The sequence below is a fragment of the Streptomyces sp. NPDC001970 genome, assembly GCF_053594115.1.
In genome coordinates, this window is record NZ_JBSFDW010000016.1 from 104,084 (window position 1) to 161,754 (window position 57,671).

The 57,671-nt window shown below is 70.7% G+C and carries 46 protein-coding genes and 5 pseudogenes (1 of these 51 cut by a window edge); 25 read left to right on the top strand and 26 right to left on the bottom strand.

The window, feature by feature from the left end:
- Nucleotides 1-90: 90 nt before the first annotated feature.
- The 3 genes and pseudogenes from ACWCP0_RS20615 to ACWCP0_RS20625 form a co-directional block, all read right to left on the bottom strand.
- Nucleotides 91-330: pseudogene (locus tag ACWCP0_RS20615) on the bottom strand (anhydro-N-acetylmuramic acid kinase); the annotation flags it as partial.
- A gap of 203 nt (nucleotides 331-533) precedes the next feature.
- Nucleotides 534-884 carry a tetratricopeptide repeat protein gene (locus ACWCP0_RS20620; RefSeq protein WP_451080243.1) on the bottom strand — a complete coding sequence of 117 codons (351 nt, stop codon included), beginning with the start codon at nucleotides 882-884 and terminating at the stop codon, nucleotides 534-536.
- A gap of 252 nt (nucleotides 885-1,136) precedes the next feature.
- Nucleotides 1,137-2,006, bottom strand: a complete 870-nt coding sequence (locus ACWCP0_RS20625) for a hypothetical protein (protein ID WP_451080244.1) — start codon at nucleotides 2,004-2,006, stop codon at nucleotides 1,137-1,139.
- Nucleotides 2,007-2,191: 185 nt separating this feature from the next.
- On the opposite strand from ACWCP0_RS20625, the gene ACWCP0_RS20630 reads away from it, so the two are divergent.
- The 4 genes from ACWCP0_RS20630 (at nucleotide 2,192) to ACWCP0_RS20645 (ending at nucleotide 5,839) form a co-directional block, all read left to right on the top strand.
- The gene (locus ACWCP0_RS20630) at nucleotides 2,192-3,157 is read left to right on the top strand and encodes a pirin family protein (protein ID WP_451080245.1); all 966 of its coding nucleotides are present in this window, start codon (nucleotides 2,192-2,194) and stop codon (nucleotides 3,155-3,157) included.
- Between the two features lie 717 nt (nucleotides 3,158-3,874).
- Nucleotides 3,875-4,255 carry a hypothetical protein gene (locus tag ACWCP0_RS20635; protein WP_451080246.1) on the top strand — a complete coding sequence of 127 codons (381 nt, stop codon included), beginning with the start codon at nucleotides 3,875-3,877 and terminating at the stop codon, nucleotides 4,253-4,255.
- Nucleotides 4,256-4,262: 7 nt separating this feature from the next.
- A complete protein-coding gene (locus tag ACWCP0_RS20640; RefSeq protein WP_451080247.1) occupies nucleotides 4,263-5,300 on the top strand; it encodes a M28 family peptidase in 1,038 nt (345 codons plus the stop codon).
- A gap of 350 nt (nucleotides 5,301-5,650) precedes the next feature.
- Nucleotides 5,651-5,839: a hypothetical protein gene (locus ACWCP0_RS20645; RefSeq protein ID WP_451080248.1), complete on the top strand. Its 189-nt coding sequence runs from the start codon at nucleotides 5,651-5,653 to the stop codon at nucleotides 5,837-5,839.
- A 216-nt stretch (nucleotides 5,840-6,055) separates the two neighbouring features.
- On the opposite strand, the gene ACWCP0_RS20650 is transcribed toward ACWCP0_RS20645, so the two are convergent.
- Both ACWCP0_RS20650 and ACWCP0_RS20655 read right to left on the bottom strand, forming a co-directional pair.
- On the bottom strand, nucleotides 6,056-7,336 hold the full coding sequence (locus ACWCP0_RS20650) for a cytochrome P450 (protein ID WP_451080249.1): 1,281 nt from the start codon (nucleotides 7,334-7,336) through the stop codon (nucleotides 6,056-6,058).
- Between the two features lie 55 nt (nucleotides 7,337-7,391).
- Complete coding sequence (locus ACWCP0_RS20655; RefSeq protein WP_451080250.1) at nucleotides 7,392-9,005, bottom strand: FAD-dependent oxidoreductase; 1,614 nt, start codon at nucleotides 9,003-9,005, stop codon at nucleotides 7,392-7,394.
- Nucleotides 9,006-9,552: 547 nt separating this feature from the next.
- On the opposite strand from ACWCP0_RS20655, the gene ACWCP0_RS20660 reads away from it, so the two are divergent.
- Together ACWCP0_RS20660 and ACWCP0_RS20665 are read left to right on the top strand one after the other, a co-directional pair.
- A complete protein-coding gene (locus ACWCP0_RS20660) occupies nucleotides 9,553-10,608 on the top strand; it encodes an aldo/keto reductase (RefSeq protein ID WP_451080251.1) in 1,056 nt (351 codons plus the stop codon).
- A 143-nt stretch (nucleotides 10,609-10,751) separates the two neighbouring features.
- Nucleotides 10,752-11,052: pseudogene (locus ACWCP0_RS20665) on the top strand (epoxide hydrolase N-terminal domain-containing protein); the annotation flags it as partial.
- A 203-nt stretch (nucleotides 11,053-11,255) separates the two neighbouring features.
- Here ACWCP0_RS20665 and ACWCP0_RS20670 read toward each other — a convergent pair.
- The 6 genes from ACWCP0_RS20670 to ACWCP0_RS20695 all read right to left on the bottom strand — a co-directional run bounded on the left by ACWCP0_RS20670 (nucleotide 11,256) and on the right by ACWCP0_RS20695 (nucleotide 20,612).
- Nucleotides 11,256-13,484: a xanthine dehydrogenase family protein molybdopterin-binding subunit gene (locus ACWCP0_RS20670; RefSeq protein WP_451080252.1), complete on the bottom strand. Its 2,229-nt coding sequence runs from the start codon at nucleotides 13,482-13,484 to the stop codon at nucleotides 11,256-11,258.
- 9 nt (nucleotides 13,485-13,493) lie between these two features.
- Nucleotides 13,494-14,477: an FAD binding domain-containing protein gene (locus ACWCP0_RS20675; protein WP_451080253.1), complete on the bottom strand. Its 984-nt coding sequence runs from the start codon at nucleotides 14,475-14,477 to the stop codon at nucleotides 13,494-13,496.
- Nucleotides 14,474-15,043, bottom strand: coding sequence for a 2Fe-2S iron-sulfur cluster-binding protein (locus tag ACWCP0_RS20680; RefSeq protein ID WP_451080302.1), 570 nt, complete (start codon nucleotides 15,041-15,043; stop codon nucleotides 14,474-14,476). Before ACWCP0_RS20680 ends, ACWCP0_RS20675 begins: the two co-directional genes overlap by 4 nt.
- Nucleotides 15,044-15,345: 302 nt before the next feature.
- The gene (locus ACWCP0_RS20685) at nucleotides 15,346-18,453 is read right to left on the bottom strand and encodes an alpha-mannosidase (RefSeq protein ID WP_451080254.1); all 3,108 of its coding nucleotides are present in this window, start codon (nucleotides 18,451-18,453) and stop codon (nucleotides 15,346-15,348) included.
- Between the two features lie 66 nt (nucleotides 18,454-18,519).
- Nucleotides 18,520-19,866, bottom strand: a complete 1,347-nt coding sequence (locus ACWCP0_RS20690) for a 6-phospho-beta-glucosidase (protein WP_451080255.1) — start codon at nucleotides 19,864-19,866, stop codon at nucleotides 18,520-18,522.
- A complete protein-coding gene (locus tag ACWCP0_RS20695; protein ID WP_451080256.1) occupies nucleotides 19,863-20,612 on the bottom strand; it encodes a DeoR/GlpR family DNA-binding transcription regulator in 750 nt (249 codons plus the stop codon). Before ACWCP0_RS20695 ends, ACWCP0_RS20690 begins: the two co-directional genes overlap by 4 nt.
- 125 nt (nucleotides 20,613-20,737) lie before the next feature.
- Between ACWCP0_RS20695 and ACWCP0_RS20700 the strand changes: the two genes are divergently transcribed.
- From ACWCP0_RS20700 to ACWCP0_RS20735, 8 genes and pseudogenes are all read left to right on the top strand, one after another.
- Nucleotides 20,738-21,823, top strand: a complete 1,086-nt coding sequence (locus ACWCP0_RS20700; RefSeq protein WP_451080257.1) for a carbohydrate kinase family protein — start codon at nucleotides 20,738-20,740, stop codon at nucleotides 21,821-21,823.
- 92 nt (nucleotides 21,824-21,915) lie between these two features.
- Nucleotides 21,916-23,196: an ABC transporter substrate-binding protein gene (locus ACWCP0_RS20705; protein ID WP_451080303.1), complete on the top strand. Its 1,281-nt coding sequence runs from the start codon at nucleotides 21,916-21,918 to the stop codon at nucleotides 23,194-23,196.
- A gap of 3 nt (nucleotides 23,197-23,199) precedes the next feature.
- Nucleotides 23,200-24,171 (top strand): carbohydrate ABC transporter permease, encoded by a 972-nt coding sequence (locus ACWCP0_RS20710; protein ID WP_451080258.1) that lies wholly within the window; start codon nucleotides 23,200-23,202, stop codon nucleotides 24,169-24,171.
- 9 nt (nucleotides 24,172-24,180) lie between these two features.
- Entirely contained in the window at nucleotides 24,181-25,032 is an 852-nt protein-coding gene (locus tag ACWCP0_RS20715; protein ID WP_451080259.1) for a carbohydrate ABC transporter permease, read from the top strand.
- On the top strand, nucleotides 25,032-28,028 hold the full coding sequence (locus ACWCP0_RS20720; protein WP_451080260.1) for a glycoside hydrolase family 2 TIM barrel-domain containing protein: 2,997 nt from the start codon (nucleotides 25,032-25,034) through the stop codon (nucleotides 28,026-28,028). The genes ACWCP0_RS20715 and ACWCP0_RS20720 overlap by 1 nt, the downstream gene beginning before the upstream one ends.
- An 18-nt stretch (nucleotides 28,029-28,046) precedes the next feature.
- Complete coding sequence (locus ACWCP0_RS20725; RefSeq protein ID WP_451080261.1) at nucleotides 28,047-29,315, top strand: alpha-L-fucosidase; 1,269 nt, start codon at nucleotides 28,047-28,049, stop codon at nucleotides 29,313-29,315.
- Between the two features lie 385 nt (nucleotides 29,316-29,700).
- A pseudogene (locus tag ACWCP0_RS20730) lies at nucleotides 29,701-30,351 on the top strand (ISL3 family transposase); the annotation flags it as partial.
- Between the two features lie 93 nt (nucleotides 30,352-30,444).
- Complete coding sequence (locus ACWCP0_RS20735) at nucleotides 30,445-31,236, top strand: class I SAM-dependent methyltransferase (RefSeq protein ID WP_383862662.1); 792 nt, start codon at nucleotides 30,445-30,447, stop codon at nucleotides 31,234-31,236.
- 190 nt (nucleotides 31,237-31,426) lie between these two features.
- Here ACWCP0_RS20735 and ACWCP0_RS20740 read toward each other — a convergent pair whose 3' ends face one another.
- From ACWCP0_RS20740 to iolC, 8 genes and pseudogenes are all read right to left on the bottom strand, one after another.
- Nucleotides 31,427-31,915 carry a hypothetical protein gene (locus ACWCP0_RS20740; RefSeq protein ID WP_451080262.1) on the bottom strand — a complete coding sequence of 163 codons (489 nt, stop codon included), beginning with the start codon at nucleotides 31,913-31,915 and terminating at the stop codon, nucleotides 31,427-31,429.
- Nucleotides 31,916-32,195: 280 nt separating this feature from the next.
- Nucleotides 32,196-32,351, bottom strand: a pseudogene (locus ACWCP0_RS20745) (chitinase); the annotation flags it as partial.
- 185 nt (nucleotides 32,352-32,536) lie between these two features.
- Nucleotides 32,537-33,544: a Gfo/Idh/MocA family oxidoreductase gene (locus ACWCP0_RS20750; RefSeq protein ID WP_451080263.1), complete on the bottom strand. Its 1,008-nt coding sequence runs from the start codon at nucleotides 33,542-33,544 to the stop codon at nucleotides 32,537-32,539.
- 37 nt (nucleotides 33,545-33,581) lie between these two features.
- Complete coding sequence (locus ACWCP0_RS20755; protein WP_451080264.1) at nucleotides 33,582-34,523, bottom strand: TIM barrel protein; 942 nt, start codon at nucleotides 34,521-34,523, stop codon at nucleotides 33,582-33,584.
- 61 nt (nucleotides 34,524-34,584) lie between these two features.
- A complete protein-coding gene (gene iolD, locus ACWCP0_RS20760) occupies nucleotides 34,585-36,438 on the bottom strand; it encodes a 3D-(3,5/4)-trihydroxycyclohexane-1,2-dione acylhydrolase (decyclizing) (protein ID WP_451080265.1) in 1,854 nt (617 codons plus the stop codon).
- A gap of 16 nt (nucleotides 36,439-36,454) precedes the next feature.
- Nucleotides 36,455-37,312, bottom strand: coding sequence for a 5-deoxy-glucuronate isomerase (gene iolB, locus ACWCP0_RS20765; protein ID WP_451080266.1), 858 nt, complete (start codon nucleotides 37,310-37,312; stop codon nucleotides 36,455-36,457).
- The gene (locus ACWCP0_RS20770) at nucleotides 37,309-38,190 is read right to left on the bottom strand and encodes a Cgl0159 family (beta/alpha)8-fold protein (RefSeq protein WP_451080267.1); all 882 of its coding nucleotides are present in this window, start codon (nucleotides 38,188-38,190) and stop codon (nucleotides 37,309-37,311) included. The genes iolB and ACWCP0_RS20770 overlap by 4 nt, the downstream gene beginning before the upstream one ends.
- A complete protein-coding gene (gene iolC, locus ACWCP0_RS20775) occupies nucleotides 38,184-39,128 on the bottom strand; it encodes a 5-dehydro-2-deoxygluconokinase (RefSeq protein WP_451080268.1) in 945 nt (314 codons plus the stop codon). Before iolC ends, ACWCP0_RS20770 begins: the two co-directional genes overlap by 7 nt.
- Nucleotides 39,129-39,348: 220 nt before the next feature.
- Here iolC and ACWCP0_RS20780 point away from each other — a divergent pair, with 220 nt between their 5' ends.
- A complete protein-coding gene (locus ACWCP0_RS20780) occupies nucleotides 39,349-40,335 on the top strand; it encodes a LacI family DNA-binding transcriptional regulator (protein ID WP_451080304.1) in 987 nt (328 codons plus the stop codon).
- A 651-nt stretch (nucleotides 40,336-40,986) separates the two neighbouring features.
- Here ACWCP0_RS20780 and ACWCP0_RS20785 read toward each other — a convergent pair.
- Nucleotides 40,987-41,400, bottom strand: coding sequence for an arsenate reductase ArsC (locus ACWCP0_RS20785; RefSeq protein WP_451080269.1), 414 nt, complete (start codon nucleotides 41,398-41,400; stop codon nucleotides 40,987-40,989).
- Nucleotides 41,401-41,507: 107 nt separating this feature from the next.
- Between ACWCP0_RS20785 and ACWCP0_RS20790 the strand changes: the two genes are divergently transcribed.
- Nucleotides 41,508-41,822, top strand: a complete 315-nt coding sequence (locus ACWCP0_RS20790) for an ArsR/SmtB family transcription factor (protein WP_451080270.1) — start codon at nucleotides 41,508-41,510, stop codon at nucleotides 41,820-41,822.
- Nucleotides 41,823-41,880: 58 nt separating this feature from the next.
- Entirely contained in the window at nucleotides 41,881-42,681 is an 801-nt protein-coding gene (locus tag ACWCP0_RS20795; RefSeq protein WP_451080271.1) for an aquaporin, read from the top strand.
- Nucleotides 42,682-42,858: 177 nt separating this feature from the next.
- Here ACWCP0_RS20795 and pstS read toward each other — a convergent pair whose 3' ends face one another.
- Complete coding sequence (pstS, locus tag ACWCP0_RS20800) at nucleotides 42,859-43,953, bottom strand: phosphate ABC transporter substrate-binding protein PstS (protein WP_451080272.1); 1,095 nt, start codon at nucleotides 43,951-43,953, stop codon at nucleotides 42,859-42,861.
- A gap of 412 nt (nucleotides 43,954-44,365) precedes the next feature.
- The gene (locus tag ACWCP0_RS20805) at nucleotides 44,366-44,746 is read right to left on the bottom strand and encodes an ArsR/SmtB family transcription factor (protein ID WP_451080273.1); all 381 of its coding nucleotides are present in this window, start codon (nucleotides 44,744-44,746) and stop codon (nucleotides 44,366-44,368) included.
- Between the two features lie 148 nt (nucleotides 44,747-44,894).
- Here ACWCP0_RS20805 and ACWCP0_RS20810 point away from each other — a divergent pair, with 148 nt between their 5' ends.
- Nucleotides 44,895-46,259 (top strand): NAD(P)-binding domain-containing protein, encoded by a 1,365-nt coding sequence (locus tag ACWCP0_RS20810; protein ID WP_451080274.1) that lies wholly within the window; start codon nucleotides 44,895-44,897, stop codon nucleotides 46,257-46,259.
- Between the two features lie 352 nt (nucleotides 46,260-46,611).
- Here ACWCP0_RS20810 and ACWCP0_RS20815 read toward each other — a convergent pair whose 3' ends face one another.
- Both ACWCP0_RS20815 and ACWCP0_RS20820 read right to left on the bottom strand, forming a co-directional pair.
- A complete protein-coding gene (locus ACWCP0_RS20815) occupies nucleotides 46,612-48,561 on the bottom strand; it encodes a serine/threonine-protein kinase (protein WP_451080275.1) in 1,950 nt (649 codons plus the stop codon).
- Nucleotides 48,562-49,161: 600 nt separating this feature from the next.
- Entirely contained in the window at nucleotides 49,162-50,097 is a 936-nt protein-coding gene (locus tag ACWCP0_RS20820; RefSeq protein ID WP_451080276.1) for a class I SAM-dependent methyltransferase, read from the bottom strand.
- A gap of 340 nt (nucleotides 50,098-50,437) precedes the next feature.
- Here ACWCP0_RS20820 and ACWCP0_RS20825 point away from each other — a divergent pair, with 340 nt between their 5' ends.
- From ACWCP0_RS20825 to ACWCP0_RS20835, 3 genes are all read left to right on the top strand, one after another.
- Entirely contained in the window at nucleotides 50,438-50,605 is a 168-nt protein-coding gene (locus ACWCP0_RS20825; RefSeq protein ID WP_451080277.1) for a toxin-antitoxin system YwqK family antitoxin, read from the top strand.
- Nucleotides 50,606-51,216: 611 nt separating this feature from the next.
- Complete coding sequence (locus ACWCP0_RS20830; RefSeq protein ID WP_451080278.1) at nucleotides 51,217-52,110, top strand: S1 family peptidase; 894 nt, start codon at nucleotides 51,217-51,219, stop codon at nucleotides 52,108-52,110.
- 469 nt (nucleotides 52,111-52,579) lie between these two features.
- Complete coding sequence (locus ACWCP0_RS20835; RefSeq protein ID WP_451080279.1) at nucleotides 52,580-54,457, top strand: LamG-like jellyroll fold domain-containing protein; 1,878 nt, start codon at nucleotides 52,580-52,582, stop codon at nucleotides 54,455-54,457.
- Between the two features lie 217 nt (nucleotides 54,458-54,674).
- On the opposite strand, the gene ACWCP0_RS20840 is transcribed toward ACWCP0_RS20835, so the two are convergent.
- Nucleotides 54,675-55,064: a hypothetical protein gene (locus ACWCP0_RS20840; protein ID WP_451080280.1), complete on the bottom strand. Its 390-nt coding sequence runs from the start codon at nucleotides 55,062-55,064 to the stop codon at nucleotides 54,675-54,677.
- 96 nt (nucleotides 55,065-55,160) lie between these two features.
- Nucleotides 55,161-55,589, bottom strand: a complete 429-nt coding sequence (locus tag ACWCP0_RS20845; RefSeq protein WP_451080281.1) for a TIGR03668 family PPOX class F420-dependent oxidoreductase — start codon at nucleotides 55,587-55,589, stop codon at nucleotides 55,161-55,163.
- Between the two features lie 206 nt (nucleotides 55,590-55,795).
- Between ACWCP0_RS20845 and ACWCP0_RS20850 the strand changes: the two genes are divergently transcribed.
- From ACWCP0_RS20850 to ACWCP0_RS20865, 4 genes and pseudogenes are all read left to right on the top strand, one after another.
- The gene (locus tag ACWCP0_RS20850) at nucleotides 55,796-56,122 is read left to right on the top strand and encodes a hypothetical protein (protein ID WP_451080282.1); all 327 of its coding nucleotides are present in this window, start codon (nucleotides 55,796-55,798) and stop codon (nucleotides 56,120-56,122) included.
- 323 nt (nucleotides 56,123-56,445) lie between these two features.
- The gene (locus ACWCP0_RS20855) at nucleotides 56,446-56,964 is read left to right on the top strand and encodes a hypothetical protein (protein WP_451080283.1); all 519 of its coding nucleotides are present in this window, start codon (nucleotides 56,446-56,448) and stop codon (nucleotides 56,962-56,964) included.
- Nucleotides 56,965-57,197: 233 nt separating this feature from the next.
- A pseudogene (locus ACWCP0_RS20860) lies at nucleotides 57,198-57,308 on the top strand (cupin domain-containing protein); the annotation flags it as partial.
- 83 nt (nucleotides 57,309-57,391) lie between these two features.
- Nucleotides 57,392-57,671 carry the 5' portion of a helix-turn-helix transcriptional regulator gene (locus ACWCP0_RS20865; protein WP_451080284.1) on the top strand. It continues 35 nt past the right edge of the window, so the window shows 280 of its 315 coding nt (coding positions 1-280); it begins with the start codon at nucleotides 57,392-57,394; its stop codon lies off the right edge, out of view.

Genomic DNA, 57,671 nt, shown 5'->3' on the forward strand with positions numbered 1-57,671 from the left:
GCAGCCCGCGACGGCCCGGCGCATGCGGGTGCCCCGGACACGCATGTTCCGGGCGTGGACAGGTCGGAACCTCCGGGACCGGGCCCGGCATCACATCGGTCGTCCGCCGGGTGGCAACCGCAGCCGTACCGACGTGATCGAACCCAGGATGCCGGCGTGGCGCGCACCGGTGCACGACGGCACGGTTCCTGCGAGTCCGTGGGCGGTGAGAAAGCCGAGGATCGCGAAGGCGTACGCCTCCTTGGCCGCCGAGGGCAGTCCCAGGCTGTCGGAGGTGCGCAGCGGGACGCCGCGAAGGGCCTCGCTGAGGCTGGCCATCAGCGTCGGATTGAGTTGGCGGCGATGACGGTGGCGAAGTAGCCGTAGACGCCGGTCTCGTACCACTCGATGAAGTTGCCCACGGATCCCGCGATCAGCGCTCTGCGCGATCGCGGGATCCGGCGGCAGCCTCGGCCGGGCCGTGCACGGAGGTGGTCATGCGTGTTGGTTACACGATCGCCTCCGTGCGCTGTCAACGGTCCGTGCGGCCGGTTTCACGCGGTGTCGGGCGACTCCCCGGACATCGCCGCCGCCATCCGCAGGTGCGGCGCGGCTTCGTCGGCCCTGCCCTGCCGCTCCAGCGTGCGGCCCAGCATCAGCCGGGCGTAGTGCTCCACCGGGTCGTGCTCCAGGATCGCGCGCAGCTCGGTCTCGGCCTTCCGCAGCTGCGCGGAGTGGTAGTACGCCCGCGCAAGCAGCAGCCGCGGCGCGACCTGCTCCGGGACCTCGGCCACCAGCCCGCCGAGGATCCGCGCCGCCGTCACGTACTCCTTGGCGTCGAAGAACATCCGGGCCCGGTCCCAGCGGTCCGCTGCCGTTCCGAACTCGTAGTACGTGTTGCTCACTTGGGCTCCTTCCCGGCGGGCCCGCTCCTGGGCCCTGCGCCTTGTCAACCGACCGAAGTGGTTGAACATTCCACAATAGCGCGTGGTGCCCGACGCTGATCGCTGCCACCGCGCCGACCTGGGAAAACGTCCCGAAGGGCGTTTCCTTCGACGCCGTGCCCTTCATGGCCACCGAGCGGCGTGGTCCGACCGGCCGGGCGCAGCGGACCGCCCCTGCCGAAGAGGCCGGCGACCGATCGCATCGGCCCGCCGTCAGGTGCGCGTACGGAGGGCGATGGTCCAGGTGTGGACGGTGTGCCGGGACGGGTGGCCCGGGTGGGGCTCGGCGATGACCGCGGTGATGCGGTCGCCGTCGCGGTGCAGCGCTCCTACGCAGCCGGAGACCTGTTCGAGGGTGACGGGCAGCAGTTGCGCGAGGACGGTGCCGTCGAGCCGGCGGCCGACGGCGCGCAGCACCCCGGCGTCGAGGACCAGGATGGTGCCGTCCTCCAGGACGAGCGGCCGCGGGACCGACGGGTCGGTGAGCTGCTGACCGCGTTCGATGACGCCGCCGGGCAGCAGCCGGACCACACGGCTGCGGGTCGGGTGGTTGCGGTCGGTCTCGACGACGCGGATGCCGGTGCCGACGACGTAGTGACCGTAGCTGCGCCAGGAGTCGACGACGGCGCCGTCGCCGTCGTACTCCCAGGTGTCGAAGAAGTCGTAGCCCTCCAGGCCGAGCACGAAGCGGCCGCCGCGGAGGGCCGCTCCGCGCGCTCCGCGCAGTTCGGCGATCCGTGTGCCGTCCGCCAGGTCGAGCAGCAGGGCCGGGCCGAGGTGGCCCCAGGGTGTGTAGTCGAGGGAGTCCGTGGTGACCAGGACCCGGCCGCCGGAGACATGGGCGGCGTTCGGACTGCCGGCGCAGCCGTGGGTCCAGCGGGTGCGGCCCGAGTCGTCGACACAGCTGATCTCCCCGACCCTGCCGTGGATGCGCAGGTTGTCCCGCGAGGCGAGCAGATGCCCGTCGGGTCGGGGCTGCTCGTACGGCGGGCGGCCGACCGTGCGTCGGTGGTTCACCACAGTGACGCGCCAGGGGGCGGAAGTTGCCCCTTCGGCGCGGCTGCTCTCCTCGGGCCTCGGCATGGCCGCGATGCTAACTGCTGCGCACGGGGAGCCTTTTGTGGGCCTCAGCCGTTCAGCCATCTCGGCAGTGTCCGTGACATGGTCCGTGACCTGCTCGAACAGACCCCTGTCAGTCACATCCGGGTACGCAATGAGCGAGTTGGGGGGCTTTGTGGCCCGCCCCGCACAGGTCTAGGTTGGGCTCTATGAGCAATCTTGATCGTCAGGCCGCGCTGTCGGTCTGCGGCGGCCGCGGCTTCGTCGTCGCCGAGCCGGTACGTGAGCTCCTCGCCCCCCGCCATGTCCAGGTCGGCGAATCCACCCAGGTGCGCCGGCTGCTCCCGAACCTCGGCCGCCGCATGGTCGGCGCATGGTGCTTCGTCGACCACTACGGTCCCGACGACATCGCCGACGAGCCCGGCATGCAGGTCCCGCCCCACCCGCACATGGGTCTGCAGACGGTCAGCTGGCTGCACGAGGGCGAGGTCCTGCACCGCGACAGCGTCGGCAGTCTCCAGACGATCCGCCCGCGCGAGCTCGGGCTCATGACCTCGGGGCGGGCGATCAGCCATTCCGAGGAGAGCCCCAGGCCCCACGCCCGCCTCCTCCACGGCGCCCAGCTGTGGGTCGCACTGCCCGAGGCCCACCGCCATGGGGAACCGCACTTCCAGCACCACTCCGGACTGCCCCGCGTCACCGCCCCCGGCCTCACGGCCACGGTCGTCCTGGGGGAACTCGACGGCGCCTCCTCACCCGGCACGACGTACACGCCCCTCGTCGGCGCGGACCTGGCACTCACCCGCGGGGCCGAGACCAGCGTGCCGCTGGAACCCGACTTCGAGTACGCCGTTCTGTCCATGTCGGGCGAGGCCCATGTCGACGGCGTGCCGGTACTCCCCGGATCGATGCTCTACCTGGGCTGCGGGCGCACCGAGCTGCCGCTGCGCGCGGAGTCGGACGCGGGGCTGATGCTGCTCGGGGGCGAGCCGTTCGGGGAGGAGATCGTCATGTGGTGGAACTTCATCGGACGGTCGCACGAGGAGATCGAGCAGGCTCGCAGGGACTGGACGGAGGGCGGCCGCTTCGGGGACGTGCACGGGTACGACGGTGACCGGCTGTCGGCTCCCGAACTGCCGCCGGTGGCGCTGAAACCGCGAGGTCGGGTGCGCTGACCTGCGGTGATGTGCTCGCTGTGGGTCGCCGTCGAGTGCCCGTTCCGTCCCCATCGGCGGGATCGGGAGAGGGGCGGCTGTGCTTGGTGTACTGCCGGCCAGGTCCAGGTCGTTGATGTTGGCGTCCAGGATTCGATCGGACCGCCTGGCGGCCTCGCACCCGTCCCGGCGGTCCGTATCACGTACCGCTCAGCCGGTTGGGGCCGTCGCGGTGAACTCCCCACCTCCGTGCGGCGCGGTGGACTGATGCGACCACGGAGTCACAAGGCCCGGCTGCCCGGGCCGCACTCCCCGTGTCCTGCCGGGCGTCACCCCCGCCCACCTGGCTGCCGCCGAACGACGGGATACGAGGCCCCGACCGTCGACGCACAAGGGGACCTCGGCTTGATGGCCGCAGCGGTCCTCGCAGGAGCGTGGATCCCGTGCCCCGCGGCCCCGCCCGGCGGCCTGCCGCCGAGAGGGAACGGCCGGACAACGGCCTCCCGGGCCCCCGTCGCGGCGTTGAGCGGCGAGCCAACGGCCAAGGCCCACGTGACCTTGCGGGCCCTCGAGGAGTTCGAGGTGGTCTACGTTTCCGTGGTCATGCCCTCTCGACGAGCTGCTCGCTCCGCCCGTAGGACATCGACCCCGTCAGATGGCGGCCGCTGCTGCACAAGCAGCGGTACGTGCCTGGTGGGAGGCTTGACAGGGGGAGGACGGCTGGAGAGGAGTCGGCCAATGAGCGAAGCCACCGCAGCCGCACGGCTGAACGGGACGGCCCACCAGGAGCTGGAGCGTTCCTTCTCCGGCAGGCCGGTCCGGCCTGACGACCCCGCCTACGACGAGGCCCGGCAGATCCGCAACGGCTCGATCAACACGGCGAGCGAGACGCGCGCACCCGAACTGCCGGGACGGCGGACGCGCGTCTTTGCGGACTGCTCGCTCAAGGCGAAGGGCATGGATGCCGACTGGGACCGCTCCGTAAGTGCTCGCCCGCACAGCGCGTCGGCGCCCTGGGGAGATGTCGGCCACTGGCTCTTCCAGGAGCGGCCGGCCGAGGTCAACTCGCTGGATCCCGACCGTGTCGTGGCCGTCCCGGCCCCGGCCGCCCAGGGCTGAACCCGTCATGGGCCTCGGCCACGACGTGCCCGCGCTCGTACGCGAACTGACCCGGCGGGCCGACCCGCAGCGCCTGCGACATGACGTCGGATTCCTGGCCGACCGCCCGCGCAGCCGGATCCGTGCCCCCGAGGCCATGCTGCGCGCCGAGGCCCATGTGACGAGTGAACTGGCCGCCGCGGGCTGGCGGACGGAGCGGCAGCCGTTCGAGGTACGGTGGCGCCTGGGCGGCACCGACCGCCAGACCGGTCGGGCGCTCGCGTTCCAACTCCGCCTGCACCGGCGGCTGACCGGCACGAACCTCCTGGCCGGGCTGCCGGGAAGAGCCGACCGCGCCACCGTGGTCGTCGGAGCGCACCTCGACACCGTCGCCGACAGCCCCGGCGCCGACGACAACGCCTCCGGAGTCGCCGCTCTGCTGGAGATCGCACGGCTCCTCGGCGAGCTGCCACGACCGCCCGCCGTCACCCTCCTGTTCTTCGACATGGAGGAGCTGGGGATGATCGGCTCACGGGTCGCGGCCCGGCGGCTCCGCCGCTCCGGGCGGGTCACGGGCATGATCTGCCTGGAGTCGGTCGGCTTCTTCGCGAACGAGCCCGGGACCCAGCTGATGCCCGCCGGCTTCGGCGCGGCCTTCCCCCGGGCGGCCGCAGCGGTGCGCGCGGCCGGGTGGCGAGGCGACTTCACCCTCGTGGCCCACCGGCGTTCGTCGGAGGCGGCGGCCGCCCTGTGGCGCCGGGCAGCAGGGGCCGCAGAGCCCCCGCTGCCCGCCGTCACACTGCGCGACCCGCGTCCGGACGGCCTGCTGGGCGCACTCGTCGGCCTCGGGGTGCCACCATTGATCCACCTCGACCGCAGCGACCACGCGTCCTTCTGGAACGTAGGGATTCCCGCCCTGATGCTGACCAGTACGGCGAACTTCCGGAACCCCCACTACCACCGGCCGACCGACACCCCGGACACCATCGACTACCGGCGTCTGGCGGCGGTCGCCGTCGCGACTGCCGCGACCGCCGTGTCCTGGTCTGTCGGCGGAGCCGGTTGATCGCGGCCTCCGCATGGTGAAGGAGTTCGACTTACGGCTCCGTGCCGTTCGGCGCGCCAACGCGCGGTGACCGGCTGAGTGGATCTCATCGCTCGCGTATGGGGAAGCCGTGCTCCACAGCGCGGCAACGGGACCCTGTACGGCCATGCCTCCCGACTGCGAGGAACACTGGCCCACCCCGACGACGTCCGGATCGCCCGGTCGACCCGCGGCTATGCGCCCTGATCGCGTACGGCCGGGCCCGAGCGGGCTTCCTGATCGGGCACCGCGAGATCGCCCGCGCTGCCCTGGACGGCAGCCAGCCCGTACCGGTCGGACCGGAGACGGCTCTCTCCCGGATGCACATCCGTATGCTGCCGGGACAGACCGACCTCGGCGCTGCTGACCTCGACGTCCTGGCCGTCCAGCTCACCGCCGCCCTGGACGGCCCCCTGCTGCTCCACCTGTCGGCGTCCGACCTCACCGAAGCCGCCCGCCGGACCGAGGAGCGGGTCGCACAGGGATGGCAGGACCTCGTCCAGCGCGTCTGCCGACCCTGATCGGAAATCCGACCCGCCTCTGGCCTCCGCGTTCCGTTCGGGTCGGCTGAATCGCGGTGATCTTCGCGAGGGTGCTGTCTGCTGCGTTCGGCCGGATGGGCATGACGAGGTCCCGGCGCGCGGCTCGGCGCTCCTGAGGGTTCCTTGGTGGCCGACCACGACGTCGACGGCCTCCGACTGCGAGAACTCGCGCGCATGCGGTGGTCCGGCGCATGGTCATGGTGGGCGGTGTTGTCCGGGGTTGACGCCGTCGATCTCGATGAGGAGGTGACGGGGGCCGCGCAGGGACGGACTCGCGCGGTAGGGAGGTGGGTCGGCGACGAGTCGGGGGTTCTTCAGCCGGTGTGCCAGCTCGGTGAGGGCGATCTGCGTCTCGGGACGGGCCAACGGGGCACCGAAGCAGTAGTGGATGCCGCCGCCGAAGCCGAGGTGCTCGTTGTGCTCGCGGTCGGGGTCGAAGCGGTCGGGGTCCGGGACGAAGTCCGGGTCGCGGCTGCCGGAGGCCAGCACGAGGGCGACCGGTGAGCCCTTGGGGATGGTGGTGCCGCCGACCTCGATGTCGTCGAGGGTGTTCCGGCTGTTGGCCAGAAACTGCACCGGTGGTTCGTAGCGCAGGAGTTCCTCGACCACCCGGGCGGCCAGATCGGGTTCGTCGCCGCGGCGTAGCCGGTCGAGTACCTCGGGGTGGCGCAGGAGGGTGAGCATGCCGTTGGTGACGAGGTTGACGGTCGTCTCGTGGCCGGCGACGAGCAGCAGGGCCGCGTTGCTCAGTATCTCTTCGGGTGACATCGGCGCCTCGTCGCCGTCGCCGCTGAGGAGTCCGGAGAGCAGGTCGTCGCCCAGTTGGCCGTGGCGGGCGTCGAGGAGCTGGGCGAAGTACTGGCCGAGGTCTGCGATGGTCTTCGCGCGTCGGCGCTGCCGCTCCGCGATCCCTCCGGTGGTCGGGTCGGCGGCCTTGACAACCGCGTCGGACAGTGCCTGGAATCGCGGTTCGTCCTCGCGGGGTACTCCCAGCAGCTCGCAGATCACCGTGACCGGGAAGGGATAGGCGAAGTCGTCGACGATGTCGACCCGGACCGTGCCGGACCCGTCCTTGCCTGTGAAGTCGTCGATCAGGCTCGTCACGATCCCGAGCAGGTCGGGCATCATGCTGTCGATACGTCCCGGGCGGTGGGGTGGGCCGAAGTTCCGCGTCATCAGGCGCCGGAGCCGGTCGTGGTCGGGAGGGTCGGTCTGGATGAAGGTGGGCGGGAGTGTGGGAGTGCCCTCCTCGGCCGCTTGGGCGGGTGCCTCGGCGCCGATCTCGGGGAGGTTGCGCATATCCGAGCTGAGCCGTGGGTCGTGGAGCAGGGCGACGATCTCCCGGTAGGTGCTCACGACGTAGGTCCCGTCCTCCACCCGTACCACGGGTGTCTTGCGCAACTCGGTGTAGAGCGGGTACGGGTCGGCGCGGTGGGAGGGATCGAGGATCTGCTGCCAGATGCTGGTCTGAGCCATGGTGGGCGTCTCCCGCAACTCGGGGATCAAGGACGTGCGGTCGCCTGGGCAGGGGTCACAGGTACGTTCTGCGGACCAACGTGGCCCGCCGTTCGCTGGGTCCGTGACCGGTCACCACGACCGTGGCCTGAGGGGTGGGCCGTTCCGGGACCTCGGCCGCGACCGGGCGCCCGTCGGTGGCCTGGTCGACGGTGCGGAAGGACGGCGGGAACGGCGCCGCCCGGTCGATCAATCCTGCGTAGAACTCCAGCCACTTGGCCTGGTTGAAGGCGACCGCCGCGGTGATCCGCCCGCGGTAGCCGTAGACGGCGACGAAGCGGCGCTCGGCCACCGATCCCTGGGCGATGACGACCTGGTCGGCATGGGTCGGGACGCCGACGGACTTGATCTCGGTGCCGAACTGGGTCGACCAGAACTCCGGCAGCGCCAGGTGCGGCCAGCGCTCACTCTGGGCGCTGATCATGTTGTGCGCGGCGATCCCCGCCTGGGCGACCGCGTTGCCCCAGTGCTCCAGGGCGAGGTATTGGTAGTCGTAGACGGGATGTGGGCAGCGGGCCACGTCGCCTGCGACGAACACATCGTCGGTCACGACGCCGTTGACGTCGACAGCGCGGCACCCCGCATCGCACGCCACCCCCCAGACCCCGGCCGCCAGCCCCGAGCCTTCCAGCCATTCGACGTTGCGGATGCTGCCGAGCGCGGCCACCGCCACATCGATGTCCAGGACGCTGCCGTCGGACAGCCGGGCCTGCCGCAATCGCCCGCTGTCGTCGCCTTCCAGCGCTTCGACCCGAACGCCGCACCGCAGGTCGACCCCGTGGTCGCGCTGGATCTGCGCCGCGATGCCCCCGATCACCGCGCCCAGCGCCCCGGACAAAGGGGCCTTGCCCCGCTCGACGACGGTCACCGGCACATCCAGCTCGCGACAGGCGGAGGCGACCTCACAGCCGGTGAACCCAGCACCGATGACCAGCACCCGGCCGGGTCCGGCCACCAGCCGTTGCCGCAACCCTTCCGCGTCTTCCGGCGTGTGCAGCGCGAACAGCCCGTCGAGCGCGGCCTCCGACTCGTTCGGCCACGGGCGCGCCCGAACCCCCGTGGCGATGAGCAACCGGTCGAATCCCACCTTCGCGCCATCGGCCAGCAGCACCTGCTTGCCGCTCACGTCCAGCCCCGTGGCCGCGACTCCCAACCGCCAGTGCGCGTCGAGCTCTTCGCGGCGGGGCAGTCCGGTCCGCCGCGCCGGAACCTGGCCCATGAGGACCTGCTTCGACAACGGAGGCCGGTCATAGGGTGCGTGAGGCTCGTCCCCGATCACGGTCAGCGAGCCGGTGAAGCCCTCTCGGCGCAGCATCCGACCAGCCCGCAGGCCGGCCAGGGACGCCCCGACGATGACGATGCGCCCCGTACGCTTGAACGCTTCCCCAGGGCCGGGGGCGGCCACCTGCGCCCCGGGCGCGGGCTGCCGGTGCCGGGCGTTCTCACGGTCGAGGAAGATGGCCTGGACCGGGCAGGCCGCCGCGGCCCGCACGACCTTCTCCCGCTGTGCGTCGTCCGGATCGGGGTCGTACAGCAGAGCCTCGTCCCCGTGTATGGCAAACACATCCGGCGCGGCAAAAGCACACTGGGCGTACCCCTGGCACCGCGTGAGATCGACGACGATCTTCATGTGGACGCCCCTTCCGAACCCTTCGGATCGGCCGTTTCGCCCCACCACCACGCGCGCGCACGCCATCACACCTGCCCTATCAGTGGAGCACGGCACGCCGGGGACCGCATTTCGCCGCGGGCCGCCGGCCACGTTCCGGAATCGTTGTGCACCGGATCCCGGATCTGCGTATCCAGTGCGCATCGAGCGCCGACATTGCGCCGCATCAGCTCGCGGACCCCACAAACGCCAACACAGTGCACCGGATGCGCCATGACCCTCGGCGTGAGCCACTTCCCCGGCCGGCGCATCACCATGCAGGACGGCCGCGAGTGGTCCAACGCCCAGGTGTATTGATCTGGAGCAAGGTGGGAAGTCCTCACCGCTGCGCCCGGCTCTCGCCGATCGGGCGGGCACCCCCACCACCCCACGCCGGCCACCGGCACAGCCCGCCATCATCCGAGCGAAAGATAAGGTAATAGGTGGAATGTGCATGTGGATCCCTCAACGGATTGCGTCGCAGGGATGGACCGAGGAACAGATCCCAGCTCCACACCAGGGAGAATCCATGCGCTACACAACCTTCGGGCACCGCACCGGACTGCGAGTCTCGGAGTACGCGCTCGGCACCGCGTACTTCGGCACCGGCTGGGGCGCCGGAGCCGAGCCCGACGAGGCACGCAAGATGTTCGACAGGTTCGCCGAAGCCGGCGGCACCTTCATCGACACCGCGGACAGCTACCAGTTCGGCGAGGCGGAGGCAATGCTGAGCCAGTTCCTCGCCGCCGACCGCGACCACTTCGTCCTGGCGACGAAGTTCAGCAACGGGGCCACGCCGCAGCCCGACATCTCCAAGACCGGCAACAGCCGCAAGAACATGATCCACTCGCTGGAGGCGAGCCTGAAGCGTCTCGGCACCGACTACATCGACCTGTACTGGGTTCACTTCCCCGACGACCTGACACCGATGGACGAGATCCTGCGCGGCCTCGACGATCTAGTGAGCTCGGGCAAGATTCTGCACGCCGCACTGTCCAACTTCCCCGCATGGCGGGTCTCCCGGGCCGCCACCCTGGCGGACCTGAAGAACTGGGCGCCGGTCGCCGGCATCCAGGTCGAGTACAGCCTCGTCGAGAGGACCGCCGAGCGCGAGCTGCTGCCGATGGCCGCGAGCCTCGGACTCGGCGCCGCGCTGTGGTCCCCCCTCGGTGGCGGACTGCTCACCGGAAAGTACCGGGGCGGCACCAAGGGCCGGCTCAGCGATCTGAAGAGGCTTGTGCACACCGAGTCCACGGACCAGAAGACCGCGGTCGTCGACACCGTCCTGGCGATCGCCGAGGAGACCGGCGCGACGCCGGCACAGGTCTCGATGGCCTGGTTGCGCCAGCGGGCGGCGCGTGCCACGACCTCACTCATCCCCGTCATCGGGCCGCGGAACCTCGGCCAGCTCGAGAGCTACCTTGGCGCGCTCGGCGTCGAGCTCACCCCCGAGCAGTTCACGCGTCTCGACGAGGTCAGCGCGGTACCGCTCGGAGTGCCCCACGAACTGGTCGCCGAACGGCGCGACACGGCACGGGGAGGAGACGCCGGCCGTGTGACCGCGCCCGCCGCGCCGGTGGCCTGATCTCGCGAGTGAGTCGACCCCCGCCCTCGGGCTTCCTGGGAGCTGAGATCTCTTGATGGCGAAGGCCGGTCGGCCGGGACCCCTGGTGTGTCCAGGTGATCAATATCGTTCGCCTGGCGCGGACGGCCCTGTCGTCCGTGGCTGTGACGAGTCTCGCCGAGGATCTGCGTCCGTTCCGCGTCGACTCTCCCCAAGCGGACCTGGACGATCTGCACGAGCGTCTGGACCGCACTCGGTGGCCGGACGAACTGCCCCGGGTGGGCTGGGCGTATGGCGTTCCTTCCCCGTGGGTACTCGCAGGAGCCGGCGCGGTACTGGCGGTACGAGTACGACTGGCGCGCCGCGGAAGCCGGACTGAACGAGTGGCCGCAGTTCACCACCACGAGCGACGGGACGCGCGTGCACTTCGCCCCCATTCGGTCTCCGGAACCGGACTCGATGCCCCGCGCGCCGACCGGTCGAGCGGCACGGACCAGCCCGCAGCGCCGGCGCCGGGCGCTGGGGGTTTCAGCAGGTTCTCCGTCTGCTGGTGGTACACGCCTCACATTCGATCTGACCTGCTGAAATGACGGCCACCGACGACGATGGGCCCGGACACCGCCGACTCACGCCCACAGGCCGGCGCACCGGCACCGGACGTTCTCGATTCAGTTGGCCATCGGTGGTAGACCGGGCAGCAATTTCTCGATGGTGACGGGGAAGTCGCGCACGCGCACGCCGGTGGCGTTGAACACCGCGTTCACGACCGCCGCACCGGCCCCGCAGATGCCCACCTCACCGACGCCCTTCGCGCCGAGGACGTTGGCCTTGTCGTCGTAGCCGTCGAGGACGACGGCGTCGACGTCGGGGATGTCGGCGTGGACCGGCACCAGGTATCCCGCGAGATCCCGGTTGACGAAGGCCCCGGATCGCGGGTCGACGACGGACTCTTCCTCGAGGGCCGCGCCGACTCCCCAGATCATGCCGCCGATCAGCTGCGAGCGGGTCGTCTTCGGGTTGAACACGCGGCCCACCGAGAACACGCCGAGCATCCGCCGCAGACGGATCTCGGCGGTGTCCGCGTCGACCGCCACTTCGGCGAAATGGGCCCCGTAGGTGTTGATCGAGTAGTCCGTGTAGTTCGGATCGTCGCCCATGAAGCGTGTCTCGCCCTCCGCCTCCACACCGTCGGGATGGTCGCGTGCGACGAGCTCGCCCAGGGCCTCGGTCGCGCCACCGATGCCCACGTTGCCATGGGAGAACACGGCGTCTGCCGGGTCCAGGCCGTGCAGTGGAGAGCGCGCGTCGCCGCAGGCCGCATCCAGCAGCTTCGCACGCAGGGCCGCGCACGCCCGATGCACCGCGGTGCACGAATTGGTGGCGCCCCACGAGCCACCGGACCCCCAGCTGGTGGGAAGCTCGGAACGCCCGAGCTCGATCCGCACCCGATCCGGCGGCAGTCCGAGCCCGTCGGCCGCGACCTGGGTCAGGATGGTGTAGGTGCCCGTACCGATGTCGGTCATGTCCGTCTGGACGACGGCGGTGCCGTCCGCATCCAACCGCACCCGCGCCGATGTCGGCGCTTGGAAATGCCCGCGGATGGCGGCCGACATGCCGTAGCCGACCAACCACGGCCCGTCGCGCACACTCGCCGGGGTGGCGGGGCGGTGCTCCCAGCCGAACCGGCGCGCGCCCTCGCGCAGGCACTCGACCAGGTGTCGGTCGCTGAACGGCACATCTCGCTCGGGATCGACGGTGGGCTCGTTGCGGATCCGCAGCTCGACCGGGTCCATCCCGAGTGCATGGGCCAGCTCGTCCATCGCCGACTCGACCGCCAGCATGCCCGGCGCCTCGCCCGGCGCGCGGACGTCCGTCCCGCGCGGCAGATCGAGCGCCGTCAGCCGGTGGCTGGTCAACCGGTGGGGCGCGGCGTAAAGGCTGCGGGTCGTGGCGGCGGTCTGCTCGGCGTACTCCACGTCGGGGTTGGTGTGCATCGTGACGTCATGGGCGATCGCCGTCAGCTGTCCGTCGCGCCCCGCGCCCAGCCGAACCCGCTGGCTGGATATGGGGCGCATGCCGACGAGCTGGAAGATCTGCTGGCGGGTCAGCGCGACCTTGACCGGTTGGTGCAACGTGCGAGCGGCGAGCGCTGCCAGGATCGTCTCGGAATGGATGCCCAGCTTGGAACCGAATCCCCCGCCGACGAAGGGGGCGACGATGTGAACCCGCTCCGGGTCCATGCGAAGCGTGCTGGCGACCGAGGCCTGCGCCGCATCGACGATCTGGCAGCTGACGTAGACGACCAGGTCCTCGTCACGCGGTTCCACCAGACACGCGTTCGGTTCCATCGGCATCGAGAACTCGTACGGCGTCGTGTAGTGCTGGTCGACCGTGACCTCCGCGCTGTTGAACCCGGCATCGAAGTCGCCCACCGCAGTGTCGGTGGGGAGGCCGGCATTGACCACCTTCGGGATGTACGTGTCATCTTCGTACTCGCCGAAGTCGAAACGTCCCCGCCCGGCGCTGTATTCGACGTCGACGAGATCGGCCGCAGCTCGGGCCTGCTCGAAGGTCGCCGCGACGACGAGTGCCACCGGCTCGCCGTAATAGTGAATGTCGGCGCTGGTCAGAACCGGCTGGGCGCGCCAGTACTCGAAGGGAAGGGACTCATCGCGGGAGCCTTGCGCCGGGGCATTGAGATGGGTCATCACCATGTGCACACCGGGTGCGCGTTCGGCGTTCTCGGTGTCGATCCGGGTGATGCGGCCTTTGCCGATCGTCGCGCCGACGATGAAGCCGTAGAGCGGTTGGCCGGCCTCCCAGTGCTCGTAGGCGTAGGTGGCCCGGCCGGTGGCCTTCAACGGGCCGTCGACGCGGTTCACAGCTTGCCCGATCATGCCGCCTCCTCAGCTCGCCCGGGCCACTTGCGCCAGCGTGCGGCACAGCGTGCGTTTGGCCAGCTCGATCTTGAAGTCGTTGTGCCCCTGCCCCACGGCGTCGCGCATCGCTGCCTCGGCCGCGGCGCGATAGGTCGCCATCGTGGCCGGACCGCCGGTCAACGCGGCCTCCGCCTCGGCGGACCGCCACGGCTTGTGGGCCACACCGCCGAACGCCACCCGCGCCTCACCGATCGTTCCCTGATCGGTCGAGACGACAGCCGCCACGGAGACCAGCGCGAACTCGTACGACGCCCGGTCGCGCACCTTGCGGTACTTCTGCCGGCCCGGCGGGGGCGGGGGCAGGACGACGCTCGTGATCATCTCGCCGGGCCGCAGCACGGTCTCGATGTGCGGCGTATCGCCCGGCAGCCGGTAGAAGTCCGTGATGGCGACGCGGCGTACCGCCTGATCGGCGTCGAGCAGCTCGATCTCCGCCTCCAGCGCGGTCATCGCGACGGCCATGTCCGAGGGGTGGGTGGCGATGCAGGAGTCGCTGGCGCCGAGGATCGCGTGTATCCGGTTGAACCCGCCGATCGCCGAACAGCCGGATCCGGGATCCCGCTTGTTGCAGCCCGCGGCAGTGTCGTAGAAGTAGGGGCAGCGAGTGCGCTGCAACAGGTTTCCACCGGTGGACGCCTTGTTGCGCAACTGGCCCGAGGCGCCCGCCACCAGCGCCTCCGACAGCACCGGATAGCGGCTGCGCACTCGGGCATCGGCGGCCACGTCGGAGTTCGCCGCCTGCGCGCCGATGCGCAGTCCGCCGTCCGGGAGCTCCTCGATGTCCCGCAAGGGAAGCCGGCTGATGTCGACCAGATGGCTGGGTTTCTCGATGTCGAGCTTCATCAGGTCGAGCAGATTGGTGCCGCCGCTGATGAACTTCGCGCCGGTTCGGGACACCGCGGCGACGGCGGCCTGTACGTCCGTCGCTCGCTCGTAGGTGAAGGACCTCATTCCGGGCCTCCCTCCACGACGCTACGGATGGCCGCGACGATGTTCGGATAGGCGGCGCACCGACAGATGTTGCCGCTCATCCGCTCGCGGATCTCCTCATCGGTCAACGCGATTCGCGGCGAGGCCACGTCAGCGGTGGCGTGGCTGGGCCAACCCGCCTCCGCCTCGGCGAGCATGCCGACAGCCGAACAGATCTGACCGGGAGTGCAGTAGCCACATTGGAAGCCGTCACTCTCGATGAAGGCGCGTTGCATGGGGTGCAGGCCGTCGGGATCGCCCAGGCCTTCGATCGTCACGATCTCGTCGGCCTCGTGCATGACGGCGAGCGTCAAACAGGAGTTGACGCGCCGGCCGTTGATCAGCACGGTGCAGGCGCCGCACTGCCCGTGGTCGCACCCCTTCTTGGTTCCGCTCAGCCGCAGATGTTCGCGCAGCGCGTCGAGCAGCGAGGTCCGTGGATCCACCGCGAGCTGCCGCACCTGATCGTTGACGCTCAACTTGATCGCCGAGAGTTGGGCCGTCTCGCCCTGGCTGCGCCCCGCGGCGCCCGCATCTGAATCGCTCATCACAGCCCGCCTTCCTCGCCAGGCGCGGGTGTCACGCTGGATAGGCGTCGCCACTGCCGGGCGCGCTCGCCCACCCCAGGGTCTCGCAGAAACATGACCGTCGCATCGCGAGGGTTCCTTCGGTGCCCGTCCTACCGCGCGGGAACCGGCCTGCGGGGCCTCTTGCTCCGATCCCGTTCCAGCCGCCGCCCCCCGACAGGCGGAACCGCTGAGGACACACGGCCGACGCCGGCGCCGCCGGAAACAACCGTCATGAGGGCCCCGCCCGGCCCACAGGGGGGACCGGGCAGGGCCTCGCACCATCAGCCCGCGGGTGTCAGCCGCACGGTGAGGATCTGGAACGGCCGCAGCGACACGGTCACCTCCCCCTCACCGGCCGCTGATACCTCCGCGGGCCGTCCCGCGAGCGGGCGCTCGAGCAGGTCCGTGACCTGCACTCCGCCCAGCGGGAAGCCCGGGCGCAGGACCGCCTGCGCCCGGCCGCCCAGCGACTCGTAGAGCCGCACCACCACATCGCCCGAGCCGTCGTCGGCCAGCTTGACCGCCTCGACGGTGACGGCCGGGTTGTCACTGGTGACCACCGGGGTGGCCGAGGCAGCGGCGCCGACCCGCAGCGGCAGGTTCAGCGCGTACCCCTCGGCGACGGCGTCCTCCACCGTCGCGCCCGGCAGCAGCGCGTAGGTGAAGCGGTGCTTGCCCTGGTCCGCCTCCGGGTCCGGGACGCGGGGGGCTCGCACCAGACTGAGGCGGACCGTCGTCGTCGTACCGCCGTCCGTCTCCCGCGTGGTGCGGGAGACATCGTGGCCGTACGTCGAGTCGTTGATGACCGCGACGCCGTACCCCGGCTCCCCGATGTGCACCCAGCGGTGGCCGTAGACCTCGAACCGGGCCGCCTCCCAGCTGGTGTTGGTGTGCGTGGGGCGCTGCACATGGCCGAACTGGATCTCGGCGCGGGAGTGGTCGGCCCGGACGTCGACCGGGAAGGCGGCCTTGAGTATCTTCTCCGCCTCGTGCCAGTCGATCTCCGTCTCGATGTCGATCCGGCGGCTGCCCGCCCGTACGACGATCGTCTGGACGATCCGCGAGCCCTTGCCGAAGGAGCGCTCCACCCGCAGGGCGCCGAGCAGCGGACCCTGTTCGGACACGGTGACCGACTCGGCCTCGGTGAGGTCCGTGTAGCGGTTCCTGTAGTGCTTGTCGATGTCCCAGGCGTCCCAGTAGTTGGGCAGGTCGCTGTGCAGGCGCAGCAGGTTGCCGGCGGCGTCCGGTGCCAGCACCTCGCGGCCGGCCACCAGGTCGCGGACGGAGGCCATGGTGCCGTCCGCGGCGAGCTCCACCCGCACCAGCCCGTTGTCCAGCACACGGCCCTCGACGGTCACCGGCTGCGGGGCGGCCCCGGACGAGCCGAGCGGCGCGATGCCGCTCGCCGGGACCTCGGTGTACACGGCCACCGAGCCGTCGGCGAGCTGCTGGCCGTCGGCCGCTGTGCCCGCAGGTACCGTGACGACCTCGGCGCGGTCGCGCGGGCTGGTGTTGAACACCGAAAGGCCTTCACCATCGGAAAGCGCCGCCAGCGCCTCGGCCGTCAGCTCCCGCACCTCGGCCGCGACCCGCGCGTACTCCGCCTCCGCCTCCCGGTGCACCCAGGCGATCGAGGAGCCCGGCAGGATGTCGTGGAACTGGTGCAGCAGCACCGTCTTCCACAGCCGGTCCAGCTTCTCGTGCGGATAGCGATAGCCCGGCGCGTGCAGCGCCGCGGTGGTCGCCCACAGCTCCGCCTCGCGCATCAGGTGCTCGCTGCGCCGGTTGCCCTGCTTGGTGCGGGCCTGCGAGGTGTACGTGGCACGGTGCAGCTCCAGATAGAGCTCACCCGACCACACCTGGTCCTTCGGGACCTCCTTGCTCGCCTCGGCGAAGAAGGCGTCCGGGTGCTCCACCTTGACCTTTGCCGAGCCCTCCAGATCGGCGAGCCGGCGGGCGCGCTCCATCATCTCCCGGGTGGGGCCGCCACCGCCGTCGCCGTGGCCGAAGGGGGCCAGCGAGCGGGTGCCGACGCCCTTGTCCTGGTAGTTGCGCACCGCGTGCGCCATCTCCTTGCCGGAGAACTCGGCGTTGTAGGTGTCGACCGGCGGGAAGTGCGTGAAGATCCGGGTGCCGTCGATGCCCTCCCACCACATCGAGTGGTGGGGCAGCTTGTTGGTCTGGTTCCACGACAGCTTCTGGGTGAGGAACCACTCGTTCCCGGCCAGCTTCGCCAGCTGCGGATAGGCCGCGTTGTAGCCGAAGGAGTCCGGCAGCCACACGCCCTTGGTCTCGATGCCGAAGTGCTCGATGAAGAAGCGCTTGCCGTGGATCAGCTGGCGGGCGATGGCCTCGCCGCCCGGCAGATTGCCGTCCGACTCCACCCACATTCCGCCGACCGGTGCCCACTGCCCGTTCTTCACGGCCTGCTGGATCCGGGCCCACACATGGGGGTAGTTGTCGCGCACCCACTCGTACTGCTGGGCCTGCGAGCAGGCGAAGACGAATTCGTCGTACTCCTCGGCCAGCGCGGTGACATTGGAGAAGGTACGGGAGGTCTTGCGCTTGGTCTCGCGGATCGGCCACAGCCACGCGGAGTCGATGTGCGCGTGCCCGACGGCCGACATCCGGTGCGCGCTGGCGTGCGCGGGCCTGTCCAGCGCGGTCTTGAGCACCGCGCGGGCGTCGGCGGCGGTGCCGGAGATGTCGTCCAGGTCCAGCGCGTCCAGGGCGCGGTCCAGGCAGTGCATGATCTCGTGCCGGCGCGGGTCGTGCGCGTCCAGCTCCAGCATCAGTTCGCGCAGCACCTGCAGGTCCAGCGACAGGTGCCAGACGTTCTCGTCGAGCACGGCGAGGTCGGCGCGCTTGAAGGTGTACAGCGGCTTGTCGCCGGCGGTGAGCCGGTCGCCGAGCGGGGTGGGGCCGATGAAGTCGTCGGCGAGGATGTCCGGGTTGGAGGCGGCCTCCACCAGGTAGTGGATCTCCTCGCCGCCGACGGCCGGGTTGGCGACCGGGACGTACTGGTTCTGCGGGTTGACGGCCTTCAGCGGGCGGCCGTCCGGCACGTGCACCAGTGCCTCGGCCTGGTTGCCCGGCCAGTCGCCGACGAAGCCCAGGTCCATCACGGTCTCGACACGCTTGCCGGCCCACTCGGCCGGCACCCGGCCGCGCATCCGGAACCAGGTGGTGCCCCACGGCGGACCCCACGGCGTACCCATCGCGAAGGGCTCGTACGCGGCACCCGCGGCCTCGGCGAAGGGCACCGGCTCGCCGGGCGCCTGCCATGCCTCGACCGTCAGGGGGACGCAGGCGGAGTAGACGGCCGGCTTGATGCGCTGGTCGTGGACGCGCTCGACGCGCTCCTCGATCCGGCGGCGTTCGTCGTGCATGGGGTCTCTTTTCGGAAGCTCTTGGGAAGCTCTTCGGGAGCTGGTCGGCAGGGGAGAGGTGCGGCGCTAATTCAGGTACCCGAGGCCCGGATGCACTCCGCGGTACTCGTCGACCAGCCGCCGCGCCACCTCCACGGAGTCGATGAGCGGATGCAGCGCGAAGGCCTTCACGGCGACGGCCCGGGAGCCGGTGGCCGCCGCGGTCAGTACCTCGCGCTCCACGGCCTTGACCGCGCAGACCAGCCCGGTGGCATGCCCCGGCAGCGGGGAGACGGCCACCGGGTGGGCGCCGTTGCCGTCGACCAGGCAGGGGACCTCGATGACGGCCTCCTCGTCGAGGACGGGAAGGGTCGTCCGGTTGCGCACGTTGAGGATCAGCGTGGTGCGCTCGTCGCGGGCGATGGCCCGCATCAGGGCGAGGGCGACCTTCTCGTAGCCGCCGGACTCGGTGAGCGACGCCTCGTCCCGCTCGCCGGCGCCGGCCGCCTCGCGGTTCTCCGACATGTAGGTCGCCTCGCGCTCGGCCCGGGTGGCGTCCCAGGTGCGCAGCGCGGACGCGGCCGGGTCGCGCATGCAGTCGTAGAAGCGGGCCTGCTGGTCGCGGAGGAAGGCGCCGCGGGTCTGCCGCGCCTCCCGGTACGCCTTCACCGCTTCCCGGTTGAAGTAGTAGTAGTGCAGGTACTCGTTCGGTACGGCGCCCAGCGACTGGATCCATTCCGGGCCGAAGAGCTTGCCCTCCTCGAAGCTGCCCAGCAGCTCACGGTCGGCGAGCAGCCGCGGCAGCTGGTCGCGGCCGTCGATGTGCAGGCCGCGCAGCCACCCCAGATGGTTCAGCCCGACGTAGTCGATCCAGGCGTCCTGGGGGCGTGCGGCGCCCAGCGCACGGGCCACCCGGCGGCCCAGGCCCACCGGGGAGTCGCAGATGCCGATCACCCGGTCGCCCAGATGCCGGGCCATGGCCTCGGTGACCAGGCCCGCCGGGTTGGTGAAGTTGATGAACCAGGCGTCCGGGGCCAGCGCGGCCACCCTCCGGGCGACGTGGTCCACGACCGGCAGCGTGCGCAGTCCGTACGCGATGCCGCCGGCGCCGACCGTCTCCTGGCCCAGCACGCCCTCGGCGAGCGCGACCCGCTCGTCCGCCGCCCGGCCCTCCAGGCCGCCGACGCGGATCGCGGAGAAGATGAAGTCGGCGCCCTTCAGCGCCTCGTCCAGATCCGTGGTGACGGTCACCGCCGGGGCGTCCGGGTGCCCGGCGGCCTGCTCGGCCAGCACCCGGGCGATCGCGGACAGCCGGCCGGCGTCGAGGTCGTGCAGGGTCACGCTGGTGACCCGGCCCTCCGCGTGGTCGCCGAGCAGCGCCCCGTACACCAGCGGCACCCGGAATCCCCCGCCGCCCAGAATGGTCAGTTTCATGCTTTGATCACCTCTACGCCGGCCTCCGCGAGCGCGGCGAGGGTCGCCGGGTCCGCGGACGCGTTGGTCACTACTACGTCGAGGTCCGTGGGACCGCACACCTTGGCCATCCCCTGGCCGGGGAACTTCCCGGCGTCGGCCAGCAGCACCACCTTGTCGGCGGCGGCCATCATGGCCCGCTTCACCGGCACTTCGACCACGGTGGTGTCCATCACCTGGCCGCCGGGCCGGACGCCGCTCGTGCCCAGGAACAGCCAGTCGGCGTGCAGCTGGCGCAGGCTGTCCTCGGTGAGGAAGCCCACCAGCGAGCGGTACTCGCGGCGCACCACACCTCCGGGGAGCACCAGCTCGATGCCGGTGTCCTCGGCCAGCTCCTCGTACACCACCAGATTGCTGGTGATCACGGTGAGCCGGCGACCGTGCAGGTGCCGGGCCAGGCGGTAGGCGGTGGTGCCGATGTCCAGCAGCACCGTCTGGCCGTCCTTGATCATCGCTGCGGCGCGCTCCGCCAGGACGTCCTTGTCGGAGACCCGGACCTCGGCGACCTCCGCGAAGGGCTGATCGCCCTCCTCCACCACCGCGCCCCCGTGGACGCGGGTGAGCAGGCCGTCCTCCTCGAGTCTGATCAGGTCGCGGCGGACCGTTGCGGCGCTCACGCCCAGCTCGGAGGAGAGATCGGCCACAGACGCGGGACCCCCGGAGCGTAGCGCCCGCAAGATGAGTTGATGTCGTCGCTCTGCCAGCATGCGATGCACACTACTTCAATTTCAATCAAATCACTGCTTGGTATTGAAGAAGTCTTGAAAAGTTTGCGCACTTGTCTCACGATCAGCGGGTCGAACTTGCACGCTCTTGACGAGAGGACGCGCTCGTGAGCGAGCCGCTCCCCACCCCGGACGGGACGCCGGACGATGATGCGCCGGACCTCCTGCTCACCGGTCTGCTCTTCTACGACCTGGTCTTCACCGGCCTCGGGCAGCCGCCCGTGCCGGGTGAGGAGATCTGGACCCAGGGGATGGGCAGCGGTCCCGGCGGCATCGCGAACCTCGCGGTCGCCGCCGCCCGCTTCGGCCTGCGCACGTCGCTGGCCACCGTGTTCGGTGACGACTTCTACGGCCGCTACTGCCGAGAGGTGCTTGCCGGGCAGGAGGGTATCGATCTCTCCCTGTCCCGTACGGCGCCTGCCGGCTGGCACACGCCCGTCACCGTCTCCCTCGCGCTGGGGGAGGACCGGGCGCTGGTCACCAACGGCCACGAGCCGCCGTACGGCCAGGACGAGCTCATCCTTGACCCTCCCCCGAGCTCTTCGAGCAGGGGGTACCCCCTGGCCGCCCGCTCCGCTCTGGTGCACATCGGCTCCGAGCGGCAGCAGTGGCTCGCCAAGGCCGCCGCTTCGGGCACCAAGATCTTTGCCGACGTCGGCTGGGACCCCTCCCGGCAGTGGTCGTCCGACGTGCTCGACCAGCTCTCCCTGTGCCACGCCTTCCTCCCCAACGAGGGCGAGGCCATGGCGTACACCCGAACCGACACGCCGACGGCGGCGCTGCACGCGCTGTCCGACCTGGTGCCGGTCGCGGTGGTAACGCGGGGGCGGGACGGGGCGATCGCCGTGGACCAGAGCACGGGCGAGTTCGCCGAGGCCCGCGCGCTCGACATCGATGTCCTGGATGCGACCGGCGCCGGGGATGTCTTCGGGGCGAGTTTTGTCGCCGCGTCCCTGGCCGGCTGGCCGCTGGCCGAACGGCTGCGCTTCGCGGCGCTCGCGGCCGGGCTGTCCGTGCGCCGGCACGGCGGGGCGCTGGCGGCGCCCGGCTGGGGCGGCGTCGCGGAGTGGTGGCGCGGTGTCACCGCCGATCCCGGCGCCGACGCGCTGCGCCGCGAGTTCGGCTTCCTCGCCGACCGGATCCCGACCGACCCCGGTCCGCCCCCACCGGGGGCGCCGGTCACACCTCTGTAGGACCTCTCATCCGTAAGACCTCTCATCCGTAGGACCTCTCCGTAACACCCCCTGATTCCTCAACGACGAGAAACCGAAAGGCGGTGGGAGCAGTGCATCTCTCGCGCAGAGGACTGCTTCGCGCGGGCCTGGCAACCACCTCGGCCGCTCTGCTGGGCGGCACGGCCGCCGGCTGCTCGGTCCCGGCCGGATCCACCGGGCGCGACATGACGCTCTGGTACTGGGGCGGCGGACTGAGCGACAAGCTGGTGGAGGACGCCGTCAAGCGCTTCACCCAGGTCGACCTGAAGGCCACTCAGATCGGCGGCTACTTCCGCTCGAAGCTGCTGACGACCCTGACCGCCCGCGCCCATGCGCCCGACATCACCGGCCTGAAGGGCGAGGACATAGCCTCCCTGCTGCCCAACGCCGACCAGTTCATCGACCTCAACACCCTCGGCGCGGACAAGCTGAGGAGCCGGTACCTGGACTGGAAGTGGAGCCAGGGCTCGGCCGACGACGGCCGCCAGATCGGCTTCCCGATCGACACCGGCCCCTGCGTCCACTACTACCGCCCCGACATCTTCGACAAGGCGGGCCTGCCCACCGAGCCCGAGGACGTGGCCGCACAGATGGGCACCTGGGACGACTACTTCGCCGCCGGTGAGCAGCTGGTGAAGAAGGCCAAGGGCTCCTACATGGTGAGTGACCCGCTGGCGGTCTTCGGCATGGCCGTGGGCCAGTCGACGAAACGCTACGTCGACAAGGACGGGCACTTCATCGGCGACCAGGAACACATCGTCCGCGCCTGGAACCTCGCGCTGGAATGCATGGACCGGGGCATCGACTCCCCCTTCAAGTCCGGCACCGTGGACATCAACGCGGCGCTGGAGGACGGCAAACTGCCGAGCCAGATCGGCGCCTCCTGGGTGGCCGGCGACTTCAAGTCGCAGCTGACGAAGTCCAAGGGCAAGTGGCGGGTCGCCGCGATGCCGGAGCGTCCGGCCAACGACGGCGGCTCCTTCCTCGGCATCACCAGGTACTGCCGTGAGCCCGAGCTCGCCTTCGAGATCATCACCTGGCTGCTCGGCCCGGAGAACCAGTCCCGCGGCTTCCTGGAGGCCTCCCTCTTCCCCTCCACCCCGGCCTCCTTCGCGTCGCCGGACCTTCGCACGCCGGACGAGTTCTTCGGCGGTCAGATCACCATGGACGTCTTCGGTCCGGCCGCCCAGCAGATCCCGGTCGCCTACAACAGCCCGTACGACGTGGCCCTCGTCCAGCCCATCAGGGACGAGCTGACCTCCGTCTACATCTCCGGCAAGAACCGCAAGCGGGCCTGGCGCGACGCCATGGCCCAGTGCCGACGTATCGCAGACCACCTGGGGGTGAGCTGAGCCATGGCCGATCTGAAGACCGCACCAGCCGCAGCGGCCGTGGACGCGCCCCGGCCGGCCGCCGCCGAGCCCCGGCCCAAGGGCGGCATCCGGCGCCACTGGCGCCTGTACGCCGCGATCTCGCCGTTCTATCTCCTCTTCCTCTGCTTCGGACTGATCCCGGTCGGCTTCTCGCTCTTCCTGGCCTTCCAGCGCTGGGACGGCCTGGGCGAGATGGAGTACGCGGGACTGTCGCAGTTCCGCTATCTGCTCACCGACACCCTGTTCTGGGACGCGGTGGGCAACACCCTGGTGATCTGGGCCATGGGCACCTTCCCGATGCTCTTCATCGCCCTGATCAGTGCCGTGATGCTGAACTCGGCGGTGCGGCTGAAGGGCGTCTACCGGTTCGCCTACTTCGTGCCGTCGGTCACCTCGGTGGTCGCCGTCGCGATCATCTTCGGCTCCATCTTCTCCACGAGCTTCGGCCTGATGAACGCCGCGCTCAGGGTCATCGGGGTCGGCGAGGTCGCCTGGCTGAACGAGCCGTGGGGCATCAAGGTCGCCGTCGCCGCGCTGATGACCTGGCAGTGGACCGGCTACAACGCGATCATCTATCTCGCCGGCCTGCAGACCATCCCCAGCGAGCTCTACGAGGCCGCGCGGGTCGACGGAGCCGGTCCGGTCAAGACCTTCTTCAAGATCACCGTTCCGATGATGCGCCCGGTCATCCTGTTCACCGTGGTGGTGTCCACGATCACCGGTCTGCAGTCCTTCTCCGAGTCCCAGGTGCTGCTCGGCGCCAACAACGGCGGCTCGACATTCTCAGGCGGTCCCGAGCACGCCGGCCAGACGGTGGTCCTCTACTTCTTCCAGCAGACCTTCGACAACAACGACTTCGGCTACGGAGCGGCCATCGCCTGGGCGATCTTCCTGATCGTGGCCGTCTTCTCCATCATCAACTGGCGCCTGGTCCAGCGCCGGGAAAGGGACTAGGTGGCCGCCGTGCCCAAGACCTTCATACCCAAGACCAAGGGTGCCCTGGCCCGCGGCGTCTCCCTGCACGCCGCGCTCATCGCGGGCGTGGTGCTGTCGGTCTTCCCGTTCTATCTGGCCGTCGTCATGGCCACCCGGACGACCAGCGAGATCTTCTCGTACCCCCCGAAGCTGCTGCCCGGCTCGCACTTCGGCGAGAACGTCAGGAACCTCCTCGACAACGTCGACTTCTTCGGGTCGATGCTGAACTCGCTGATCGTCGCGGTCAGCGTCACGGTGCTGGTGCTGTTCTTCGACTCGCTCGCGGCGTTCGTCTTCGCCAAGTTCGAGTTCCCGGGGCGCAAGGTGCTGTTCGGGCTGATGATGGCCATCTTCATGCTGCCCGCCCAGCTTGCCGCCATCCCGCAGTTCGTGATCATGTCGAAGCTGGGCTGGATCGGCTCGCTCACGGCGCTGATCGTCCCTGCGGCGGCCAACGCGTTCGGCATCTTCTGGATGCGCCAGTACATGAAGGGTGCCATCCACGACGAGCTGATGGACGCCTCCCGCCTCGACGGCTGCAGCTTCCTCCGCCAGTACTGGCATGTGGCGCTGCCCGTGGTCCGCCCGGGCCTGGCGTTCCTCGGCATCTTCACCTTCATGGGTCAGTGGAACGACTACGCCTGGCCCCTGATCGCCCTCACCGACCCGGACAACGTCACCCTCCAGGTGGCGCTGTCCCAGCTCAACGGCGTGCACAGCATGACGGACTACGGCATGGTCATGGCCGGCGCCCTCCTGGCCCTGATCCCGCTGCTCATCGTGTTCGTCTTCGGGGCCCGCCACTTCATCGCCGACCTGGCCAAGGGAGCCGTCCGCTGATGCACCGCCCGCCCCTGCCCGCCCGCCCCTGGGAGTCGCCGGAGCTCACCTCCTGGCGCCGGCTGCCGCTGCACGCGGTGGTCCGTACCGCCGCCGGCACCGGCAGGCTCCCGCTCGACGGCGACTGGCGCTTCCAGCTCCTGACGGCACCGGACGAGCCGCTCGCCGACCAGTGGGGGACCGCCCGGGTGCCCGGCTGCTGGACCATGCAGGGCACCGGCGACCTGCCGCACTACACCAATGCCACGATGCCGTGGCCGCACTTCCCCCCGGCATCACCGGCGGACAACCCGACCGGGGTGTACGAGCGGGAGGCCGAGATCCCCGCGGAGTGGGCGGGCAAGCGCATCGTGCTGCACGTCGGGGCCTTCGAGAGCGTGCTGCTCGCGGAGGCCGGCGGCCGGGCGGTGGGCATGGGCAAGGACTCGCATCTGGCGAGCGAGTTCGACATCACCGACGCCGTACGGCCGGGAGAGCGGACGACCGTACGGCTGACGGTGGTCAAGTGGTCCGACGCCTCGCACATCGAGGACCAGGACCAGTGGTGGCACGGGGGGATCACACGATCCGTGTACCTCTGTGCCACTGACCCGCTGTATCTGGCGGACGTGAGGATCACCGCGCCGGCGGACGGGCGGCTGCTCGCCGAGGTGCAGGTGCGGTCGGCGCCCGGCGCGCTGCCCGAGGGGTGGTACGTCACCGGGTTGCTGGAGGGCGTCGGTGAGCTGCGGCAGGACGAGGAGTACGCCGCCTGGTGCGCGGCCGAGCACCGTGTCTCCGACTTTCTCGGCGAGGCCCGGCTGCATGCGGTCGTGCCGGACGTACGGCAGTGGTCCGCGGAGACCCCGCAGCTGTACGGCTTCACGGTCCGGCTGCACCGCGCGGACGGCTCGGTGGCGGACACCTCCCACCACCGCGTGGGCTTCCGCGATGTGGCGATCCGCGGCCGGGACCTGCTGGTCAACGGCGAGCGGGTGTACATCCGCGGCGTCAACCGGCACGACTTCCACCCCCTGACCGGCCGCGTGGTGACGTACGACGACATGCGCGCCGATCTGGTGACCATGAAGCGCTTCGGCTTCAACGCGGTGCGCACCTCGCACTACCCCAACGACCCCGCCTTCCTCGACCTCTGCGACGAGCTCGGCCTGTACGTCGTCGACGAGGCCGACATCGAGAGCCACGACCACGCCCACGAGATCGCCGACGACCCGCGCTATCTGCCCGCGTTCACCGACCGCGTCTCGCGGATGGTGCTGCGCGACAAGAACCACCCGTCCGTCATCGTCTGGTCGCTCGGCAACGAGAGCGACTACGGAGCCAACCACGACGCCGCGGCCGGCTGGGTGCGCCGCCACGACCCGACGCGGCCCGTTCAGTACGAGGGCGCGCTGCACCGCGGCTGGACCCGGCAGGGGATCGTCACGGACATCGTCTGCCCGATGTACGCCTCCATCGACGAGATCACCGCGCACGCGAACTCCGGCGAGCAGACCAAGCCGCTCATCCTGTGCGAGTACTCGCACGCCATGGGCAACAGCAATGGCAGCCTCGCCGACTACTGGGCGGCGATCGAGTCCACTCCGGGCCTGCAGGGCGGTTTCATCTGGGAGTTCTGGGACCACGGCATCCTGCAGCGCCTGGCCGACGGCGGCCCGGCCGGGACGGCGGGCGCCGGGATGTACGGTGGCGGGATCGCCGGGCCCGGCCACCGTTGGGCGTACGGCGGCGACTTCGGCGACCAGCCGAACGACGGCGCCTTCATCGCCGACGGAGTCGTCTTCCCGGACCGCACACCGAAGCCCGTCATGTACGAGCACCGGGAGCTCGCCGCCCCCGTGCGGCTGACGTACGACGAGCAGGGGCTGCGGATCCACAACCGCCAGCACTTCCGCGACCTTTCGTGGCTGGCGGGGGAGTGGGTGCTGTCCGTCGACGGCGCCGACGAGGACTTCGCGCCGGTGCCGGTGCGGCTGCCGGAGCTTGCACCGGGTGCGAGTGCGCCCCTACAGCTGCCGCCGGAGGTGGTCGCCGGGCTGGAGCACGGGTCCCTGTCCGGCTCCGAGGAGGCGTGGCTGACGCTGCGGGTCACCACGGCGGGTCAGGAGGCGTGGGCCCCGGCCGGCTTCGAGGTCTGCACCCCGGGGGTCCGACTGCGCGAGACCGGTGGGGCGACCCCGATCGCCGGGGCCGCTCGGGGCAAGGGGCCGCTGGAGGTCGACGACGGCGGGCCGCAGGCCCACGCCGTCGAGGTCGACGACAGCGGGCTGCTCATCCACCCGGCGCTGTCCGCGCCGCCGGTGCTCTCCCTGTGGCGGGCGCCGACCGACAACGACGAGCTGGGCGGCCTCGGCGAACGGTGGCGGGCGTGGGGGCTCGACGCGCTGGTGCGCAGGCCGGTGTCGGTGGAACGGGACGGCGCCGGCCGGGTGACCGTACGGGCGGAGTACGACACGCCCGTGGGGCCGGTACGGCATCTGCAGGTGCTGCGTCCGCTGCCGGACGGCATCCTCGTCGAGGAGACCGCCGAGCTGCCGGCAGGGCTGGCCGATGTGCCGCGCGTCGGCACGGTCTTCGAGACGGCGGCCCGCCATGACCGGCTCGACTGGTACGGGCAGGGGCCCTGGGAGACCTATCCCGACCGGTGCGCGGGCGGGCAGGTGGGGCACCACCGGGCGGCCGTCGACGAGCTGTTCACCCCGTATCTGCGCCCGCAGGAGAGCGGCGGACGGCACGGGGTGCGCCGCTTCGGCCTCGACGGCAGGCTGCGTTTCACCCTCGACACCCCGCGCCAGGTCTCCGTCACCCGGTACCGCTCCGCGGATCTGGCCGCCGCCGCGCACCACGACGAGCTGGTCCCGCGCGACACCTGCGTGGTGCACATCGACGCCGTGCACCGCGGCGTCGGCACGGCCTCGTGCGGGCCCGACACCCTGCCGCGGTACCGCGTCGGCCCGGGCACGTACCGATGGTCCTGGACGCTTTCCGCCCACTAGACAAGGGAGCACCACGCGATGACCATGCAGCCCTGGTTCCCCGACGCCAAGTTCGGCATCTTCATCCACTGGGGCATCTACGCCGTCGACGGCGTCCAGGAGTCCTGGTCGTTCTTCGAGGGCGACGTGCCCCACGAGCAGTACATGGCACAGCTCGGCGGCTTCACCGCGAAGCACTACGACCCGCGGGCGTGGGCGGACCTCTTCGCCCGGGCCGGCGCCCGCTACGCGGTGCTGACCTCGCGCCACCACGACGGCGTCTCCCTCTGGGACACCGCCGAGGGCGACCTGAACGTCGTCCGGCACACCCCGGCCGGCCGCGACCTGATCGGCCCGTACGCGGACGCGATCCGGGAGAGGGGGCTGAAGGTCGGCCTCTACTACGCGCACAACGACTGGAACCATCCCGACTACGCCTCCACCCGCTACGAGGGCCGGCCGCCCGAGCAGGAGAACAACCCCTACGCCGAGGTGCCGAAGGAAGAGGAGGACCTGGCGGCCTGGGCACGCTATCTCGCCTACCGCGACGGGCAGGTGCGCGAGCTCGTCACCCGCTTCCGGCCCGACCTGCTGTGGTTCGACGGCGAATGGGAGCGCACCGAGGAGCAGTGGCGGATCCGCGAGCTGGCCGAGCTGATCCGGTCCGAGGTCCCGCGGTGCGTACTCAACGCGCGGATGCTGAGCGAGGGCGACTACGCCACCCCCGAGCAGGGGGTGCCGATCGAGCCGCCGGCCGGGCCGTGGGAGCTGTGCCTGACCTTCAACGACTCGTGGGGCTACCGGCACCACGACCACCACTACAAGTCGACGGCCCAGTTGATCCGGTACTTCGCGGAGACCATCGGCGGTGGCGGGAACCTCCTGTTGTCCGTGGGGCCGAAGGAGGACGGCACCATCCCGGCGGAACAGGTCGAGCGGCTGGAGGGCATGGGCGCCTGGATCTCCCGGCACGCCGATGCCGTCCACGGCACCTCCCGGGGCCTGCCCGCGGGCCACCACTACGGTCCCAGCACCCTGTCCGCCGACCGCCGCACCCTCTATCTGACGGTGTTCGACATCCCCCGCGGCCCCATCGGCGTACGGGGTCTGCGCACTCCGGTCCGCCGGGTCAGGGTGCTCGGCACCGGCACCGAACTCGGCCACCAGGTCATCGGCGGTCTCCACGAGGTCCCCGGCGTGCTGTGGATCGACGCTCCTGCGGCCGCGGATCTCGATGAGCACGCGACCGTGCTCGCCGTCGAACTGGACGGGGAGCTGGACCTGTACCGGGGCGCCGGACGCTTCTGACGGTCCCGCCACGCCGCACGCCGCCTCCTCACCACTTCACCTGACGGAGGGCGCGGGACCGTCCATGCGACGTGCACCTCCCTGACGATCCCGGAGCCATGACCCTGTGCACCTCGGCCGTGCGACGGCGACCCGTGGATCGACATCCGGTTCCCCACCGACCCGGTGTTCATGGACGTGACGGCCCGGCTCGAAACGCCGTGACATCCGCAGCCCGAAGTGCCCGAGGAGGACCGTCCCTTGAAGGCACTGGTCTGGATCCGCTGCCGCCGTCCCTGCGCGCGGTGTTCGGGCAGGGGCCTGCCCTGTCCGGCCGAGCGGGACCTGCTTGCCGTGGACGGGGCGGGCGAGGTCCGCGTAGGCGGCTTCCCGCGACCACGCCTGGCGCGACGCGGTCCAGTACGTCGCGATCGACATGTGCACGATCTTCAAGTCGGCGATCCGCCGGGTCCTGCCGCAGGCCACCCTGGTCGTGGACCACTTCCACCTGGTGCAGCTGGCGAACCAGACCCTCACCGAGGTCCGCCGCCGGGTCACCGTGACCCACCGCGGCCGGCGCGGCCGCAAGGGCAACCGCGAGTGGGAACTGCGTAACCGGCTCACCCGCTCCGCCGCCCGGATGCGCGGCGAGCACGTCGACGCTCTCCTCGACGAGCTGTCCAACCTGCCCAGGGTGATCGGCGCGCCGATCACCGTCGCGTCGAACGCCAAGGAAGACCTCCTGGACCTGCTTGCCACCGCCCGGACCCGCCCCGACCGGGAACAGGTCCGCGATCTGCTGTACCGGTTCTACCGCCGATGCGCCGACGCCGACCTTCCCGAACTGCAGCGCCTAGCCACAACCGTCGAGACATGGTGGCCAGAGATCCTTGCGTTCCTGCACACCGGGATCACCAACGCCGGCTCCGAAGGCACCAACCGGGTCATCAAGACAATCGCCCGCGACGCCTACGGCTTCCGCAACCCCGGCAACCAGCGCTTACGCACCCGCTGCGCGACCGCCCGTCGAGCCCGTGGACACCTCGATGCCCGCTAATTTCGTTGAGCCCGCACCCTGCAATCGTGTTGGCTAGCGGCACCGAACTGTCAGTACCGCAGGTGTCCGCTTGGCTGTAGCAGGGAGTTAAACGTGCAGGACATTGTTGTCGACCCCGTTGCCCACAATCGGGCAGCCTGGGACAAGTATGTCCAAGAGGGCAACGAGTGGTCGAGGCCGGTGAGTGCTGAGGATGTCGAGCGCGCCCGCATGGGCGACTGGTCGATTGTTCTCATCGGGCGTGAGCCAGTCGACCGCTCCTGGCTGCCGACGGACCTGACCGGCAAGGACGTGTTGTGCCTGGCCTCCGGCGGTGGCCAGCAGGGTCCGATCCTCGCCGCCGCAGGGGCGCGGGTCACCGTATTCGACAACTCACCCCGCCAGCTCGGCCAGGACCAGATGGTGGCGGCGCGCGACGGACTCGAGCTGCGCACCGTCCTAGGCGACATGCGCGACCTCAGCGCCTTCGGCGACGCAACATTCGACGTCGTATTCCATCCGGTCTCTAACCTATTCGTACCAGACTTGGCACCGGTGTGGCGTGAGTGCTTCCGCATCCTGCGACCGGGCGGAACTCTACTCGTGGGCTTCCTCAACCCTGATGTGTACTTGTTCGACCACGAGGCGCTCGACGAGCGCGGCGAGCTGATCGTCGTGCACAAACTGCCCTACAGCGATGTCACGCAGTACTCCGCCGAGGAACGCGCCACGAAGTTCGGCGCGGATGCCCCTCTTGAATACAGCCACACCCTCACCGACCAGATCGGCGGGCAACTCGCCGCGGGGTTCGTCCTCACCGGCTTCGCGGAAGCGCCGCACCAATCCAACGCATCCGCTCAATACATGTCGAACTATTTTGCGACGCTGGCGGTCAAGCCGGGCTGACCCAGCCGTGGGGCCGGCCGAGACGGCCGTGTCTCCGAATGGCCAAGTGGAGCGCTGTGCCAGCCCGACCCCCCTCATGGGGCGGCATCACGACCGTACGGAGGGGGCGCAGTCTCCGTCCATGCGGTCACGCAAATGTTCGCGTTGTCGCATAAAGAGGGCCGCCTCCGGAGGTCCGAACCAACAGCGATCAGAAAGCGAACGGCAACGCGAACAGCACAACCCGATCGCTCTCGACCTCGAATCCAAGTACGGGATGGCTGCCGTCGCCACCCTCGGCATCCATCAGCACCTGCTTCGCCAACCGCCGTCCGATCGCGGTGAGGAACCCGCAGAACAAGTCGAGGCGCTCCTGCCCCTGGAGTTCCCGCAGGTCGACATCAAAGTCGATCTCGTCCGCCGAGTAGAAGCGGAAGATCGCCAGCGCATCCTCAGCGAGCCAGACCCGCAGCTGCGGGCAATCAGCTTCAGCCGGGCGTGACAGCACTGTCTCCGCTCGAGGCACCGGGAGCACCGATTCCCCCTCGGAGTACTGGTGCTTCCATCCGCGCTCATCAATAAGGTCGAGGACAGCCTGCCAGTCCTCGACCGAGGCCCCAGGAACGAGCACGTCCGGCAGCGCGCCCATCAGATCGGGGTCGAAGAACCCTCTGACTTCATCCCACAGCAGGTCAGCCACTCCCCCATCCTGCACGGCGGCCCTTCCACACGGGTACCGGGTTTCCTATGCCCGGCTCCAGGTACACCCCTCGTTCCGTCCGGCCTCTCACAGCACCCCGGAAACCCCAGCTCAGAGGACGTACAGACCCACCCAGCAAGTCAGCACCAAGTCAGCACAGGGGCAGGAAGGAGGCTGATTCAGCCGGAGAAGACAGAAAGGGGCCAGACTCGAAGATCTGGCCCCTGACCTGGGGTTTCTCGCCCTGACCAGCCGCTTCAGGCGATCAAGGAATCAGGCACTACACGTTGAAGCGGAACGTCCAGTTCTTCGACCCGTCCCAGTTGACTGACCAGGTCATCAGGCCCTTCAGGGCACCGTTGCGGTGCCGCCAGGCCTGGGCCACCAGGGCAGGCGACCTATGGCCGCCGGCCGGCAGCTGGGCGGTCAGGGCCGGCGCCAGGGCGGCGCCGAACAGGCGCACCGTACGGCGGATCGCAGAGTTCATGGCACGCTCACCTTCGGGGCTGTGGGGGAGTGCCTGAAGGTTGGTGACGCGCGCCCATCACCGTAGAATGGTCCAGACCTATGGGTCAATAGGTCTGGACCATAACGGTGTTCAGAGGCGCACCCGCACTCCCCTCACGCGTAGAACGACGGCTTCTCCACCATCTCCACCTGCACGACCGCCCCCGTGCGCTGTGCCCGGACCGTCGCCGACGCCACCGCCGTGGCCGCGTAGCCGTCCCAGGCGGAGGGGCCGGTGGCCGTTCCGGCGGTGACGGAGTCCACCCAGGCCTGGATCTCCGTGTCGAACGCGGCCGAGAAGCGGTCGTCCCACTCCTGGTCGATCGCCGTGCCGATACGGGCGCTGCCGCGCAGTTGGACACGTGCCGGGTCGGGAAGGCGGATCAGGCCCGCCTCACCCACCGTCTCGCACTGGATGTCGTAGCCGTACTGGCAGTTGACGAACACCTCCAGGTCGATCCGCACCCCGCCGGCCGTCTCGAAGAGGAAGAACTGCGGGTCCTTCAGGTGCGGATGGCGCCTGCTGGTGGAGCGGGGCAGCACCACCTGTGTGGAGACGATCTCGTCGGACAGCAGCCAGCGAGCGGCGTCGATCTCGTGCACACCGGAGTCCAGGACGGCCATGTCCGTGGTGTAGGCCTCCGGGACCGCCCGGTTGCGGTGGGCGCAGTGCATCATCAGCGGGTGGCCGATGCCGCCGTCGTCGATGATGCGCTTCAGCTCCCGGTAACCCGCGTCGTAGCGGCGCATGAAGCCGACCTGCACCAGCCGCCGGCCGTGGGCCTGTTCGGCGGCCATGATGCGCAGGCAGTCCTCCGTGGTGGTGGCCAGCGGCTTCTCGCAGAACACCGGCTTGCCGGCGGCGATGGCGCCCAGCACGTGCTCCGCGTGGGTCGGGCCCCAGGAGGTGACCATGACGGCATCCACGTCATCGGCGCCGGTCAGCTCGGCGCCGTCGGCGGCGATACGCGCGCCGCCGGCCTCCGAGGCGGACTTCTCCGCGAGGGCGGTGTCGATATCGGTGACGACGCCGATCTCTGCGCCGCTGATGGTCCGGGTGATGCGTTCGATGTGCTCCCGGCCGATGGCGCCGGTGCCGATGACTCCGATACGTATCGTCATGCGGGGCGTGTCCTCCTTGTCCGGCTGATGGTCGAGGTCAGTGCACGGGGCGGCGAATGCCGCTCAGACCCACGCCGTTGAGGTACTCGCGAGTCCGCACCGCGATGGGCAGCGGCACCTCGGGCGCACAGGGGTAGAGGTCCTGCTCCACGATCACGAACAGCTCGGCCTCCAGCCCGGAGAGCGCCTCCACGATGTCCGCGGGGTTCGGCACACCCGCCGGCGGCTCGACGCAGACACCGCGCTTGACCGCCTCGCCGAAGGACAGGTCCTCAGCCGCGACCTGGGCCAGAATCGCCGGGTCCATCTGCTTGATGTGGACGTAGCCGATGCGCTCGCCGAAGCGGCGGATCAGGTCCACGTTGTCGCCGCCGCCGTAGGCGACATGGCCGGTGTCGAGGCACAGGTTGGCGTAGCGGGAGTCGGTGGCGTTCAGGAAGCGCTCGATCTCCGGCTGGGTCTGGACGTGGCTGTCCGCGTGCGGGTGGACGACCAGGCGCACGTCGTACTCGTCGAGCAGGATCCGGCCGAGACGGTTCGCGGCCTGCCCCACCGCGGCCCACTGCGCGGCGTCCAGCTCCGGCGGCTCGGTGAAGGCACCGGTCTTCTCGTCCCGGTACAGCGGCGGGATGAACACCAGGTGGTGCGCCCCGGCGGCGGCGGTCAGCGCGGCCACGCGTCGGGTGTGGGCGAGCATGTCGTCCCACTGCTCGGGCCGGTGCAGGGCGCCGAAGACGGTGCCGCCGGAGACCTTCAGACCGCGCGCGGTGAGCTCGTCGGCCAGGCGCTCCGGCTCGACCGGCAGATAGCCGTACGGGCCGAGCTCCAGCCAGCGGTAGCCGGCCTCGGCCAGCTCGTCGAGGAAGTGGGTGTACGGCACCTGCCGGTCGTCCTCGGCGAACCACACTCCCCAGGAGTCGGGCGCGGAGCCGAGGCAGAGGTTGCCGGCGGTCAGACGGGCGGCGGGGGTGGTCGTCATGGTGTGCGGCCTCTCGGGCTCAGGGGGTTGTCACGGCTCTCGGTGCGGTCGGTGCGGTGGTTCACAGATACGGCCGCTGGGCCCGCTTGGCGGTCTCGTACGACGCGTGCGCCTGCCGGGTGGAGTCGAGCTCCGCGACCTCGGCCACGGGCACGTCCCACCAGGCGGAGCTCGGCGGGCCGGGGCTGAGGTGGTCGGTGGTGACGTGCACGACGGTCGTCCGGTCGGCCTTCGCCTCCGCGAGGGCGCTGCGGAACTCCTCCACCGTGGCGGCTCGAAGCACCCGCGCGCCCAGGCTCGCCGCGTTGGCCGCCAGATCCACCGGCAGCGTTCCGCCGTCCAGGAGCCCGGACTTCTCGTCGCGGTAGCGGTAGCGGGTGCCGAAGCGCTGTGAGCCGAGGGAATCCGACAGCGCCCCGATCGAGGCGAAGCCGCCGTTGTCGACCAGCACCACCGTCAGCTTCAGTCCCTCGGAGACGGCGGTGACCAGCTCCTGGCACATCATCAGATACGAGCCGTCGCCGACCAGGACCACCACCTCGCGGTCGGGCGCGGCCAGCTTCGCCCCGACCCCGGCGGCGATCTCGTAACCCATGCAGGAGTAGGCGTACTCGACGTGGTATGCCTTCGGATCGCGGGCCCGCCACAGCGCCTGCAGATCGCCGGGCATCGAGCCGGCCGCGTTGATCACCACGTCCCGGTCGTCGAGCAGTTCGTTCAACGCGCCCAGCACCTCGGTCTGGGCGGGTAGCGGGCCGTGGTTCAGCCGGTAGGCGCGGTCGGTGGCCTGCCGCCAGTCCGCGGCCAGTTCCCGTACACGCGCCTGGTACGCCTCGCCGGTCCGCCACTGCGACAGCTCGCGGGTCAGGGCCTCCAACCCCGCCCGGGCGTCGGCGACCAGGGGCTCGGCGGAGTGCTTCACGGCGTCCAGCCGCGCCACGTTGAGGTTGATGAACCGCACCTGCGGATCGGCGAAGACCGTCCGGCTCGCGGTGGTGAAGTCGCTGTAGCGGGTGCCGATGCCGAGCACCACATCCGCCTCGGCAGCGAGGGCGTTGGCGGCGCTGGAGCCGGTGGCGCCGAGCCCGCCCACCGCGCATTCATGGTCCCAGGGGATCGCGCCCTTCCCGGCGTGCGTGTCGGCCACCGCAATGCCCGTCGCCGATGCGAACTCCCGCAGCTGCGGCCATGCCTCGGCGTACACCGCACCACCGCCGGCGACGATCAGCGGCCGTCGCGCCTGGCGGAGCAGCACCACCGCGCGCTCCAGCGCGTCGGGCTCGGGCAGCGGCCGGCCGACGTGCCAGACCCGGCGGCGGAAGAACTCCTCCGGCCAGTCGAATGCCTCCGCCTGCACGTCCTGCGGCAGGCACAACGTCACCGCCCCCGTCTCCACCGGGTCGGTGAGCACCCGCATCGCCGCGAGGGCAGCGGGGATCAGCTGCTCGGGGCGCTCGATCCGGTCGAAGTACTTGGACACGGCCCGCAGTGCGTCGTTCACCGATACGTCGCCCTGCCGGGGATCCTCCAGCTGCTGCAGCACCGGGTCGGCGACGCGGGTGGCGAAGGTGTCGCCGGGCAGCAGCAGGACGGGGAGCCGATTGGTGGTGGCCAGGGCGGCGCCGGTGACCATGTTGGTGGCGCCGGGGCCCACGGAGGAAGTGCAGGCGTAGGTCGCCAGGCGGTTGTTCATCTTGGCGTAGGCGGCGGCCGTGTGCACCATGGCCTGCTCGTTGCGGGCCAGGAAGTACGGCAGCTCGTCGGGGTACTGCAGGAGCGCCTGCCCGATACCGGCCACGTTGCCGTGGCCGAAGATCCCCCAGACGCCGTCGATCAGCCGCCGCTCGTGGCCGTCGCGCTCGCTGTACTGGTTCGCCAGGAAACGCACCAGCGCCTGGCCGGTGGTCAGTCTCATCGCGGCCCTCCAAAGGTCATCGCGCCCCTCCGAAGGGCAGCCGGGGATCGGTGGGCTGGTCGTCCCAGGTGGTGCGGATCCAGCCGTGCGCCGGGTCGTCGCAGATCAGCCAGGCGCGTTCGGGGCCAGGCCCCGCCATCACGTTGAGGTAGTACAGGTCGTAGCCGGGCACGGCCATGGACGGCCCGTGCCAGCCGTGCGGAATCAGCACCGAGTCGCCGCTGCGGACCTCCTCCAGGACGTCGATGGGGCGCTCGGGGGTGCCGTACACCCGTTGATAGGCCATGCCCCCGTCCGCCACCTCGAAGTAGTAGATCTCCTCGAGCTCGCTCTCCTCGCCCGGCCGCGCCTCGTCGTGCTTGTGCGGTGGATACGACGACCAGTTGCCTCCCGGCGTCAGCACCTCGCACACCAGCAGCCGGTCGGCGTCGAAGGTCTGCGGCAGGCAGTAGTTGTGCACCTGCCTGCTGCAGCTGCCTGCCCCGCGCAGCTCCACGGGCACCTCCTCCGCGGGTCCGTAACGCACCGGGAGGCGCCGCTCGCAGCGGGCGGACGGGAGTGCGAAACGGCCGCCGCTGCGGCTGGTCACGCGGGCCTCGCAGTCGCGGGGCAGGTAGAGGAAGTCGGTGGGTGCGCCGAACACGCCGTCGCGGCCCTTCAGTTCGTACGACGTGCCGTCGACGGTCACGGTGCAGCCGCCTGACAGGGGCAGCACCAGATGCTCCGCGTCGCCGGTGCCGAGGACGTGCTCCTGGCCCGGGGCCAGTTCAAGGATCCGCAGGCCCGAGTGGCCCCAGCCCGCCGACTCCGGTGTGATCACCGTCCGGTACGGCCCGGAGGCCGCCGTATCCGCTCGCAGATGTCTCTTGGTCACAGCAGTCCCACCGCCCTGTCCACCGCCCCCGCCACATCGCCGTCCGCCGGATACAGCAGCGAACGGCCCACGACCAGCCCCTGCACCCCGGGCAGCCGCAGCGCCCGCCGCCACTTGGTGAGCGCCTCCCGCTCCGCGGCCGCGTCGCCCGGATCGCCGCCGAGCAGCAGCACCGGCAGCGTGGTCGCTGCCAGGACCCGCTCCATGTCGTCGACCACCGGCAGCTTCAGCCACGTGTAGGCGCTGCGCCGGCCGAGTCCGGAGGCGACGGCCACCGAGCGGACGACCGCGTCGGGCGACAGGTCGTTGCGCACCCTGCCGTCCTCCCAGCGGGACAGGAACGGCTCCACCATGGCCAGCAGCCGCCGCTCGGCCAGCTCGTCGACCGCCCGGGCCGAATTCTGCAGGACGCCGGCGGTGGCCGGATCGTCGAGGGCGATGCGGGTGAGCATCTTGCCGCCGTCGAAGCGGAGCTCGGCGATGGTGTGCGCGTCGTAGCCGGTGAACCGGTCGTCGATCTCGAACACCGAACCGGCCAGCCCGCCCCGGTTCATCGACCCGACCACGCACTTGCCGTCCAGCACGCCGAGCAGCAGCAGGTCCTCCAGGATGTCGGCGGTGCCCAGCACCCCCGTCACCCCGGGCCGCTCCAGCGCGATGCACAGCCGCCGCAGCAGCTCGGCGCGGTCCGCCATCGCCAGCTTGTCGCCGCCCACCGCCGTCGCCCCGCGGGCCGGATGGTCGGCGGCGATGATCATCGCCCGTCCGGTGTCGCCCAGCGGCGACTTGGCACGTGTCCGGGCCGCGGCCGCAGCGGCCACCGCCTCCGGATCGCGCACCCGCAGCGAGGTCAGCTCCTGGATCCGCTCCGTCACCATGTGCCGGCCGCCTTCAGCCGCTCGGCCACCTCGGCCTCGGTGGGCATGGCGTCCGAGCAGGCCAGCTGTCCGGCCACATGGGCGCCGGCCGCATTGGCGAACGCGATGATACGGTCCAGTTCCCAGCCCGCCAGCAGGCCGTGCACCAGCGCGCCGCCGAACGCGTCGCCCGCGCCGAGGCCGTTGACCACCTCCACCGGCACCGGCGGCCGCTCCACCGCGGTGCCGTCCTGGTGCACGGCCAGCACACCGCGCGGGCCCTGCTTGACGACGGCCAGCTCCACGCCCGCGGCCAGCAGCGCTTGGGCCGCGGCATGCGGGTCGCGCTCGCCGGTGGCGACCTCGCATTCGTCGATGTTGCCGACGGCGACGGTCGCGTGCGCCAGGGCCTCCTCGTACCAGGTCCGGGCCGGAGTGCTCCAGAACATCGGGCGCCAGTCCAGGTCGAAGACCGTGTGCGCCTTCCGCCCGCGCGCCCGCAGGGCCGCCAGCGTGGCGGCTCGGCTCGGCTCCTCGCACAGCCCGGTGCCGGTCATCCAGAACACCGTTGCCGAGCGGACCGCGTCCAGGTCCAGCTCCTCGGGCGTGATGTCCAGATCCGGCGCCTTGGGGAAGCGGTAGAAGTACAACGGGAAGTGGTCCGGAGGGAAGATCTCGCAGAACGTCACCGGCGTCGGCAGCCCCGGGGAGACGCCCACATGGGCGGTGTCCACGCCGTAGCCCGTCAGCGCCGTGCGGATGAACGTGCCGAAGGGGTCGGCCCCCGTCTTCGTGACGACAGCGGCGGTGCGCCCGTAGCGGGCCGCCGCCACCGCGACGTTCGTCGGGCTGCCGCCGAGGTATTTGGCGAACGAGGTGACCTCCGCCAGACCCACACCGCTCTGCAGCGGGTAGATGTCCACGCCGCCCCGCCCCATCGTCAGCACATCCAGTGCCATGAATCCCTCCTGTCGCGCTCTACTAGAGCGCGCTAGATGCGAGTACGATGATCCCGTCGCGCCGGGATGTCAAGAGCGCGGGCGGCGGCCGGACGGGGGAGCACGCTTCCGCGCGGCCCCGCGGGTGAGCAGCCGCGAAGGAGCGCGTCGGCAGGACGGCGGGAGAGCGCGACAGGACAGGAGCGGAGCGTTGGCAGGAACCGACCAGAAGCGACCCACCATGGCGGACGTGGCCGCCCGGGCGGGCGTGTCGCGCGCCCTGGTCTCCCTGGTCTTCCGCAACCAGCCGGGCGCCAGCGAGCAGACCCGGCAGCGCGTCCTGAGGGCGGCCGACGAGCTGGGCTACCAGCCGGACAGCGCCGCCAGGCTGCTGGCCCGCGGCCGCAGCCGCACCATCGGCGTACTGCTGACCCTGCACCACCCCTTCCACGCCGACCTGGTCGAGGCGATCTATCCGGAGGCGGAGCGACTGGAGTACGACGTGCTGCTGTCGGCCCGCGCCCCCGGGCGCGACGAGCGCAGGGCGGCCGAGGCGCTGCTCAGCCACCGCTGCGAGGCGCTGATCCTGCTCGGGCCCGAATCGGACGCCGCCTACCTCGGCGAACTGGCGCGGCGCAGCTCCTCCCTGGTCGTGGTGGGCGCCGATGCGCCGGGCGGCGGCGCGGACAGCGTCCGTACGGCGGAGGGCAAGGGCGTACGCCAGGTCATCGACCACTTCGTCACCCTCGGCCACCGCCGTATCGCCCACATCGACGGCGGCCGGGGCGCCGGTTCCGCGGAGCGCCGCCGCGCCTACCGCGCCGCGATGCGCCGGCACGGCCTGGCGGACGAGATCCGGGTCATCCCCGGCGCGCACACCGAGGAAGCGGGCATCGCAGCCGGGCGGCTGCTGGCCAAGGAGGACGCCCGCCCCACCGCGGTCCTCGCGGCCAACGACCGCTGCGCCGTCGGCCTGCTGCACAGCCTTGCCGGGGCGGGGCTGGAGGTGCCGGGGGACATCTCGGTCGCGGGCTTCGACGACAGCCACCTCTCCCATCTGTCGCACATCGACCTGACCACGGTCCGCCAGGACGCCGCGGCCCAGGCCGCGCACGCGGTGCGCTTCGCGGTGGAGCGGCTGGAGGACGCGGAGCATGACGCGCGCGAACTGGTGCTGGAACCACGGCTGGTGGTGCGCGGGACGACGGGACCGCCGCCGGGGGCGTGAGGGACATCCTCCCGTCGGACGGCCAGGCCCGCGCCGGCCCACGGAGGCGGCCGGCCGGCGCGGGCGAAGCGGAATGCCTGCCGGTGGACCGGTGGATCGGGCCGGCAGGCGTCGCCGGTGCCCAGGCGCCGATGTACGCATGCGGCCCATGCATGCCGGACGCTCGACCAGCGGTTTCGGTATTCCCTCCCCCTCAACGGCGAACCGGCCCGCACAGCCGGCCGATTGAGGGAGGACCGTGCCTTGCACGTCGGACGGGGTCCAACCGTGTCCCGCTCGCCGGCGTGGCTGAGTGGACGGGGCACAAGTCCATCTACGTCACGTTCAGGACCCGACGTACCGGCACCTGGTGCCCGGCGCGATTCGGCAGGCCGTCAGGCTTCTGGACGCAGGCCCGGCGGGACTGGATGAACAGGCCTGGTTCGGCGAGGTGAAGGGCTGCGCAGGGCGCCCACGACCCGCTCCGGAACTCGCGCCCGTGGCGCTGAAAGCAACGGGACGCGCGCTGACCTTGGGGAGATGTCGAACGGAAGCGGTTCGGGTTCGACCGCCCATGAGGGCGTGGCCGCCGGGGAGGCGTGCGTACGGGACCTGACCCGAACCCTCAACGGCAGGGGATGACGATGACCTCGGGTACGTCCGTACCGGCGCTCAGGTCGTCTTCTCCGGGGCGATCTCCTCGATCAGCCCCTCGACGAGCGCCTTGATCTCGTCCCGGATCGGTCGTACGGCCTCGACGCCCTGGCCGGCCGGGTCGTCCAGCGCCCAGTCCAGGTAGCGCTTGCCGGGAAAGACCGGGCAGGTGTCGCCGCAGCCCATGGTGATGCACACGTCCGACTCCTTGACCGCGTCCACGGTCAGGATCTTCGGTGTCTCGGCGGAGATGTCGATGCCGACCTCACGCATGGCCTCGACGGCCGCCGGGTTGACCTGCTCGGCGGGGGCGGAACCTGCGGAGCGGACCTCGACGCGGTCCCCGGCCAGGTGGGTCAGCCACGCGGCGGCCATCTGGGAACGGCCGGCGTTGTGGACACAGACGAACAGAACGGAGGGCTTCTCGGCCATCGGAGGTCTCTCTTGTCTCGTGGAGAAGGTCGCACGACGAGCAGGCGCGCGCCCATGGCGTCAACGCCTGGTGGTGTCAGTCACCGCTGATGTGAGAGTATCAGTCCATGATGACGTCAGTCGACACTGAACTGATCCGCGTACTGGCCGACCCGCTCAGGCTCCAGATCGTCACGCTCCTCGCCCGCGAGACCCTGTGCACCACACACCTCGTGGAGGAGACCGGTGCCAAGCAGACGAATCTCTCCAACCACTTGAGGGTGCTCCGCGAGGCGGGCGTCGTCGAGACCGAGCCGTGCGGTCGTTTCACCTACTACAGGCTGCGGCCGGACGTCATCGAAGGGCTGGCCGGATCCTTCACCGATCTCGCCGCCACCGCCCGCTCCACCGCCGAAGCCGACCTCAAGCGCGCCTGCCCCTGAAACCGCTGCTGAACCGAGCCCCGTCCCCCGCGTCACCCCGCCTTACCGAGGAGACCTGTTGAGCACTGCCGAGGCCACCCCTGAGGCCACCCCCGAGGCCGGTGCGGAGTCCGGCACGCCGTCCGCAGGGCAGCAGCCCGCCCCGGGCGGGACGCCGCCCGGCGCACCCCTGGCCGGCCGGGCCGCTGCCGAACTGGTCGGCACCGCCGCCCTGGTCGCGGTCGTGGTGGGCTCCGGCATCCAGGCCACCCGGTTGACCCAGGACGTCGGCCTGCAGCTGCTGGCCAACTCGATCGCCACGGTCTTCGGGCTCGGCGTCCTGATCGCCCTGCTCGGCCCGGTCTCCGGCGCGCACTTCAACCCCGCGGTCACCTGCGCCGAGTGGTGGACCGCCCGCCGCGGCGGCGTGGGAGTCACCCTTCGCGAGACCGCCGTCTACGTCCCCGCTCAGGTGGTCGGCGCCATCGCGGGCGCCGTGCTGGCGGACGCGATGTTCGGCGAGCCGCTGGTGAAGTGGTCCACACACGACCGTTCCGCAGGCAACCTGCTGCTCGGCGAGGTCGTCGCCACCGCCGGCCTGATCCTGCTGATCTTCGGTCTCGCCCGCACCGACCGTCTCCGCTTCGCACCGGTCGCGGTCGCCTCGTACATCGGCGCCGCCTACTGGTTCACCTCCTCGACCTCCTTCGCCAACCCGGCGGTGAGCATCGGCCGGGCCTTCACCGACACCTTCGCGGGGATAGCCCCGGGCTCGCTGCCCGGCTTCATCGCGGCCCAGCTTCTGGGGGCTGTCGTCGGACTGGCGCTGGTGGCAGTCATCTTCATGCGGGACAAGACCGGCCCTGAGCGCGAGGCATGACCCACACGACTCGAGTGGTGGCGGTGGTGTTGGTCGGCGGCGGTCAGGCTGGACTCACCGCCGACTGCCGTCTTCGCCGTCCCGGGCCGTTTCCGAGCCGCGAAGCCGACACGGGAGGCGGCGCGTGAGCGGAGTCATCGGCTTGACAGGCACCTGGTCACGTCCGTTCTCTCCGTCTCAGTACAGCGTGTCGATGACCTGCCGCACCTGAACGGCCACCTTGTCGGGCAGCGGTGCGTAGTGCATGCCCGGAAGGACCTTCTGCCCCTCCTCGCTGGCCGTGTAAGCGAGGAAGGACTTCAATGCGGGAAGCATCTCGGGCTGGTTGCCCCCGTCGCAGACGACCTCGTAGGTGACCAGGACGATCGGGTAGGCGCCCTCGGCCTTCGTCGCGTAGTTGAACTTCAGCGTCAGGTCGTCGTCCTTGCCGACCACTTCGGCGCTGGCGATACCGGCCGACGCCGTTTCAGGGCTGGCCTCCACCGGCTGCGAGGCCCCAGTGTCGATCTTGACGGTGGGGATCTTCAGGCCGGCGGCGAAGGAGAGCTCGAAATAGCCGATCGCTCCCTCGCTGTTGCGCACACTGGTTGCCACCCCGTCGGAGCCGGCGGCCGAATGGCCGCCCTTGCCCTGCCAGTCCTTCTCCTTCGGGTACGGCCATTCCTCTGAGGCTGCACCGGAGAGATAGGCGTTGAGGTTCTGAGTCGTACCGGAGTCGTCGGACCGGTGGACCGCCTGAATCGCCAGCTCGGGGAGGTTCACGTCCGGGTTCAGTTTGCGGATCGCGGGATCGGCCCAGTTGGTGATCTCGGAATCGAAGATCTTCGCAAGCGTCTCGGCGTCGAGGACGAGGTTGTCCACGCCGCGGAGGTTGTAGCCGATGGCGATGGGACCGCCGACCATCGGCAGGTCGATCGCTCGCCCGCCCGGGCAGACGTTTTTCGACCGTTCGACGTCCTGGGGCTTCAGAGCGCTGTCGGTGCCGCTGAAAACTGTTGCCTGCCGCAAGAATTGGGCCACCCCGGCGCCAGAACCCACCGGGTTGTAAGCGATCTGTACCCCGGGGCAAGCCCGCTGGTACTCCTTGATCCAGTGCTCCATCGCGTTCTTCTGTGCCGTCGAACCGGAGCCGGGCAACTTGCCGTCCTCGGCGCAGGCGATCCGAGCCGGGGACGGCAGGGCGTCGGCACGATCATCCCCGTCCTGGGAGTCGCGGGACTGACCGATCGCGATGATCGCTGCGCCGGTCACCGCGAACGCGGTCGCGGCCACCGCCGCCCCGACGGGAAGGAAACGTCTGCGGCCCTTGCGCCGATGCTGCACTCTGCTCTCCCGGTCTTCTGCGCGGCATGCAAAGGCGCATGCCGAGGCGTCGGCCCGTGAGGCATGGCGGCACCTCCTCGCCAGACATATAGATGATCAGCGATATTCCGGATACAGGGGCGAAGTCTGTGCGAACAGTTGGTGTCGTATCACCGTCCTTGTGGTGGCGATTGCGGGCCAGGACGCGAGACGCCGTGGGAGGAACGGCCCGGGTGGATCGACGAACCCCGCTCAGTGGGGAGTGCGCGCAAGTGTTCCCCTCTTGCGGTCGGCAGGCGCAGCCCGAACTGGCCGGCCCGACGATCGGGACGGATCCCGGATCCCGGACCCTGAGTGCGGAGCGGGTGCGGTGAGGGTGGCGTCAGGTGCTGTAGTGACGCAGCATCTGGCCCATCGCGGCCGGGACGGAAGGCTCGACGCGGTAGTACACCCAGGTGCCCCGCCGCTCCGACGTGAGCAGACCCGCCTCCTTCAGCTTCTTCAGGTGGTGGGACACGGTGGGCTGGGAGACGCCGACATCGGAGATGTCGCAGACGCACGCCTCGCCGCCCTCGTGCGCGGCGACGAGAGAGAACAGGCGCAGCCTGACCGGGTCGCCCAGCGCCTTGAACATCGCGGCTGTGCGCACGGCCTCCTCCGCCGTCAGAGGGCGTTCGGCCAGCGGCGGGCAGCAGGGCGTACCGGCCTCGGGGGCCTCCGGGGCCTCGGGCTCCAGCAGCGGCAACGCCTCGATATTCGACATACATCTATGTTGACACACGTCGATTCAAGCTCGCGGTGCGGTGCGCCAGGAGATTGATTCGATGTGTGTCTATGTTGACGGCCGTCGAAGCAGCTGCCATGCTGTCGGCGCATGCCATCGACAGACATCGAAACAACGAGGAGTCGTCGTGACCACGCCCGCCACCACCGAACTGCCCGTCGTCGTCATCGGAGCCGGCCCCATCGGCCTTGCCGCCGCTGCCCACCTGATCGACCGCGGCCTCGAACCTCTGGTCCTGGAGGCCGGACCGGTCGCCGGCAGTGCTGTGCGCGAGTGGTCGCACGTCCGGCTGTTCTCCACCTGGGCGGAGCTGGTGGACCCGGGCGCCGAAAAGCTGCTCGCCCCCACGGGATGGGCCAGACCCGACGGAGCGGCGTACCCGACCGGCGGTGACTGGGCGGAGCGCTATCTCCAGCCGCTGGCCGACGTTCTCGGTGAACGCGTCCGCTACGGCACCAAGGCAACCGGCATTGCCCGCGCCGGCCGCGACCGCGTCGTCGACTCCGGCCGCGACGAGCAGCCGTTCACCGTCCACATCCTCGGTGCGGACGGACGCGAAGACCGGATCACCGCCCGGGCAGTGATCGACGCGTCCGGCACCTGGACCACTCCGAGCCCGCTCGGCGGGGACGGCCTGCCCGCGCTCGGCGAGAAGGCCGCGGCCGACCGGATCTCGTATCGCGTCCCGGACCTGCGCGAGGCGGCGGTACGGGCACGGTACGCGGGGAAGCGCACCGCCGTCGTCGGCTCCGGAGCCTCCGCCTTCACCGCGCTGGCCACTCTCGCCGACCTCGCGAAGGACGAGCCCGGCACGCATGCGGTGTGGATTCTGCGCCGCGGTATCAACGGCAGCACCTACGGCGGCGGCGAAGCCGACCAGCTCCCGGCGCGCGGAGCTCTCGGCCTCGCGGCAAAGGCGGCGGTCGACGCCGGGCATGCAAGCGCGGTCACAGGATTCCGGACCGAGAGCGTCGAACGCGACGGGGACGGGCGCCTGGTACTGGTCGCGGAGGACGGCCGCCGCAGCGACCCGGTCGACGAGGCCATCGTTCTGACCGGGTTCCGCCCCGACCTGTCGTACCTGTCCGAGGTCCGCCTCGGCCTGGACGAGCGCCTCCAGGCGCCGGTCGGGCTGGCCCCGCTGATCGACCCCAATGTCCACTCGTGCGGCACCGTCTACCCGCACGGCGTGACCGAGCTGTCCCACCCGGAGAAGGACATCCATCTCGTCGGTATGAAGTCCTACGGCCGTGCCCCGACCTTCCTGGCCATGACGGGCTACGAGCAGGTCCGCTCCGTTGCCGCCGCGCTGGCAGGTGACCAGGAGGCCGCCGAGCGCGTGGAGTTGACCCTTCCCGAGACAGGCGTATGCGGCGGCGCGGGCCTGTTCGACGAGCCCGAAGCCGGCCCGGCCGGTGAAGGCGGCTGCTGCGCCACCCCGGCCACTCTCCGGATCGGCGTTGGTGTCCCCGTCACTTCCGGTGGCTGCTGACCTGACCACTGCGACGAACGTCGACGCCCGCGTCGACGTCCGCGCAGACGCCCGCGAGGCCACGGTCGATACCGGGGACGGTCGCGGCCTCGCGCCGTACGCCGCGTGCTGTGCCTGCCCAGTCTGGCCGTCATCCTCGCGGCCCGCACCCTCCCAACGGCACATGTTCGCGCCTTGTGAGCACGGTCCGGGCGTCAGGGTCGGCCGCGCCCGTCTGCGACACAAAGTCGATCTCCTGTTCCGACGATTCCCACCTCAGCAGCCCTTGCGGCGCCGGAGAGGCGGCATGGGGCTGCCACGCTGCAGCGGCGCGGTTGTCGACCGGAGTTTCGTCGGGGTCGGGTGGAAGCGGTCAGCCGCCCACCGGGTCCACCGCGTTGCGCCAGAGCTTGACGTCCACCGTGATGTGGTCCGTCGTGTCCGGCGAGGGGGCCGTGCCACGGAAGGTGATGAGGCCCACGTGACCGGTTCCGCCGGTCAGGCACAGCCGGTCGCCGACAGCGAGGTCTCTCACCCAGACGTACTTCTCGCTTCCGGTCTGTGCGAGGCACGAATCCAGCGTCCCCGGGGCGCGGGGCGCCAGTCGGGTCAGCTGACTTTGGCTGGTGGAGCCGGAGGCCACGACGGCACCGGAGGAGTACACGGCGTACGTGAAGTCCTCGGTGCTGGTGCCCGTGTCGGCCTTGGACCGTACGGGGCGATCGTCCAGGTACAGGTCGTGCTCGGCCGTCATGCGAATGCCGGGGTAGGTGACGGCGGTCGGCTGAGGGGCGGCCGTCGCGGTCGGCTTGTGGGAAGCAGCCGGCGCCTGGGGCGCGGCCGGTTCGCCGGAGGCGGGAGGCGTGGTGCGGGCCGGGGATGAGGAAGGAGACTCCTTCTCCTTCGGCTTGAGCTCCTTCGACGGCGATGCGGACGGCTGACCGGAACCGGTCGGGTGCTGCTCCGCCGCAGGGCTCGAGGACTGTCCCGCCTGTCCATTCGCGCCATCCGCCCGCTCGCCGGGCCGCAGGACGCCGGACAGGAGCAGGGCCCCGGTCACCGTGGCCGCGGTCAGGACGACCGACCCGCCCACGACCACCCCCCACCGCTTGGTACGGCGCCGAGGCGCGGGTTCCCCATGGGCGGGACCGGTCGGCGCGGAGTACAGCGCGCCGCCTGCGCCCACGCCCGTACCGGGGGCACCAGGAGCGGCCGCACCGGGTGCGGCCGGGCCGGGAACGGCCGGTCCTGCGAACCCGCCGCCGGGGGATCCGGCGGCGCCCGGCGCCGCGGCACCGGGGATGGACGGTGGACCGAACTCGCCGCCGGATACGCCCGGCCAGAGGGACGCGCCTTCCTGATGCGAGGGGCTCTGCCGGGGGATGCGCAGGGCCATCGTGTCCGCCCGGGACGGCTTCGGCTGCGGCTGCGGTTGCAGCTCGCGTACCGCGTGCTGGGCGAGTTGCCCCGCCACCGACGCCGGCAGCCAGCTCTCGGAGCGCCGCAGACCCCCCTCCGGGTCGGCGGCGGCGCACAGACGTATGACGTCGGCCGCAGTCAACCGCCGCGCCGGATCCTTGTGCAGGCAGCCGACCACCAACTCGGCCAGGTAGCCGGGAAGTTCGCCGAGCTGCGGCTCCTCGTGCACGATCCGGTAAAGCACCCCGTGCGAGGGCCCGTCGCCGAAGGCGCCCGCGCCGGTTGCGGCAAAGGCGGTGATCTGGCCGAGCGCGAACACATCCGCCGCGCCCGTGATCTCCCCGCCGAGTGCCTGCTCGGGCGCCATGAAGGCAGGTGTCCCGATGGCGGAACCACTCTGAGTGAGGGCGGTGGCGTCCACGGCGCGCGCCACCCCGAAGTCGATGACGCGGGGCCCGTCGACAGCGAGCAGCACGTTCGACGGTTTGAGGTCGCGGTGCACGATCCCGGCACGGTGGATGTCCTGGAGCGCCTCGGCCACACCCGCTGTCAGCAGCAGCACCGTCTCCTTGGGCAGGGGCCCGTGCTCCTTGACGGCCTCCGCGAGGGAAGGACCGGGAACGTACGCCGTGGCGAGCCAGGGCATGGGCCCCTCGGTGTCGCTGTCGAGCACCGGCGCGGTGCACACGCCGTGGACGCGGCGGGCGTTGGCGACTTCCTGGCGGAAGCGGCTGCGGAAGTCGGTGTCGTCGGCGAGTTCGGGGCGGATCACCTTCACGGCGACAGGCCGTCCGCCGGGCGTGTGCGAGAGATAGACGCGCCCCATCCCCCCGGCTCCGAGCCGCGCCACCAAGCGGTACTCCCCGACGGTGCGCGGATCGTCGTCCTGAAGCGGCTGGAACATCCCCGCACCCGTTTGCATGTTCTGGACCCCCGTAGCGCTCTGCTGCCTGTCGCACAACCGGTCCGAACACTATCGGTGCTCATCTGACTGCGGTGACCGAGGGCAGCCGGACCCGCGGCCGGACGCCCGGGCATCCCGTTTGCCGGCATGCCGTCGCTGCACGTCCTGTTCGCGTCCCGGCTGCCGTTCCTGTGGCCGTCGGCCGAGGCCACCGGAAAGAACGCCACGCGCCCTGGAATCCCGGCGGCGAATCCCGGCGGCGTGTCGGCGGCGTCGGTCGCGGTTCTCCTCCGTCTCGTCCGGCAACGCCTGGCGTCCACGCCGCACCACTTTTTCAGCCCGTGGAAGCGCCCGCGCATGGGGCCGGGACCCCGCATCGGGTCCCGGGTCGCTGTCGTCAGGCGTCCCCGTACGCCTGCATGATCGGGGCCGTGAGGGCCGCGGGGCCGTGCCCGGCGGCCCTCACGCCACGGGGCGTACCTGATAGCGGTCCGACCGCCAGGCAGCGGCGGTGAGCCGAGGCGCCGCATCCCCTCGTCGGGGGCGCAGTTCGGAAGGGCGCCGTCGCCGGAGACCCCGACTCGTGCACCCGTGCCCGGATCAGGTGGGTGTAGGGCGCCGCCATGAGCACCCCGAGCCCGAAGGTGAAGGCCGGCAGGTCCCGCACGGTGATCGTGCGGTATGCCGGAACCGCAGCGCTCCGCGCTCGCAGCGTCCGGCGCACGACAGGACGGCGCCGACCGGGGTCGGCGCCCGCGCCCGTCCCTGTTCTCGGACAAGGGTCAGCACAGCCACGTCGTAGCGCTCGGTGACCGGCGCGGGCCCGGTGAGCGATTCGGCCCGGGCGGCCGCTGCCAGCCGCTGAAGGCCCTCGTGGAACTGGTCGCTGGTGAGGTGGGTGAACTTCGACTGCGGACGAGTGGCCATGCGGGCGTGGTACTCGCGCAGGCTGGTGGTGACCGGCTGGGCGAAGGACGTGACCTCCTGCACGGTGAAGCCGGCGGCAGCGAAGTCGCCGATCACCTCCTGCTCGCCCGGAAACCGTCGCTCGTCAACCGTCCGCAGGTGCGGCCAGTAGTCGTAGACCGCAGCGTCCAGCCTCTCTCTGAACGTGGTCCGGACGACCACCGCCCCGCCGGGGCGGAGTACACGGGCCAGTTCGCGGGCCGCCGTGGTCCGGTCCGGGATGTGGTGGATCACGCGGGACAGAAGGGCCAGGTCGAAGGCGTCCGTGGCGGCGGGTACGGCTTCTGCCGACCCGGACACGTAATGCACGGCGGGATGGGCATGGTGACGCCGGGCTTCGGCCAGCATCGGCTCGGAGGTGTCCACGGCGAGCACACTGGAGGCTTCGAGCCAGCGGGCCATCGCGGCGGAGAACATGCCGGTCCCTGCGCCGATCTCGACGATGGCGGGTGACGGGCGGCGCAGGTGGGAACCGATCAGCCCGACCCAGGCGCGGAGTGAGTCCTCCGGCATCTCGTTGCCGCGCTCGTAGGCGCCGGCCAGTCGCTCGTCGTCGTGGGCACGGGTCATGCGGACCGATCCTGCCGAAGCGGGAACGCCCGTACAAGACGGCAACCAGATCGCTTCGGGGCACACCGTCAGGTCGCTTCGGGGCACACGGTGGTACCCCTCGGCGGACAGGAGCAGCGAGCCAGGACGCTGGGACTGCACGCTCCTATGCTGCTCCCTTGGCCGAGGAACATTTCACGGACGGAAAACTGTCCGGTGAGGGCGACGCGACTATGCGGACGGCCGGCGGACCGGTCCGTGGACGTTCTACTTCCGAAACGGCCGGGTGAAGGCGAAGGGCGTCTGCAAAGACGGTGAGCTCGACGGCGAATGGGTGTGGTATCGCGAAGGAGGCGGCCTGTTGCAACAGGGTGCCTTCATGGACGGCCGGCAGCACGGGCTGTGGCGCCGTTGGCACGACAACGGCAACGTGCTGGACGAAGGGACGTACGAGCGGGGCAAGAAGGCCGGCGAGTGGGTGACCTACGGCAGGGACGGCAAGGAGTCCCAGCGGACACACCACCGCTGACCTCGTCAGGGCTGCACCGCAGAGGAGCAGCAGGACGACGGCATCCACTGAGGCGCCCTGATGCCGCCGCCGAGGGGCTGAGGTCAGTGGGGCGGCGCGAGGCCGGAGGAGCCGGAGGGGCCGGCGCGCACCCGGACCTCGCGGCTGCCGCCCATCAGCGAACCGGCGTACGACGGGCGGCCCGTGAGCCACGGGGGAGACGACCGGGGCAGTCGCCGAAGTGGACCGACCTCCTCCTCAAGGGGGTTGCCCGTTCACCCGGAAAAAATAATTGACGGAGGGGCTGAACCTCGCAGCCGGATTTCACGTCTGACGAATTGGCGAGAGGAATGCGCAGCCGATTGTTCAGTCCTGCACCACTCCTGTCCGCGTGAGAATCTTTGACGCGGCCGGGCAATTTCCCTTAACGTCTCCAACGCCCCTTCCTGCCAGGCAAGTTGGGCTTGGCGTATGCATGAACGCGTATGTATGTGCGCGTACGTGCAGGCGCACGTGAATGTGTACGTGCCTGCGTGCGCGTTGCGTGCTCCGGGCCCTTTCATGCCTGTCGGAGTGGATTCCCGCAGAAGTGGAGACAACCCCCCATGCAATTGTCCTTTTCCCGTCGTCGTGTGAGGCGGATAGCCGCCGCCGCTCTGGCGTCGAGCGCGGCCGTCACCATGGTCGCGGCGGCCGCCCCCGCGGCTCAGGCCGACGAGGAGCGGAGCTCGAGGCCGGGCGTGCGCATCATCGGCGGCACGGACGTGTCCAACGACGCGTACCCCTTCATGGCGGCCCTGCTCACCAAGGGCCCCGGTAACGCCCTCAAGCGCCAGTTCTGCGGTGGCAGCCTGATCAGCCAGGACGTCGTCATGACTGCCGCACACTGTGTCGTGGGCATGGAGGCGAAGGACCTACAGGTCGTCGTCGGCCGTACGGTGCTGTCCAACGCGCAGCATGGCCAGATCCGCAACGCCCGGCCGTCTCTGGGGGAGGGCGACCCCGGCGGCATCGTCGTGCACCCCCGCTACACCAAGGGCAACGAGGCCTACGACCTGGCGTTCGTCGAACTCGCCAGACGGGTCACGGGCGTTGCCCCCGTCAAGCTGCCCACCCCGGGCACGGACGCGCTGATCCGCCCCGGCGCGAAGGCCGTGGTGACCGGGTGGGGCAACACCGACACCGACATGCCCCACACCCCCGACCGGCTGCGCAAGGTCAAGGTGCCGTTGGTCTCGCACGACGAGTGCAAGGTCAGCTACAACAGCTACAACTCCAAGGTCAACATCTGCGCCGGAGTCGAGGGGAAGGACTCCTGCCAGGGCGACAGCGGCGGCCCGCTCTTCCGCGAAGTCCCCGGACGCCGGCAGCCCATCCAGATCGGCATCGTCTCCTACGGTGACGGCTGCGCCGCCCAGGGCGCCCCGGGCGTGTACACCTCCCTCAGCTCGTCGAAGCTGTGGAACACGCTGTCCGAGTCCTCCGAGGGCAAGCGCGTGAAGGAGAAGCTCGGCCGCGGCCGCTGACCCGACCGGCTTCCACGGATCGGAACTTCCGCTCCGCTCCGTGCGACGGCCTCGGCCACGTCACCGCACCTCGCTGCCGTGGCCGAGGCTCCGCAGGCGGAACCTGCTTCCAGCGCGACGCGGTGGCGACGCGGTGAGGATCTGGCCCTGACGTCGGCCCCCTCCGGGAGGGAGCCGTGCGACGTGCGGTGGCCCCGCAGCCGCGCGGACGAGAGCCCCGCCCCCTTCGTGCACGCTCGTCCAGCCACTGGGGCGCGGGGCCGCCGGGGCGGCGGGCCCCCGCGTTCGGCCTGCGCCGACCCCTCTCGATCTCCGACGGCTGCTGAGCCGCCGTGCAGTCGGCAGTCCCTGCCTCCCGTTCCGGCTGATCGTGCGGCGAATACAAGCTGCCATTCAGCTCGCCGTCATCACTCGGCCATGGCAGGTCATGAGCGTTCGGTCGTACAGAGCGACCGCTAGGAGAGTGCACATGAGTACGGCTGGGGATCAGAACCGACTGGACAGACGCGCGTTGCTGCAGGCCGCGGTCGTCATACCGGCGGCCGGTGCGGCGACTGCGGCCTTCGAAGCGGCCCCGGCCCGGGCCGCAGAGGCGGCCCGAGGGGGCCGCGGGTTCGACACGGTGAGCCCGCGCTTCGCGCTCGCCGTCCTGCCCGACACGCAGTATCTCTTCGACGCCGACAGCTCCGACCCCGAGCCGCTGCGTGCGACGTTCCGGTATCTCACCGCCGAGCGGGACGAGGCGAACATCGCCTTCATGACGCACCTGGGTGATGTCACCGAGCACGGCACCGAGCAGGAGATCGAGCTCGCCGCCGACACCTTCCGCACCCTCCACGGTGCCGTCCCGTACAGCGTCCTGGCGGGCAACCACGACATCCGCTCCTCGACGGACGACCAGCGCGGCGACTCCGCCTACCTCCAGGCCTTCGGGCCGAAGCGCTACGCCTCCATGCCGACCTTCCGGGGCGCCTCGCCCGACGGCTACAACAGCTACCACGTACTGCGCGCTGCCGGCCGCGACTGGCTGATCCTCGCCCTCGACTGGAGGGTGTCGGACAAGGGAATGCGATGGGCACAGGGGGTGCTCGACGCGCACCCGACCCTGCCGGCGATCCTGACCACGCATGACATCGCCTGGTCGGACGACGACGGCACGGCGCAGCTGTCCGACAACGGCCGACGTCTGTGGGACGGGCTCATCCGCGGCAACGACCAGATCTTCCTCGCACTGGGCGGCCACTACTGGCCGCCCGGTCGCACTGTTCTGACCAATGACGCCGACAACGATGTCCACGTCCACATCACCAACTATCAGGACCGTTACTACGGCGGCGCCGGCATGATCCGCCTCTACGGCTTCGACCTGGTCCGCAAGGTCATCGACGTGGAGACCTTCTCGCCGTGGTTCCTGGACCGCGCCCCGGAGAAGCGGGCACCACTGGCTGCGGAGACCATCGAACTGACCGGGCCCACCGACCGGTTCAGCATGAGCATCGACTTCGAGGACCGCTTCAAGGGCTTCGCGCCGGTCGTACAGCCGGCACCGCGTCCCGCCTCCGCGGTGATGCCGCGTGGCACGGTCGCGTACTGGCGCTTCGACTCTTCCGGGATCCCCGCGGCGGGCACGCCGGGTGCCCCCGTGGCCGACGGCGTGGTGGCGCGTGACCTCAGCGGCAACGGCAACGATCTGTCCGTGAGCCGCCTGCACTCCAGCGGGGCGGACGCGCTCACCTGGTCGCAGGACCACCATCCCGGCCAGCCTGCACACGCCAGCCTTCGCTTCGACGGAGGCAAGAGCCCGGACCGCGGGGCGGTACTGAGGACCGGTCCCGGCGCCGCCCTCAACAGTGAGAAGTTCCCCCACGGCTACACCATCGAGACCTTCGTCAGGCTGCCGGAGCCCTTCGAGGGCGACCACAACTGGATGGGCATTCTGAGCTGGGAGGGGCGCAACGGCGACGCCGGCAAGACCACCGGCTGGTCGCCTCTGGAGCCGACCTGCAGCCTCAACCTGTCGCCGGAACGGTTCCTCCAGTTCGTCGTCTATCCGCACCGGCAGGACGCCGATCCGACGTCGTGGAGCCATGCCGTGCCGGTCGGCCGCTGGATGCACATCGCCGTCGTCAACGACGGGCGCCGGACGGTCATGTACGTGGACGGCTCGAAGATCGCCCGTAATCCGACGCAGCTGTCGACCGGCATCGCCACGCTCGGCAAGCCGTTCGTCATCGGCGCCACGCAGTTCGACGAACGATTCGGGCAGGGCTTCTACGGCTGGATCGGCGACACCCGCATCGTCAACCGTGCCCTGTCGCCGAGGCACTTCCTCACGCCCTTCGAGTGAGCCGCCCGGGCTTCGGCGCTGTGACCCGGTGAACGCTGCCCTGGAACTGCCCGGGAACTGCCCGGGACCGGGCGCTGTCCCGCTCCGCCGTATGGCGGGGCAGCGCCCGTCTCGCCCCTGCTCGCCCCCCCGCGCGGGCCGGGGCCGCCGGGGGCACAAGCCGTCGGCGCGTCTGCGCCGCATCCGGAACAGGGGCCCGGTCCGCCGCGCCCGTCGGTCACAGGAACTTCACTGTGTGCGGCGGTGCGAAGAGGTGGTGGGCGCGATGCTCGCACGCGGCTTCTGCCACTCCCGGCCGCGGGCGCGACCCGGCCCGTTCGGCCAGGTTGTCCTGGTGTTCCGTGCACCGTGGGCAGCCCGGATCCGGGTCCGGCAGGAGGTCTCGGTGGGCGGATGCGACATGGCGGGCGAGGCGGATCTGCGCCCCCACCGCGCTGTCGAAGGGATCCCGGTCCACTCCGCGTTCCCCGGTGAGCCAGAGTTCGTCCGTGACGGCCCGGATCTCCTTCATCGCCTTGTAGAGGCGGACACAGTCGGTACAGGTGAACATCCAGGCCGGGGGCAGCGGCCACTGGCCGGCGGAGCTGATGTCGTCGGCGTCGCTCATGCGCGTCACCGTAGTGGCCGCGCGTGGTGCGGACAGCCGATCGACCGGACTTGTCCCTTCGGGCGGACGTACGGCCCGTGCGGGGCCGGGCACGGCTCACGACGCGCGCCAGCCGCTCCAGCGCAGGACCGAGACCTCGACCACCGGCCCGACGGGTGGCCCGTCGGCGTACTGCTGGTACTTCGCCCCGAGCAGCTCGATGCAGCGGGCGGCCTCGGGTGACCGGTCCCGTGCCGGGAGCACTCGGGCTTCACCGTCGACCCGGACCCACCACAGGCGGTCCCAGTCCTCTTCGTAGTGGTCGGTGAGCAGGCACACCGACGGGTTGGCGGCGATGTTGGCCAGGCGTCTGAGCCGCGTCGTCCGTTTCGGCTTGCGGTCCACTGCCAGCCACACCGTGTCGCCGTCCACGGCGAACACCACCGGCACCAGGTGCGGGCGGGCCGCCGTGTCGGCCGTCGCGAGGTGGGCGACGCGGGCTGCGGCGAACCGCTTCCGTGCCTCGGCGCTCGTCAGAGCGGGCATCGCACCCCTTTCGGGCAGCCACGGCGGTCAAAGCAGTCAAGGCGGTCAACGTCGTCAATGCGACGAGCGCATCGGTTCTCCGACGGCTCCGCGGTACCGGGCCGCGACTTCGGCCGTCCGGTGCCCTTACTCCAGGGTCTCCCGTTCCGGCACCGCCGGCACGTGGAGTGAAGCCCCCGCCGGCGCGGCGCGTCATGGATCCGGCAGTGGCACTCGACATCACCTCGGTTCTCCAGGACGCGGCAGGGCGAACGCCGGCGGCAGGCCAGGCGACGGTGGCGCCGGGCGACGGGCGCATCGCGGGGACCTCCACCGGTGAGGGCGACACTCAGCGGGCCGCCTGGTTCGCCGGTTACACGGAGCAAGTGTCCACAGCCGTGACCATGTTCCGCTCCAAGCCCGGCCGTCCCCTTCTGCCCACGGACGGCACGGGCGGAGACGGCTCGGTGCACGGCAGCGCCTTCCCGGCAGATCTGGGCGGACTGCACGGCGGGGTTTCCCTCGTAGCCCCCGCCGGCGACGTCGTGCCCTGAAGGCGTGCTCCCGCGGACGATGCGCACGGCGCCGACACGCCGGTCTGCTCGGGCGTGTCGCGTGTGCACTTTCCGCGGTCCCCGACGGTGGCACGGCCGTCCCGGCCCGAACGTGGTGCTGTCGCGGCACGCGGCGAAGTCGGCGCGTGGGCAACGGGATGACCGTGAGCATCCGAGACGACAGCGAGCCCGTGCGCCGGCAACGCATCCACGAAGGAGGTCCTGCCCAGTGCGGACCTCCGGCCGCGACAACTGCGCCAGTTGCGTGTGCTGTGCGCGCCCCCGCTGGGTCTCGCACAGCTTCGTCGGCCATACTCCTCCCCGTGGATCAGGAACAGGCAGGCACAAACACAGGTACCAACATCCGGCCGGTGTCGGCCGCCGGTCTCGATCCGGCGTACATTCCCGGACTTGTGTCCTCGCGTCCCGAGGTGTCGAGTCGGGCGGACGACGCGGCGCCGGAGGGGAGCGGCGCGGCCACGTCGGTCGATGCCGCCCCGGTCGAGGAGTCCTCCGGCGCGCAGACGCGGGTGGATCCGGTCGACGGTGACGACGACGGGCCCGCTTTCGAGGTGTCGGATCGGCGGGGCGCCATCGTCGCCGACCGCAGGGGTGTCACCTTCCGACTGGACGCCGAGGCGGCCGAGTTCGGCTGGGACGAGATCGGTGCGGTGGAGGTCGACACCCCGCGGTTCGGGCGGCGGTTCGGTGTCACGGTCTACGTTTCGGACCGGCGCTGGTTCCGGAACGATGTCGAAGCGCCGTCCCGAACGGTCCTCAAGGAATGGGCCGTGGAACTCGACACGGTTCTGGACTCCCGGTTCGACGACTCCGGAACGTAGAGTCCCGGCGGTTCGCACGGCGCAGCGACAGAACCCACTTCCACCGGCGAAAGCGCGGCGGGCACGTGCGAACGAAACGGCCTCTGGCTTTCCTCGACGGGGTGGCTGCGCGTCACCGACCGTGTCACGGAGGATCGGCACGTGTCTCTCCGCCACGTCGGCACGCCGGCCCGACCAGGTGACCGCACCGGCGGGCGCAGCCGCGCGGCGGCGCCGGATCCGGTACCGCGGACGCCATCCGGGCGGCGCTCGAAATGCTTCGTGCGGAGACCGACGCACCCGGGCTGGGCACCCCGTTCGTCACGGAGCGGCTGGCGCACGTCCTGCTGGTCCATCTGCTCCGGGCCCATGTCGCGGAACGCGGCGCCGCCGGCGGTGTCCGGATCACCGCTCTCGCCGACGCCGGATCGGGGCCGCGGTGTCGGTCATGCACGACAGGCCGGCGCACCGCTGGACCGTCGCTGAGCTGGCCGCGAAGGCCGGAATGTCGAGGTCCCAGTTCGCCGCCAGGTTCACGGAGAGCGTCGGCGTACCACCCCTGGAGTACCTCCTCGGCCGGCGCATCCGCTCCGCGGCACGGGACCTGAGGACCGGTGACCGCAAGGTCGCGGCGATCGCGGCCCGCTGGGGCTATGGCTCCGAGAGTTCCTTCAGTCACGCCTTCGAACGCGTCATGGGCTCTTCGCCGGGGCGCTACCGGGAGACAG

Coding starts and splice junctions, on each gene's coding strand:
- ACWCP0_RS20840 (WP_451080280.1), bottom strand. CDS start 55,064: ATGAGCGACGCCGACGACATCAGCTCCGCCGGCCAGTGGCCGCTGCCC.
- ACWCP0_RS20660 (WP_451080251.1), top strand. CDS start 9,553: ATGCGCTACACAACCTTCGGGCACCGCACCGGACTGCGAGTCTCGGAG.
- ACWCP0_RS20785 (WP_451080269.1), bottom strand. CDS start 41,400: ATGGCCGAGAAGCCCTCCGTTCTGTTCGTCTGTGTCCACAACGCCGGC.
- ACWCP0_RS20640 (WP_451080247.1), top strand. CDS start 4,263: ATGGGCCTCGGCCACGACGTGCCCGCGCTCGTACGCGAACTGACCCGG.
- ACWCP0_RS20680 (WP_451080302.1), bottom strand. CDS start 15,043: ATGAGCGATTCAGATGCGGGCGCCGCGGGGCGCAGCCAGGGCGAGACG.
- ACWCP0_RS20815 (WP_451080275.1), bottom strand. CDS start 48,561: ATGTTCCAGCCGCTTCAGGACGACGATCCGCGCACCGTCGGGGAGTAC.
- ACWCP0_RS20805 (WP_451080273.1), bottom strand. CDS start 44,746: ATGTCGAATATCGAGGCGTTGCCGCTGCTGGAGCCCGAGGCCCCGGAG.
- ACWCP0_RS20670 (WP_451080252.1), bottom strand. CDS start 13,484: ATGATCGGGCAAGCTGTGAACCGCGTCGACGGCCCGTTGAAGGCCACC.
- ACWCP0_RS20710 (WP_451080258.1), top strand. CDS start 23,200: ATGGCCGATCTGAAGACCGCACCAGCCGCAGCGGCCGTGGACGCGCCC.
- ACWCP0_RS20790 (WP_451080270.1), top strand. CDS start 41,508: ATGATGACGTCAGTCGACACTGAACTGATCCGCGTACTGGCCGACCCG.
- ACWCP0_RS20690 (WP_451080255.1), bottom strand. CDS start 19,866: ATGAAACTGACCATTCTGGGCGGCGGGGGATTCCGGGTGCCGCTGGTG.
- ACWCP0_RS20845 (WP_451080281.1), bottom strand. CDS start 55,589: ATGCCCGCTCTGACGAGCGCCGAGGCACGGAAGCGGTTCGCCGCAGCC.
- ACWCP0_RS20780 (WP_451080304.1), top strand. CDS start 39,349: ATGGCGGACGTGGCCGCCCGGGCGGGCGTGTCGCGCGCCCTGGTCTCC.
- ACWCP0_RS20720 (WP_451080260.1), top strand. CDS start 25,032: ATGCACCGCCCGCCCCTGCCCGCCCGCCCCTGGGAGTCGCCGGAGCTC.
- ACWCP0_RS20675 (WP_451080253.1), bottom strand. CDS start 14,477: ATGAGGTCCTTCACCTACGAGCGAGCGACGGACGTACAGGCCGCCGTC.
- ACWCP0_RS20685 (WP_451080254.1), bottom strand. CDS start 18,453: ATGCACGACGAACGCCGCCGGATCGAGGAGCGCGTCGAGCGCGTCCAC.
- ACWCP0_RS20755 (WP_451080264.1), bottom strand. CDS start 34,523: ATGACGACCACCCCCGCCGCCCGTCTGACCGCCGGCAACCTCTGCCTC.
- ACWCP0_RS20750 (WP_451080263.1), bottom strand. CDS start 33,544: ATGACGATACGTATCGGAGTCATCGGCACCGGCGCCATCGGCCGGGAG.
- ACWCP0_RS20695 (WP_451080256.1), bottom strand. CDS start 20,612: ATGCTGGCAGAGCGACGACATCAACTCATCTTGCGGGCGCTACGCTCC.
- ACWCP0_RS20630 (WP_451080245.1), top strand. CDS start 2,192: ATGAGCAATCTTGATCGTCAGGCCGCGCTGTCGGTCTGCGGCGGCCGC.
- ACWCP0_RS20835 (WP_451080279.1), top strand. CDS start 52,580: ATGAGTACGGCTGGGGATCAGAACCGACTGGACAGACGCGCGTTGCTG.
- ACWCP0_RS20770 (WP_451080267.1), bottom strand. CDS start 38,190: ATGGTGACGGAGCGGATCCAGGAGCTGACCTCGCTGCGGGTGCGCGAT.
- iolC (WP_451080268.1), bottom strand. CDS start 39,128: ATGGCACTGGATGTGCTGACGATGGGGCGGGGCGGCGTGGACATCTAC.
- ACWCP0_RS20635 (WP_451080246.1), top strand. CDS start 3,875: ATGAGCGAAGCCACCGCAGCCGCACGGCTGAACGGGACGGCCCACCAG.
- ACWCP0_RS20645 (WP_451080248.1), top strand. CDS start 5,651: ATGCTGCCGGGACAGACCGACCTCGGCGCTGCTGACCTCGACGTCCTG.
- ACWCP0_RS20820 (WP_451080276.1), bottom strand. CDS start 50,097: ATGACCCGTGCCCACGACGACGAGCGACTGGCCGGCGCCTACGAGCGC.
- ACWCP0_RS20655 (WP_451080250.1), bottom strand. CDS start 9,005: ATGAAGATCGTCGTCGATCTCACGCGGTGCCAGGGGTACGCCCAGTGT.
- ACWCP0_RS20650 (WP_451080249.1), bottom strand. CDS start 7,336: ATGGCTCAGACCAGCATCTGGCAGCAGATCCTCGATCCCTCCCACCGC.
- ACWCP0_RS20625 (WP_451080244.1), bottom strand. CDS start 2,006: ATGCCGAGGCCCGAGGAGAGCAGCCGCGCCGAAGGGGCAACTTCCGCC.
- iolD (WP_451080265.1), bottom strand. CDS start 36,438: ATGAGACTGACCACCGGCCAGGCGCTGGTGCGTTTCCTGGCGAACCAG.
- ACWCP0_RS20725 (WP_451080261.1), top strand. CDS start 28,047: ATGACCATGCAGCCCTGGTTCCCCGACGCCAAGTTCGGCATCTTCATC.